49 protein-coding genes (1 of these 49 running past the window's edge) are annotated in these 57,671 nt (G+C 55.5%); 27 read left to right on the top strand and 22 right to left on the bottom strand.

What is annotated here, in order from left to right; all coding sequences use genetic code 11:
• The 5 genes in view from Q1B13_RS22985 to Q1B13_RS22965 are tightly spaced (at most 49 nt apart) and all read left to right on the top strand, a layout consistent with a single transcriptional unit that may run on beyond the window.
• On the top strand, window positions 1-1,517 hold the 3' portion of the coding sequence (locus Q1B13_RS22985) for an Ig-like domain-containing protein (RefSeq protein ID WP_299084566.1). 2,392 nt of this gene lie to the left of the window's left edge; 1,517 of the gene's 3,909 nt are visible here — the last part of the coding sequence; its start codon lies off the left edge, out of view; the stop codon is at window positions 1,515-1,517.
• A gap of 49 nt (window positions 1,518-1,566) precedes the next feature.
• On the top strand, window positions 1,567-2,406 hold the full coding sequence (locus tag Q1B13_RS22980; protein WP_367180726.1) for a SapC family protein: 840 nt from the start codon (window positions 1,567-1,569) through the stop codon (window positions 2,404-2,406).
• A complete protein-coding gene (locus tag Q1B13_RS22975; protein ID WP_367180725.1) occupies window positions 2,330-3,736 on the top strand; it encodes a TolC family protein in 1,407 nt (468 codons plus the stop codon). The genes Q1B13_RS22980 and Q1B13_RS22975 overlap by 77 nt, the downstream gene beginning before the upstream one ends.
• Window positions 3,718-5,880 carry a type I secretion system permease/ATPase gene (locus tag Q1B13_RS22970; RefSeq protein WP_367180724.1) on the top strand — a complete coding sequence of 721 codons (2,163 nt, stop codon included), beginning with the start codon at window positions 3,718-3,720 and terminating at the stop codon, window positions 5,878-5,880. Before Q1B13_RS22975 ends, Q1B13_RS22970 begins: the two co-directional genes overlap by 19 nt.
• Window positions 5,864-7,174, top strand: a complete 1,311-nt coding sequence (locus Q1B13_RS22965; RefSeq protein WP_299084572.1) for an HlyD family type I secretion periplasmic adaptor subunit — start codon at window positions 5,864-5,866, stop codon at window positions 7,172-7,174. The genes Q1B13_RS22970 and Q1B13_RS22965 overlap by 17 nt, the downstream gene beginning before the upstream one ends.
• A gap of 185 nt (window positions 7,175-7,359) precedes the next feature.
• On the opposite strand, the gene Q1B13_RS22960 is transcribed toward Q1B13_RS22965, so the two are convergent.
• The 3 genes from Q1B13_RS22960 to Q1B13_RS22950 all read right to left on the bottom strand — a co-directional run bounded on the left by Q1B13_RS22960 (window position 7,360) and on the right by Q1B13_RS22950 (window position 10,885).
• Complete coding sequence (locus tag Q1B13_RS22960; protein WP_299084574.1) at window positions 7,360-8,061, bottom strand: response regulator transcription factor; 702 nt, start codon at window positions 8,059-8,061, stop codon at window positions 7,360-7,362.
• Window positions 8,061-9,956: a PAS-domain containing protein gene (locus Q1B13_RS22955; RefSeq protein ID WP_299084576.1), complete on the bottom strand. Its 1,896-nt coding sequence runs from the start codon at window positions 9,954-9,956 to the stop codon at window positions 8,061-8,063. The genes Q1B13_RS22960 and Q1B13_RS22955 overlap by 1 nt, the downstream gene beginning before the upstream one ends.
• A gap of 173 nt (window positions 9,957-10,129) precedes the next feature.
• Window positions 10,130-10,885 (bottom strand): N-acyl homoserine lactonase family protein, encoded by a 756-nt coding sequence (locus Q1B13_RS22950; protein ID WP_298937518.1) that lies wholly within the window; start codon window positions 10,883-10,885, stop codon window positions 10,130-10,132.
• A gap of 222 nt (window positions 10,886-11,107) precedes the next feature.
• Here Q1B13_RS22950 and Q1B13_RS22945 point away from each other — a divergent pair, with 222 nt between their 5' ends.
• The gene (locus Q1B13_RS22945; RefSeq protein WP_299084579.1) at window positions 11,108-12,094 is read left to right on the top strand and encodes a DMT family transporter; all 987 of its coding nucleotides are present in this window, start codon (window positions 11,108-11,110) and stop codon (window positions 12,092-12,094) included.
• 45 nt (window positions 12,095-12,139) lie between these two features.
• Here Q1B13_RS22945 and Q1B13_RS22940 read toward each other — a convergent pair whose 3' ends face one another.
• From Q1B13_RS22940 to Q1B13_RS22920, 5 genes are all read right to left on the bottom strand, one after another.
• Window positions 12,140-13,132 carry a nuclear transport factor 2 family protein gene (locus Q1B13_RS22940; protein ID WP_299084582.1) on the bottom strand — a complete coding sequence of 331 codons (993 nt, stop codon included), beginning with the start codon at window positions 13,130-13,132 and terminating at the stop codon, window positions 12,140-12,142.
• A 54-nt stretch (window positions 13,133-13,186) separates the two neighbouring features.
• On the bottom strand, window positions 13,187-14,323 hold the full coding sequence (locus Q1B13_RS22935) for an ester cyclase (RefSeq protein ID WP_299084585.1): 1,137 nt from the start codon (window positions 14,321-14,323) through the stop codon (window positions 13,187-13,189).
• Between the two features lie 42 nt (window positions 14,324-14,365).
• A complete protein-coding gene (locus tag Q1B13_RS22930; protein ID WP_299084588.1) occupies window positions 14,366-15,250 on the bottom strand; it encodes a carbohydrate ABC transporter permease in 885 nt (294 codons plus the stop codon).
• A gap of 2 nt (window positions 15,251-15,252) precedes the next feature.
• A complete protein-coding gene (locus Q1B13_RS22925; protein ID WP_299084591.1) occupies window positions 15,253-16,284 on the bottom strand; it encodes a carbohydrate ABC transporter permease in 1,032 nt (343 codons plus the stop codon).
• A 77-nt stretch (window positions 16,285-16,361) separates the two neighbouring features.
• Window positions 16,362-17,594, bottom strand: a complete 1,233-nt coding sequence (locus tag Q1B13_RS22920; protein WP_298937512.1) for an extracellular solute-binding protein — start codon at window positions 17,592-17,594, stop codon at window positions 16,362-16,364.
• A gap of 280 nt (window positions 17,595-17,874) precedes the next feature.
• Here Q1B13_RS22920 and Q1B13_RS22915 point away from each other — a divergent pair, with 280 nt between their 5' ends.
• The 8 genes from Q1B13_RS22915 to Q1B13_RS22880 all read left to right on the top strand — a co-directional run bounded on the left by Q1B13_RS22915 (window position 17,875) and on the right by Q1B13_RS22880 (window position 25,669).
• Window positions 17,875-18,921, top strand: coding sequence for an ABC transporter ATP-binding protein (locus Q1B13_RS22915; RefSeq protein ID WP_299084594.1), 1,047 nt, complete (start codon window positions 17,875-17,877; stop codon window positions 18,919-18,921).
• A gap of 122 nt (window positions 18,922-19,043) precedes the next feature.
• On the top strand, window positions 19,044-19,580 hold the full coding sequence (locus tag Q1B13_RS22910; RefSeq protein WP_299084596.1) for an ester cyclase: 537 nt from the start codon (window positions 19,044-19,046) through the stop codon (window positions 19,578-19,580).
• The gene (locus Q1B13_RS22905) at window positions 19,580-20,527 is read left to right on the top strand and encodes an ester cyclase (protein ID WP_299084599.1); all 948 of its coding nucleotides are present in this window, start codon (window positions 19,580-19,582) and stop codon (window positions 20,525-20,527) included. Before Q1B13_RS22910 ends, Q1B13_RS22905 begins: the two co-directional genes overlap by 1 nt.
• 9 nt (window positions 20,528-20,536) lie before the next feature.
• Window positions 20,537-21,865, top strand: a complete 1,329-nt coding sequence (gene hisD, locus Q1B13_RS22900; protein ID WP_299084602.1) for a histidinol dehydrogenase — start codon at window positions 20,537-20,539, stop codon at window positions 21,863-21,865.
• A gap of 6 nt (window positions 21,866-21,871) precedes the next feature.
• Complete coding sequence (locus Q1B13_RS22895; RefSeq protein ID WP_299084604.1) at window positions 21,872-22,924, top strand: ester cyclase; 1,053 nt, start codon at window positions 21,872-21,874, stop codon at window positions 22,922-22,924.
• A complete protein-coding gene (locus Q1B13_RS22890) occupies window positions 22,924-23,688 on the top strand; it encodes an SDR family oxidoreductase (RefSeq protein ID WP_299084607.1) in 765 nt (254 codons plus the stop codon). Before Q1B13_RS22895 ends, Q1B13_RS22890 begins: the two co-directional genes overlap by 1 nt.
• Window positions 23,673-24,701 (top strand): LacI family DNA-binding transcriptional regulator, encoded by a 1,029-nt coding sequence (locus tag Q1B13_RS22885; protein WP_299084610.1) that lies wholly within the window; start codon window positions 23,673-23,675, stop codon window positions 24,699-24,701. Before Q1B13_RS22890 ends, Q1B13_RS22885 begins: the two co-directional genes overlap by 16 nt.
• Window positions 24,698-25,669 carry an ester cyclase gene (locus Q1B13_RS22880; RefSeq protein WP_299084613.1) on the top strand — a complete coding sequence of 324 codons (972 nt, stop codon included), beginning with the start codon at window positions 24,698-24,700 and terminating at the stop codon, window positions 25,667-25,669. The genes Q1B13_RS22885 and Q1B13_RS22880 overlap by 4 nt, the downstream gene beginning before the upstream one ends.
• Before the next feature lie 7 nt (window positions 25,670-25,676).
• On the opposite strand, the gene Q1B13_RS22875 is transcribed toward Q1B13_RS22880, so the two are convergent.
• Window positions 25,677-25,820 (bottom strand): hypothetical protein, encoded by a 144-nt coding sequence (locus Q1B13_RS22875; RefSeq protein ID WP_299800528.1) that lies wholly within the window; start codon window positions 25,818-25,820, stop codon window positions 25,677-25,679.
• Between Q1B13_RS22875 and Q1B13_RS22870 the strand changes: the two genes are divergently transcribed.
• Genes Q1B13_RS22870 through Q1B13_RS22850 form a run of 5 tightly spaced genes read left to right on the top strand, consistent with a single transcriptional unit; the run spans window position 25,819 to window position 29,908 of the window.
• Complete coding sequence (locus Q1B13_RS22870; protein ID WP_299084616.1) at window positions 25,819-26,778, top strand: cupin; 960 nt, start codon at window positions 25,819-25,821, stop codon at window positions 26,776-26,778. The two genes, Q1B13_RS22875 and Q1B13_RS22870, sit on opposite strands and share 2 nt — an antisense overlap.
• Complete coding sequence (locus Q1B13_RS22865) at window positions 26,775-27,377, top strand: trans-aconitate 2-methyltransferase (protein WP_298937501.1); 603 nt, start codon at window positions 26,775-26,777, stop codon at window positions 27,375-27,377. The genes Q1B13_RS22870 and Q1B13_RS22865 overlap by 4 nt, the downstream gene beginning before the upstream one ends.
• Before the next feature lie 10 nt (window positions 27,378-27,387).
• Window positions 27,388-28,515, top strand: a complete 1,128-nt coding sequence (locus tag Q1B13_RS22860; protein WP_299084619.1) for a cobalamin-independent methionine synthase II family protein — start codon at window positions 27,388-27,390, stop codon at window positions 28,513-28,515.
• Window positions 28,516-29,223: an alpha/beta hydrolase gene (locus Q1B13_RS22855; RefSeq protein WP_299084622.1), complete on the top strand. Its 708-nt coding sequence runs from the start codon at window positions 28,516-28,518 to the stop codon at window positions 29,221-29,223.
• On the top strand, window positions 29,213-29,908 hold the full coding sequence (locus Q1B13_RS22850; protein ID WP_299084625.1) for an RraA family protein: 696 nt from the start codon (window positions 29,213-29,215) through the stop codon (window positions 29,906-29,908). The genes Q1B13_RS22855 and Q1B13_RS22850 overlap by 11 nt, the downstream gene beginning before the upstream one ends.
• A gap of 70 nt (window positions 29,909-29,978) precedes the next feature.
• Here Q1B13_RS22850 and Q1B13_RS22845 read toward each other — a convergent pair whose 3' ends face one another.
• The 7 genes from Q1B13_RS22845 to Q1B13_RS22815 form a co-directional block, all read right to left on the bottom strand.
• Window positions 29,979-31,787: an aminopeptidase P family protein gene (locus tag Q1B13_RS22845; protein WP_299084627.1), complete on the bottom strand. Its 1,809-nt coding sequence runs from the start codon at window positions 31,785-31,787 to the stop codon at window positions 29,979-29,981.
• The gene (locus Q1B13_RS22840) at window positions 31,780-32,775 is read right to left on the bottom strand and encodes an ABC transporter ATP-binding protein (RefSeq protein WP_299084629.1); all 996 of its coding nucleotides are present in this window, start codon (window positions 32,773-32,775) and stop codon (window positions 31,780-31,782) included. Before Q1B13_RS22840 ends, Q1B13_RS22845 begins: the two co-directional genes overlap by 8 nt.
• A complete protein-coding gene (locus tag Q1B13_RS22835; RefSeq protein WP_299084631.1) occupies window positions 32,772-33,764 on the bottom strand; it encodes an ABC transporter ATP-binding protein in 993 nt (330 codons plus the stop codon). Before Q1B13_RS22835 ends, Q1B13_RS22840 begins: the two co-directional genes overlap by 4 nt.
• Window positions 33,765-33,766: 2 nt before the next feature.
• The gene (locus Q1B13_RS22830; RefSeq protein ID WP_299084634.1) at window positions 33,767-34,618 is read right to left on the bottom strand and encodes an ABC transporter permease; all 852 of its coding nucleotides are present in this window, start codon (window positions 34,616-34,618) and stop codon (window positions 33,767-33,769) included.
• The gene (locus Q1B13_RS22825) at window positions 34,615-35,556 is read right to left on the bottom strand and encodes an ABC transporter permease (protein ID WP_299084637.1); all 942 of its coding nucleotides are present in this window, start codon (window positions 35,554-35,556) and stop codon (window positions 34,615-34,617) included. Before Q1B13_RS22825 ends, Q1B13_RS22830 begins: the two co-directional genes overlap by 4 nt.
• Window positions 35,557-35,614: 58 nt before the next feature.
• Entirely contained in the window at window positions 35,615-37,198 is a 1,584-nt protein-coding gene (locus Q1B13_RS22820; RefSeq protein WP_299084640.1) for an ABC transporter substrate-binding protein, read from the bottom strand.
• Window positions 37,199-37,335: 137 nt separating this feature from the next.
• A complete protein-coding gene (locus tag Q1B13_RS22815; RefSeq protein ID WP_299084642.1) occupies window positions 37,336-37,941 on the bottom strand; it encodes an XRE family transcriptional regulator in 606 nt (201 codons plus the stop codon).
• Window positions 37,942-38,515: 574 nt separating this feature from the next.
• On the opposite strand from Q1B13_RS22815, the gene Q1B13_RS22810 reads away from it, so the two are divergent.
• From Q1B13_RS22810 to Q1B13_RS22790, 5 genes are all read left to right on the top strand, one after another.
• Window positions 38,516-39,532, top strand: a complete 1,017-nt coding sequence (locus tag Q1B13_RS22810) for an Ldh family oxidoreductase (protein WP_299084676.1) — start codon at window positions 38,516-38,518, stop codon at window positions 39,530-39,532.
• 27 nt (window positions 39,533-39,559) lie between these two features.
• Complete coding sequence (locus Q1B13_RS22805; protein WP_299084644.1) at window positions 39,560-40,702, top strand: aminotransferase; 1,143 nt, start codon at window positions 39,560-39,562, stop codon at window positions 40,700-40,702.
• A gap of 353 nt (window positions 40,703-41,055) precedes the next feature.
• The gene (locus tag Q1B13_RS22800; protein ID WP_299084647.1) at window positions 41,056-43,983 is read left to right on the top strand and encodes a hypothetical protein; all 2,928 of its coding nucleotides are present in this window, start codon (window positions 41,056-41,058) and stop codon (window positions 43,981-43,983) included.
• Window positions 43,984-44,208: 225 nt separating this feature from the next.
• Window positions 44,209-45,933, top strand: coding sequence for a type I secretion system permease/ATPase (locus tag Q1B13_RS22795; protein ID WP_299084650.1), 1,725 nt, complete (start codon window positions 44,209-44,211; stop codon window positions 45,931-45,933).
• Window positions 45,934-45,953: 20 nt separating this feature from the next.
• Entirely contained in the window at window positions 45,954-47,249 is a 1,296-nt protein-coding gene (locus Q1B13_RS22790) for an HlyD family type I secretion periplasmic adaptor subunit (RefSeq protein WP_299084653.1), read from the top strand.
• Between the two features lie 44 nt (window positions 47,250-47,293).
• On the opposite strand, the gene Q1B13_RS22785 is transcribed toward Q1B13_RS22790, so the two are convergent.
• The 3 genes from Q1B13_RS22785 to Q1B13_RS22775 are packed head-to-tail and all read right to left on the bottom strand — an operon-like array spanning window position 47,294 to window position 50,305.
• Entirely contained in the window at window positions 47,294-48,301 is a 1,008-nt protein-coding gene (locus Q1B13_RS22785; RefSeq protein WP_298937484.1) for an ABC transporter substrate-binding protein, read from the bottom strand.
• The gene (locus Q1B13_RS22780; protein ID WP_299084655.1) at window positions 48,280-49,647 is read right to left on the bottom strand and encodes a sensor histidine kinase; all 1,368 of its coding nucleotides are present in this window, start codon (window positions 49,645-49,647) and stop codon (window positions 48,280-48,282) included. The genes Q1B13_RS22785 and Q1B13_RS22780 overlap by 22 nt, the downstream gene beginning before the upstream one ends.
• The gene (locus tag Q1B13_RS22775; protein WP_298937482.1) at window positions 49,637-50,305 is read right to left on the bottom strand and encodes a response regulator transcription factor; all 669 of its coding nucleotides are present in this window, start codon (window positions 50,303-50,305) and stop codon (window positions 49,637-49,639) included. The genes Q1B13_RS22780 and Q1B13_RS22775 overlap by 11 nt, the downstream gene beginning before the upstream one ends.
• A 108-nt stretch (window positions 50,306-50,413) precedes the next feature.
• On the opposite strand from Q1B13_RS22775, the gene Q1B13_RS22770 reads away from it, so the two are divergent.
• The 3 genes from Q1B13_RS22770 (at window position 50,414) to Q1B13_RS22760 (ending at window position 53,460) form a co-directional block, all read left to right on the top strand.
• A complete protein-coding gene (locus Q1B13_RS22770; protein WP_299084658.1) occupies window positions 50,414-51,397 on the top strand; it encodes a tripartite tricarboxylate transporter substrate binding protein in 984 nt (327 codons plus the stop codon).
• A gap of 67 nt (window positions 51,398-51,464) precedes the next feature.
• Window positions 51,465-51,947, top strand: coding sequence for a tripartite tricarboxylate transporter TctB family protein (locus tag Q1B13_RS22765; protein WP_298937480.1), 483 nt, complete (start codon window positions 51,465-51,467; stop codon window positions 51,945-51,947).
• Between the two features lies 1 nt (window position 51,948).
• On the top strand, window positions 51,949-53,460 hold the full coding sequence (locus Q1B13_RS22760; protein WP_299084661.1) for a tripartite tricarboxylate transporter permease: 1,512 nt from the start codon (window positions 51,949-51,951) through the stop codon (window positions 53,458-53,460).
• A 187-nt stretch (window positions 53,461-53,647) separates the two neighbouring features.
• On the opposite strand, the gene Q1B13_RS22755 is transcribed toward Q1B13_RS22760, so the two are convergent.
• The 3 genes from Q1B13_RS22755 to Q1B13_RS22745 form a co-directional block, all read right to left on the bottom strand.
• Complete coding sequence (locus tag Q1B13_RS22755; protein WP_299084664.1) at window positions 53,648-55,822, bottom strand: Tex family protein; 2,175 nt, start codon at window positions 55,820-55,822, stop codon at window positions 53,648-53,650.
• 193 nt (window positions 55,823-56,015) lie between these two features.
• Window positions 56,016-56,387 carry a cupin domain-containing protein gene (locus Q1B13_RS22750; protein ID WP_299084666.1) on the bottom strand — a complete coding sequence of 124 codons (372 nt, stop codon included), beginning with the start codon at window positions 56,385-56,387 and terminating at the stop codon, window positions 56,016-56,018.
• Between the two features lie 71 nt (window positions 56,388-56,458).
• The gene (locus tag Q1B13_RS22745; protein WP_299084669.1) at window positions 56,459-57,448 is read right to left on the bottom strand and encodes a YeiH family protein; all 990 of its coding nucleotides are present in this window, start codon (window positions 57,446-57,448) and stop codon (window positions 56,459-56,461) included.
• Window positions 57,449-57,671 lie beyond the last annotated feature (223 nt).

Raw genomic sequence — 57,671 nt, 5'->3', positions numbered from 1 at the left:
ATTTCACTGCGCCCTCGGTCACCATTGATCCACTGTCCGTTGGTTCGGTTTTGGATGTGACGGAACAAAGCTCAGACTTGACCGTATCCGGGACGACAACGGCCGAGGACGGGCAAACCGTTTCGGTCACGCTGGGGGGCCAAACTTATACGGCCATCGCAACGGGAGGGACCTGGTCCACCACTGTGCCCACAGCGGATCTGGCTGCACTCGCAGATGCAACAAACTTTCCAGTATCTGCCAGTGTCGACGATGCAGCGGGCAACAGCGCATCTGCAGCTACAACATCCGTCACGACGGATTTTCGACCCTTATTGAGCATGAGCTCGATCGGTACAAACAACGCTTTTTCACTGTCTGACGCACAAAGTTCGGGTTTAAACATCAGCGGCTCATCGATCGGATTGGCAGCAGGCCAGACCGTCGACGTGGTGTTGAACGGCGGTTTAGTCGGGGCGGCAACTGTTGCGATGGACGGTTCCTGGTCTCTAAACGTACCACCTTCAAGCTTTTCCGGCTTCGATGCGGGGGATGACCTAACTTTTGCTGCACAGGCAACAGTGTCGGGTGGACCGAACCCATTAGCAGTTTCCAGCGAGGCCACGGCGCACGTCCCAGCAGCATACGTTATTACTGAAGTGGGACAAACCGGGACAACCGTAACATTTGCGATCCACGCCGATAGTGACCGCGACTTGTCAAGCGGACTGGCCATGACAGCAGAGCTTGAATACGACTCAACCGTTGTCACTTTCGATACAGGCTCAGACACCGAAAACGGTGACTTTGATTTGTTCTTGGTCAACCCCGGTGTTGGAGACACGGTAAACTTCGCGGGAGCCGCGACCACCTTTACCGATCTGTCGCAACCGTTGGTCACGTTCACCATGACGGTTCAGGACCCAAACCAACCGATCATTCTGACGATCACCACACCGGATGGCGGCCCTACAGATTTCCAGCTTGGTACGGATGGAAATGACACTCTCACTGCAACCGGCGTGGATGCCATCATGCGCGGTGGAGATGGCGACGATTCCATTGATCTTAGTGATGCAGGACGGGACATAGTCGTGTTCGAAGCCAACCCTGCCGACAATGGTGACGACACCGTGACAGGGTTCACGATCGGATCGGCAACTGATGTTACAGATGCCTTGATGTTCAGTGGACTTGATGTCAGTTCCTTGCGGGGCGATGGAACCGATTTCGAAACATTAACTCTTGGTGATGCACTTGGATCGGACACCGGGTTTGTAGGCCTGACAACCATTCTTTCGGATCTGACCGAGGGGACAATTGAAGCCGCAGTAGAGAGCTTTATCGGCGCGGTCTCAGGAGATGAATTGTACCTGCTCGCTACAGACGGGACCGACAGTGTCTTGGTCAAAGTCGACTACTCTGCTTCCGACGCAGCAACGATCGACACAGTCGCAACATTCGACGGGTTGGGTGACTTGAGCGGTCTGAACTCAGACAACATCCTTCACACCGATCCAACAGGCGCAGGCGCCTAATCCAAGCGTTCAATTGGTGAAGCAATAACAAAAATCGCACGAGGGTGTTATGGCACAGAATGGGTTAACTCCAGTCAGCTACAAAATGCACGGGCACCGATTTTGGCGGCGTTTCAAGTCGTATGACTTCGCCCGTGACCTTACCGATTGCCCCATAGTTGAGGCAGAGGTCCTTCAAGGCGCTGCCGCATTCCCGATTGTGTTCAAGGCCGCCGATGCGGGGGTCGAACCAGTTGCCTTGCTTTCGATGACGCACGGAGCATCGACGCCGTTTGTCTCGGCTGATGGTACATGGTTGGCGACCTATGTACCGTCGGCTTTGCGTTGCCCTCCATTTCACGCATCTCGGATCGAACCCAAAAACGCGATCACAAATCAGTTCCAACTATTTGTGGATGAGACGCTAGGGCTTGTTACCGACGAGCCATCCGATGAAGCTTTTTTTGATGAAAGCGGTGTATTGGCGCCGGAACTGCAAAAGGTAAGTGCGTTCTTTCAGGCGCGCATCGCTGCGGCTGAAGAAACCGCTAGGCTATGCGATGTCATCGCCGAGATGAATCTCTTTGCCCCGGTCGCCAATCATCACGGTATCGAATTTCCTGATGAAACACTGGGCATAAACTCTAAAGCACTCAAAGGTTTGTCACAGGCGCAGAAGACGATGCTGGCAAGCTCCGGCGCCTTGCGATTGATACATGCGCACCAGATTTCACTTTCACACAGTTCGTGGTTGACGCAGGCGCAGCTGCAGGCAGGGCAGGCTGAAAAACAGCCCAGACTCAACAGTATGCCCAGTGTTTCAGATTTCCTCGATGCCATTGCAACAGCCCAACACAGCGAGCAAAGGCTTGAATCTAGAGAGGGGAAAAACCTCCATGCCAGTGTTTGAACAACCTCTAATGCGGCTCGCGGCGTTGATTCTAACCGCCCAGCTTTCCGCCTGCATCGCTCCCCCCGATATGTCGATTGTAGAGGCCTCGTTTTCTGGGGGAACCGCAGGTGCCGGAGCGACGCGATCCTCCAGAAATCTCACCCAAAGTGGTTTTGGAAAGATGATCCAGCTAGCGGTAGAAACAAGCCCCAACCTGGCGCAAAGCAACACCAGAATGGAACTCACCACCGCAAACCAAAACGCAGCCAAAGGCGCATTCCTGCCGCAGGTATCGCTGGGATTAAACGCAAGATCCGAGCGCATAAAGTCAGATACAGCGGATGTTTCACCCTATTTGCGTGTTTCCCAATTGGTCTACGACGGCGGTGCAGCTGCGGGCGATCTGGCCGCGGCCCAGGCACGTGTATTGGAAAGCCGGGGCGATCAACTGCAGACCGCAGCCGCTACTGCACTTGCGGCGATTGAAGCCTACGCAATCGTTCTGGATCAGCGTAAAATTCAGGACATTAACGCGCAAAATGTTTCGGTACATGCAGCGTTGGTGCGCCAAATATCCGATCGGGCGGCGGGTGGTGCGGGTTCGAACGCTGATGTTTTGACAGCCCGCTCCCGTATGGCCGATGCCCGTACAAGTTTCACCGATGCCAAGGCGCGCACTGACCGCGCCGAAGCGCGGTTTCGTGAAGTTTTTGGAACGGTGCCAGGTACGTTGCCGGCACCTATTGCCGCCCCAAAGCTGGCTCGCAGCGACGCCCAGATTGTAAAAGACAGTCCGCAGGTCCGCCGTGCCAATGCAGGTTTGCTCGCAGCCAAAGCACAATGGACCGCAGAGCAGGCACGCCGACAACCTGATGTACGGGTGGCTGCCTTTGCAAATCAGGACGACAGCCGCGATGCAAACTTTGGCGTGGATATATCGTTCAACTACGAGTTGGACAGCACTGGTCAACGCCGCGCTGCTATCGCAGCTGCCGAAGCACAGGTAAAAGAAGCTGAATTCGCGCATGAAACTCTGATCCGCGAGATTACCCGTGAACTCGAAGGCATCCGCTCGGACCAGAAAGCGGGTGCAGAAAGACTACGTGCCGCACGGGTCGCTGCAGCGGCCAATGCAGAAAGTGTCGCCGCCGCGCGCGAGCAGTTCACCATTGGACGACGAAGTTTTATCGAAATTTTGGATGCGCAGCGCGACTACGTAAATGCTCAGGAACGATTGATCTTGGCAGAACAGAGCTTTTTTCTAACCAATTACGCGGTGTTGAGCCTGACCGGGGATATTCTTGATCTGCTTGGAGTTGCCCCCAACACTTGGGACGTGCCCTCTTGAAACACGATAGTTCGGTTGGAAATAGTACCTCACTAAGCCCTTTTGAGGCTTGTCTTTTGAACGTGGCTTCCACGTTAGATCGACCACTGAGTCTTGCCATGCTGCACGCTGCTGAAACTGGGTTGCAGGAAGGCCTAACCATCCAGGATGCAATCTCCGTTGCCCAGAGGATCGGATTGCAAGCTGGGTATGGCGCCAGGCGCCTGAATGCCTTTGACGACACTTTGGTGCCCGCAATACTGCTGTTGGCTGAAAACGAGGCTGTAGTCTATCACGGGCGTTCGCCCGACGGGGCGCTATTGATATTTGACCCGGCGATTGGCGAAGGAATTGGCGAAGTTTCCGAAGACAGATTCCTTAACAAATATACCGGATATGCAATTCTGTTTCGCAGAAACCACAATAGCGAGATGTCCTTAAGCGGCCCTGCCCAACACGGGCACTGGTTCTGGTCGGCTCTGGCTGTCAACCGGTGGTCATACATTCAGGTTGCACTCGCGGCAGCATTGGCAAACCTGTTAGGCCTGTCCACATCAGTTTTTATCATGGTCGTCTACGATCGGGTTTTACCGAATGAAGCCATGGAATCCCTGATTGCTTTGACGGCGGGGGTTGGTCTGGCACTTGCGTTCGATTTTGTGCTCAAGGTGCTAAGGGCTGGGTTTATAGATAGGGCCGGGCAAAAGGCCGATATGATCATGGGTCGTCGCGTTTTTGACCAATTGCTCAACATCGAAATGAAGTCACGCTCGGGTTCGACCGGGGCAATGACCAGCACTGTTCGGGAATTCGAAACCCTGCGCGAGTTTTTCACGTCGGCAACTTTAGTGGCCGTGGTTGATCTGCCTTTCATTGGATTGTTTGTGTTGGTTATCTATCTGGTTGGTGGGCAGCTCGCGCTGATCCCCGCTTTGGCAGTGCCCGTTGTGTTGCTGGCGGGACTGGCAGCGCAACCAATCTTGTCGCGAATGGCAGAAAAGAGCTTGGCAGATGGACAGTCCAAACAATCCGTTTTGGTGGAAGCAGTTTCTGGTTTGGAGACCATAAAAACCACATCTGCAGGTCGACAAATGCGTTCGCGCTGGCAGGCTGCAATCGCACTTCAATCCGAGCACGGTGCGCGCAGTCGGGCCGTGACGCAATTTGCCTTGAACTTCACAGGGTTCACCCAACAGGCAGCGCAAGTTCTGATTGTTTTCTATGGTGTTTTTCTGATCTCAGAAGGTCAGGCAAGTATGGGCGCACTGGTTGCATCTGTGATGCTGACTGGGCGGGCGTTGGCGCCGTTGGGCCAGCTAGCCCAAACCCTTACCCGAGTTAACCAGGCGCGAAGCGCGTACCGAAATCTCAATGCACTCATGCAAAGCGAGAGCGAACGTCCCGAAGGTCGCAACTGGATAAATCGAGCTGGGTTCAACGGGGGAGTTTCCTTTAGCAACGTGCATTTTGCCTATCCGGACAAAACTGACGACGCGCTTAGCGGTGTTTCCTTCACAATAAACCCGGGTGAAAAGGTTGCGATTCTCGGACAGATCGGGTCCGGTAAAAGCACTATCGCACGGTTACTGTTGGGCCTCTACAAACCGCGAGTCGGGTCTGTGCTGTTGGACGGGCTGGACATTCGCCAGATCGATCCTGGTGACTTGCGCCGTAATATTGGGTCCGTTTTGCAGGACGTATGGCTTTTTTCTGGATCTGTTCGGGACAACATTGCCAGTGGTGCGATCCGGCCTCGGGATGAAGACCTAATCGAAGCGGGGCGCATCGCAGGCGTAGAAGACTTTGTTGCCCGTCAACCCGTTGGATATGACCTGCAACTTGCAGAGCGTGGTGAAGGGCTCTCGGGTGGGCAAAAACAAGCGATTGCTCTTGCACGGGCGCTGATCGGGCGGCCGCCGGTGTTACTGCTTGATGAACCTACAAGCGCGATGGACGTCAAGACCGAAGCCGAGGTGATCCAGCGCCTGAAGCACGCGACCAAAGACACGACACTGGTGATCGTGACCCATAGAACGAGCCTGTTGGATCTTGTTGACCGAGTGATCGTGATTGAAGATGGCAAAATAGGTGCGGATGGTCCCAAAAGCATGCTGACGCAGCATGTTCGGCGTTCGGGGAGGCACCTGAATGTCGCGGCATCCTGATTTGGCGGCTTTGGCGCGTGAAATGCGCGGCGGCTCATCGATTAGGGGTTCACTTCTTCTGTTGGTGGTTCTCTCCTGTCTGCTGGCGGCTGGGACTTGGGCGTATTTGACCGAGTTGGATGATGTTACACGCGTGGATGGCCGGATTGTACCTTCGGGCGACGTGCAGCTGATTGAGGCAACCGAACCTGGTGTGTTGCAATCTGTCCATGTTCGGGAAGGGCAAGTGGTCGATAAAGGCGCATTGCTGATGGAGTTGGATACGACACAGATCGACAGTCAGCTAAGCCAGGAACAACAGCGTGCTTTTGGTCTCATGGCACGTGCCCTCCGTTTAAGTGCAGAGATTGACAGCATCGAACTCGCGTTCGACGAAAACCTGATCAAAGGTGCACCGGCCGTCGTGCGGTCAGAAACCGCATTGTATCAGGGTAGGCAAGCTGAACTGCAAGCCGAAATCGCCATTCTGGAACGTCAAAGGCAGCAACGGCACCGTGAATACGAAGAAGGTTTGGTGGATCAGGTCACCGCGGATGAAACGCTCAAAGTTTTGTCCGAGGAACGAGCCATCATGGCCCCTTTGGTTGAACGTCACATGGAACCGGCCACAACCCTATTGGCATTGCGCCGCAGCGAAGCCGAATGGAAGGGTCGAAAAGTCAGGGCCAGGGCCGTGGTCAACAGATTGAAAACCGGTTTAGATGAAATCGACGACCGGATTAAGGCCACGCGCAGCCGCTTTCGAAGTGCTGCGCTTACTGACTTGGCTCTTGCGACTGCCGAACTTGCGACGCTGCAACCCGCCCTGCCCGCGTTGCGCGACCGGGCGGCGCGGGCTCAGGTGCGGTCGCCGGTTCGTGGGATCGTCAATCGGATACATCGTACAACTATCGGTGGCCTCGCTCGGAGCGGAGAGGACCTGATCGAAGTTGTGCCCTTGGATGAGACGCTACTGGTAGAGGCCTATGTGCGACCTGAAGACATCGCTTTCTTGCGGGCTGGCCAACCGGTCAAAGTGAAGATCACAGCATATGACTTTGCGCGCTATGGCGGGCTGGACGGCGAAATCATCCGGATCGGAGCTGATACGATCACGAGGTCCGAACGGAATGACGAGGAGGTCTTCGTTGTAGAAATTCGAACCAGTAACACAATGCTCGACGCAAGCGGAATCGCGGTTGAAATCATTCCCGGAATGATCGCTGAAGTCGATATATTGGCCGGTCGGAAATCGGTTCTGGATTACTTGGTGCAACCAGTTGTGAAAATAAAGGATCGTGCGTTGCGTGAGTGAGGCAATGCCCAGCGAGGTTTTCTGAAAAACGCTGCTGAGTGGAACAGTTTTGGCGCAGTCGCGTTTCTCAGCCCGATTTCACCCAACACTCGTATGGACGAACGTATCAACGCTTCCCAGCATAGAACCCTGAGCTAATCAAAACGCCCTGAAAACCAGAATGGCAATCAAAAACAAAGGTCCTCTCACCGCCACTTCACGTCACCCAAGAAAATGTATCCTGCCCCGTAGATGGTTTTGATTAGCTGTGGGTTTTTGGGGTCTTCACCAAGCTTTGTCCGTAACCTCGAAATGCGCACATCCATTGCACGGTCGAAACTATCGCCCGCGGCGCCACCTAACGATTCTTGCATTTGGCTGCGGCTAATCAACCGCTTTGGGCTTTCCAAAAACAAACGCAGCACTTCTCCTTCTGCGTGACTGAAAGGTGTTTGCGTGCCCCCTTGATCTTCGAGAATGTATCGATTGAAATATGCCGTCCAACCGTTGAATTCCGCTATTTCCGAAAGCGTGGATTGGCTGCGTGGTGAACGCAGTCTGGCTCGGACGCGCGCGACGACCTCCACTGGATCGAAGGGTTTGGTAATGTAGTCATCAGCGCCCAATTCCAATCCCGTTACGCGATCTTGAACCTGAGCTCGACCGGAAATGATAATCACGGCTGCACCCTGTTCCAAAGCCAGTCTGTGAACCAAGGCCAGCCCATCTGTGTCCGGCAGGGAAAGATCGACCAAGCACACGTCCGGTGTGACACGGTTTAACGCGGCCTCAAACTCTCGCGCCCGAGAGAAACTTTGCGTGCGAAATCCAGCTTCTTCCAATGCGTCCGTCAGGATGCGTCTGATTTCAGGCTCATCATCTAGAATGGTTATCAGTGGTTGTGACATCAGGCGGCTTCAGTTCGGATAAGGGCCGACAATTGAGCCTGCGAAAACGGTTTGCGCAAAACCGGCGCGACGGCCAACGCTTGTCGATGCAGTGGATCCGAAAAGGGCAAAGACGTCATCAATATACAGGGCAATCCAGTTCTCAGCTGCTCCATCAGGTTAAGACCTGTGCCTGTTCCTTCCAATCGAATATCGGATAGAACCAAAGCAATGTCTTCAACGCTTAGTGTAAGGGCTAGCGCCTCATCCACCGAGGTTGCCTCGATCACCGAAAAGCCCAAATCCACCAACATCTTCCGGAACTCACCGCGAAGATCATCATTGTCTTCCACCAAGAGAACAAGCCCTTCTTGCTCGGGTGGCGCTGGGCGATACGGTAGCCGTAGAACAACGGAAGCGCCTGAAGGGGTGTTTCGCAGGTTCAGATCACCGCCCGCCAATTTTACTGTGTCGTAGACCATAGGCAATCCCAATCCGGACCCATCGTTACCTTTCGTTGTAAAAAACGGGTTCAGTGCCTTTTCCAACGCCTCGGAAGAAAATCCGGTGCCCGTATCGGACACTGTGATCTCAACCCAGATTGATCCGACGGCGTGGGCACTTATGGTGATTTGCCCAGATCGGCCACAGGCATCGCGTGCATTGAGCACGAGGTTAAGCAACGCATCCTGCAGCATACCTGGGTCCAGCATCAGAGCTTGGTCCGGTAGGTTGTTCACAACCGACAATCCGACACCTCGTGGCAGTGAGGGCGTTGCCAGAATCCGTAAGTCCTCTAGCAAACCCTGCATATCCGTTGATTTCGGCTGTGGGGTCCGATTGCCCGTCATGTCTGCGATACGGTTCAGCAGCTGGCCGCCTCGGCGCGCGGTTTGTTGAGTAGCAGCGACCAATTCGTGGGCTTCTGCCGGAATGGTCATTTTGTCCAAACGGGCCTGCATGCCGAGGATTATGGTCAGCAAGTTTGAAAAATCATGGGCTAGTCCGCTGGTCATTTGTGCAGCCATCGCCCTGCGTCGCGTCTGTTGCAAGGCAACGCGGGCCTGTGTTTCCTCGGTGATATCCACAGACATCACATAAACGCCCCCTGCCCTGTCCGGCGTAAAAGACACCCTTATACGACGGGAATCCTGATCTTCGGTGAACTCAAAAACGGATGTCTCACCGTCGTAGGCTTTTCGCAAATGGGGTTCAACACGGCCAAAAGCGTTGGCCCCCAGCGCTTCGGAAATATGGAGACCGAGAATCTCGGACGGGCGCCCAGGCATAACCGCGCTGAGGCGGCGGTTCGAGTAGTCATACCTCCCGTCAGCACCCAGATGCGCAATATGAGCGGGCATCATCTCGGTCGTCATCCGAGTCCGCGCTTCGATTTCGGTCAGCTCCCGTTTGGCCTCTTCCAGCGCAGAGATCGTCGCGGCCAGTTTTCGGTTGGTGGCCGACAGTTCTTCGGCATGACTAATAAGTTGATCTGACAGTTCTTCGGACCGGGCGCGCAGCAGGTTTTCTGCCCGCCGAGTCCCGGTAATGTCGGTGTAAACCGCGACCCAACCACCCTGCGGCAGTGGTGCGCCTTCTACGGACAGCACTTGTCCATTGGGGCGAACACGCTCCATATAGTGGGGCTCAAAGGCGAGCGCTTGTTCCACACGCAGTTCGACCATTTCCTCGATACTGCCTTCCTCACCATACTCGCCGCGGTCGGCCAGAAAATAGATGGTGTCGCGAAACAATGCTCCGGGTTTCACCAGGTCATCTGGCAGGCTGAACATTTCTTGAAAGCGTCGATTGCTGAGCACGAGGCGCAACTTACTGTCATAGATGGAAAGCGCCTGGCCGATCAGGTTCAGCCCCGCGGTTGTCATCGCTTTTATACGCTGTTCGGTAACGTCCAATATTGTTCTCCCCGGCACATCCGTAACATCAGAATTCGTGCAGGTGTAGAGGGGTCAAAAACAATCGGTGCGACCCTGAGAAAACGCCAGCGGCGAAAATATAGGCTTCGGCAAGCCAACGGACTCAGAACACTAACGCAATTACTTAGCCAAAGTGGCCCTTCCACAGAGTATCAACCATAAAGACTCGGTGCTTTTCGAAGTTTGGGCCATTGGGCTGGGCAGTGACCAAAAATCACGAACGCGCCACGCTTATCGGCCAGCTTCATCAATCGGTCTGCGCTGGCAATGGCCGCCGCTCGATTCCAGGACCCAGGAAATTCTTCATTAATTTCAGCCGGTCGCGAAATGGCGTCGCTTGTCAGTAGAAATGGGCCAGACGGCAAATCGACCATCAGTGCGATCTGCCCTGGTGTGTGACCCGGCGCAGCCAGCACATTCAACCCCGGTCCAATCAGAACATCACCTTCGACCTCAAGGTAGTCGCGGTCTGGCCAATCCAATGGTTGCATGCCGCCCCAATACAATGGCCTAGCCAGCGCGCGTTCTTGCGTTGAAATCAGGATCGGGACGCCGGGAAACGAACCCAGCCCACCCACGTGATCTATGTGGGAGTGGGTGCAGATGTGCAAAGTTACATCCGCAGGTGCCAGACCTAACTTAGCAAGCTGCGCTACGGGCAGGTTTTCCGGCCCACATTCAAGCACCTCCCCAAATTCATACAGTCGGTCTTTGGTTGAGGCGGCCTTTTTGTCCATCGCATATTTTTCGGGGAAACCTGTATCGATCAAAATGGTTTCACCAGCGTCCGTGCAAATCACGAATCCGCAGATCCCGATGACACGACCGTCGGAACGTACCTTGAACAATCCGTAGTCCAGAACCGACAGCGTCAGTGGACGCCCTTTGATGAACCTTTCTGCCTGCACCCTTATCCTCCGGCAATTTCCAACAAGCATTGTGGAGGGGTCACGAATGTCAACAGACTTAGATCGTTATGGTACCGGCCAGCGTGGTTTTGACAAATGACCGCTTTCGGCTGTGCAAATCACACCCATGGAACCCAAGTAAGAAGACCAGTTTCCCATGCGTCGCAAACAGACGTGACCAGCTTACTGACCCATGTTAGGGGCCGTTGGAAAGGGCATTTCATGACAGCGAATACTAAACTACAAAACCCCACAGCTGGCATTGCCTTTGTCCTGGTTGGTATTGTCGCGATTTCGGTCAACGATATGCTGATCAAATTCCTGTCGGGAAGTTACCCTTTGCATCAGATGGTGTTCACCCGATCCATTATTGGTATAGGCTTCAGCCTCGCCCTGGTGCAACTCGAAGGTGGTTGGCAGATTCTGAAGACAGATCAGCCATGGTTGCATTTGCTGCGGGGTGTGCTGATCGTCGCCGCAAATCTCACTTTTTTCACCGCTTTGGCTGTTATGCCGTTGGCTGAGGCGACGGCAGTTTTCTTTGTCTCTCCTTTGATGATCACATTGCTGAGCATCCCCTTGTTGGGGGAAAAGGTTGGCCCGATGCGGATCGGGGCCGTGATCGTCGGTTTTGCTGGCGTGATCATCATGACACGCCCATGGGAGAGCGGCGATGACCGCTCGGTCAACCTGTTGATGTATATTCTGCCTGTTGTTGCCGCCTTGACCTACGCCCTCAATAACGTATTGACCCGACTTCTTGGCGCTAAATCCAAGGCATCCGCAATGGCGGTCTACATTCAGGCGGCGTTCATCGTTGTCAGCCTGCTATTTTGGTCAATGGCTGGCGACGGACAATTTGCACAAGGCGTTGAAAACGAAAGCCTGATCTTTCTCTTGCGGGCTTGGGTCTGGCCGGACGGTTCGGATGTCTGGTTGTTTGTCGGACTTGGGCTAAACTCCGCAATTATCGGGTATTGTCTGGGACAGGCCTACCGGATGGCCGACGCCGCTACTGTGGCGCCGTTCGAATATGTTGGGTTGCCGCTGGCCATAATTTGGGGCTGGCTGATCTGGGATGAATTGCCAGGCCTGGCAGGGATGGCTGGCATCGCCCTCATTTTGGGATCGGGGCTGTTTGTTTTCTTACGCGAACGGCAAAAGAACCGAGGCATTGTAAGCAGAAAACGCGTTCACCGACGATATTGACGCCGCAATAAACGCGGCGTCAATTTGATTTTCTTGCCAGGTCTTTTAGCCCCGCATGTACGGTATGCGCGACAATAGGTCGGTGCCTTGCTGGTTCCAAAAATGCAGCAGGTCGATGAAAATCCAGTTCTCGGTCAGTTTATTACCCGAGCGGCGATACATGTCGATCACACGCATGTCGCTAAGCTTGTCAGTCGCGGGCATGCCCATGAACCCACCAGATGGCCTAAGGGTCAGGTTCGGCCAGCCGAAAAACCCACCAAACTCACCTTCTGCGATACGAGCGATGTGACCATTGAAGGTCCGGTCCGCCAGCCCATCGCGAAAGGGGCCGGAGTGTTGTTTGATGTACCGTTCGATCGTATAGGCCGCCCCAATTCCGGTCGGACCCCACCAGATCATATCATCATTCCAGCTGCGCGGCAGTTCCTCTTCCAAACCCAGCTCTTCACGACCTTTCCAGTCGCGGATATCGTTTATCATGAACTCGATGGCCGCAAGCGTTTTACGCCCTTCTTCCGGGTCCTGTTCGTCGAACATGACACCTGTATGGGTCATCGGTCCGGGCTGCACCAATTGGGCACCGGTTTGCGTGGGAAATAGGTTCAATCCAGCCTGCGCCATCAGGTGTGGGATATCAAAGAACATCGCCGTGTCGGTGATCTTGTCCCCTTCTACAAGGTGGAATTCTGCATAACGCAGCATGGCAATCTTGTTTGTATGAGGGATGTTCAGCCACGGTGCATCGAACAAACCCATCAGATGGCCCATCGAGGCAACCCAAACACCGCCGGCCTCAAGATGGTTTTCTCCGGCCATGAAGATATCCAATCGGCGCTGCATCCGGCGCAGTGCATGTTGCAAAGGTTGCCAGAACTGTTCCGCAACCTCGACCGGGTTGTGAATTTCGTGGAACGGGTGGTAACCGCGCCAAATGGCGTCCGGGGCAAAGTATTTCTTGGCGGCTGCGACCGGATCTTCGTTGAGTGCCTCAAAATAGTCCCGCACTAGGTTTTTTGCAGATTGTAAGTCCGACATGTTTCTTCTCATGAGCTGAATTTGCTCCGCCGGTTGCGCCCGCCGGAGTGGGAATTAGGTCAGATCCTGACGCGCCTTTGCAATCTGCATCATCAGGTCCAGTTCGTTAAACAGCTGCCATTCCTGTTCAACTTGCCCACCTCTGACACGCCACTGGGTGATGCCCCAAATCTGGCAATTTGCCCCGGTCGCCGAGCGATACATGTCCGTGTCACCCTCGTGGGTTCCCTCCGCACTCCACCGGGTTGAAATCAACCACCCTTCATCGTCATCGCCCATCCAGTAAACCTCATCCACCTGAAGCGAGAGGTCGGGAAAGGCGTGGCGTAAGCTATCGACGTAGGTTTTATAGGCCGCGTGGCCGGAAAACTTGCGCTCGGTCGTCCCCTCAAAGGTCAGATCTGGGGCATAGTCGGCATCCACCATGCTCATATCACCATTCCAGATGTTATCGTGCAGGCGCCGCGCAAATGCATCGGGGTCAAACCCTTCAACCGGCTCAGCCACATACAACGCGCGCGCGGGTGCTGCGGACCGCCGCAGGTCATCCCACGTCTGTTGATTGCGCGGCCACCCCGGAGGCGGATCGGCTGCCAGCCTGTCCGCCTCTTCCCACAGGTCGATCCCGAACTGTTGCAACATGGCCGACGTGTTATAAAGCACGTGCTCAAGAAAAATATCGTTTTCAAGGGCCACACAATTAGCGATGACCATTACGTCGACCTTTTTACCAGTGGCCGGACCATAGCGGCTGCTTCCGGTATTGGTCCCCATGATCCGTGTCAGGTGCGAGGTGTGAAACCCAACTTCGTCGTCGCCAGCCCAAATGATCTCTTCAGCATCCAGAACAATGTCGGGAAAAGCCCCGGTGGTATGATGCGTATCGGCGATGATCTTCTTGTTGCCGGTCTGCAATCCATAGTCGTCGTAGATCAGCGAGGTCGGCGCATAGCAGGCGCTGATGTATTCGACCTGCGGAGGATCGGATTCCCAGATACGATGCGTGATCCGAACGATATAGTCGACGATATTGGCGTATTCGGACTCAAAACCCTGAAGATCTTGCGTCGGTCCAAAATCCGTTGGAATCCGCACAGTTCGGTTTTTTGAATACTCTTTGAATGAGACATCGTAACCCGTAGGCATATGCCGACGCGCAAGTGGCCGCGCCGTCCCGTAATTCCGTGACATTTTTCCTCCTGCTCAGAGCGTCATGGTTAGTAGTATTTCTGGTTATCCTTTTACGGCGCCAGCCGTCAGACCGCTGACAATCTGCCGCTGGAAGAACAGAACGAGGAAGAACAGCGGAATCAATGCGCTGACGGCCGCGCCGACTGCAAACATGACGTCGCCCGTTTCGCGTATTGTGCCTAGGAAGCTGGCAATTTTAGGGACCATCGTTTGGTTTTCTGAGCTAAGCAGGACGGCACCAATGGCAAAGTCGTTGTAAGCTAGCAGAAAGCTGAACAGCCCAGTGGTGATCACGCCTGGCCACATAACGGGGATAATGACGTACCTAAACGCCTGAAAGCGTGTACAGCCATCGACCATAGCACTTTCGTCCATATCCTTTGGGATATTCAGAAAAAATGAGTGTAGCATCCACAAGGTGAATGGCTGATTGATTGCCACCAGAACGATGATCGTAGTCGACAATTTGCCCCACACGTTCCACTCAAAAAAAGGCAATAAGTAGCCAGAGACCAATGTGATGTGTGGCATAGCCCGAAATACCAACGCCAGCATCAGCAACCAGAACGCATAGCGAAAGCCTGATCGCGCCAACGCATAACCGCCAAGCGTGCCGAGAGTTAGAGAGATTATCACCGTAAAGAAAACTACAATCGCAGTGTTGAGCGAGTTGCGCCAGAAATCCTGCTCAACCCACGCTCCAAAATAGCCAGCGCCGGTGAATGCGCTACCTGTTTCAGCTTGCGTCATTACGCCGTAGATTGCGTTCGTCCAGTCCGTTTTTGAGAAAAAGTCAGGCTGAACTTTAAACGAACCCCAAACTGTCCAGAGGAACGGGCCTGCGGCAATGAGTATCCATAGGACAACGAAACTGGTGGTAAACCAGATGAGTCCTTTTGAACGTCGCTCGGCAACAGATGATGACATGATCAGGCCCTCTTCTGATTAAAGTCGCGCCATGTGCGGATCAGAACCGGTGTAAGCAAAACAGCTACACCCAAAATCGTCAGAATCGACGTAGCGCCGGCGGAGCCGAATAGTTGGACATCGCCACCGCGCAAATCATTGTAAATAATCCAAGACAATGACGTTGCCTTGGCCGAGGCCTGAAAGGCAACAATGGGTTCGAGCACCCTGAAATTGTCCATCAACTGCATCAGCGTGATGAACACCACCAGCGGCATCATATAGGGCACCACCACAAAACGGATTGCCTGCCATCGGGAAGCACCATCAATTTTAGCGGCCTCGAGCGTTTCTTTTGGTACGGTCTGAAGACCAGCATAAAAAACGATGAAGCTGAAAGGAGTCGAACTCCAGATCCCGTAAACGATCAGCATGATCCATGTCAGAGGCGTCGACGCCTTCATGGACAGATTGGGATCATTGAAAATCCTTTGCAACGTCGCGCCGATGATGCCGTCGGCATCGACCATCCAGAACAGGATCAGCGCGCCTATCAGCGGTGTCACGATCATCGGCAGCAGCGACACGAAGATCGTTGGTCCCTTGATGGCCCGCGGCAGAGTGTTCACCGCCAAAGCGACACCAAGCCCCAAAAAAATAACAAACGGCGTGACTACCGCCGTGTAGGTGAGCGTAAAGAATAGGGCCTTGTAGAACGGCAGGTTGATCAACTCTGACATGAATTCGCCGAATGTTTCGGTCTCGTTCCATGCAACGCCCACTTGTTCGAACGCAAGATGCTTGCGGTTCGTATAGGTTCCCAGGCCGTTGAAACGCCCCAGAGGGGCCTCTTCCCGCAGAGCTGCCGTCGCCTCGTTGTCAACCTGCAAGACCGTTTCGCATTTGAAAGGTCCGCAGTTTTCAACCTCGGTCATGATTTGCTCGTGTTCCACGAACAGCGATTGCACGGCAACTGACACAATGGGTAAGGCAATGAAAAAAAACATTGCGGCCAAGGACGGGAGGATAAACCAGAAGAAAGTGCGGTGTTTCATAGCCCAAATCCTACGTCAGCTTATCGTTCTGGGTGGAATGCTCCGAGGCGGCGTGCACGCGGCCTCGGAGTCGACTCTTATAGGTAACCGGCTTCTTTGGCCGCAGCGGTATAGGCGGCTTCGATGTCTGCCAGTGTCTTTTCAGCGCTTTCATTGCCTTGCAGGAAGTCGGGCAGTTCTTCAAATACTGCCTGATGCAACAACCCCATGTAGGGCAGCATCGGGTAGGGCTCTGCACCTGCCGACGCCGTCGCCGCAACACCAGCTGCCGCTGGTCCCGGTACGTAAGATTCCATCAGCCAGACCGCAGCATCATTGTTTGCTGTGACCATCTTTTCCGACGTACCGTGCATCATTGCCAGAAAAGTCGCCTCGGCATCCTCATCCGAGATATTTTTTGCGATGGTGAAACCATCCCACCACAGCGAAGAGGCCGGCGTGGAACCGCCAGCAACCGTCGGGGCACCAACAAGCACTGTGTTTTCGGCAACACCCTCTTCCGCGCCTTCACCGCTCAGCAGTTCACCACCGCTTGAGCCCCAAAGCTGCGCGATTGCGATGTCACCCGATTTCCAGATCGGCACCACCGTCGCGGTGTTGTACGTCAGGAAGTCCGGGTTCGACAGCGCAACAAGTTCCTTCAACATGTTCAGCGTCGCGATACCCTGTTCATTGTTAATCGCAGGTTCAGCCGTTCCCGGCTTGAAGAACTCTCCACCGTGACCAAGATACATGTTCACGAATTCTTCACCCAGATTCCAGTCAGACATGCTGAGGAATGCGAACGGATGATCCATGATGCCCGCGTCCTTGATCGCCTGGGCGGTTTCTACGACCTCTTCCCAGCTTGCAGGGGCCGGTTTGCCGACCTGATCGAGAACATCCTGACGGAGAAACAGATGCTGGGCGTTGGCCATGAAGGCAATCGCCATGATCTTCCCATCAATGGTAATGAGTTGATTTTTGGGAATGTCCTGACCGTGCTTGGCGACCAGATCGTCAAGCGGACGCAAAAGACCTTCGTTTAGCAGAGGAACAATCGAAGAATTCGCGACAATGACCGAGGTGTATTCCGCCGGATTCGGCGTCAGTGCCTGAACTGTGATATTGCGGAAGTCCTTGTTGTGGTTGGCCGAAATCGTTGCACCACCACTTGCACATTCAGCGGCAGTTCCGGTGATGGCTTTGAGCGCCGGGAAGTCGTTTGCCAGAACATTTACGTTCCCGCTGCTGATTTCACATTCGGCATAAGCTGCGGTCGCCATAAGCGCCGCCACGGCTCCGGCCGCAAAACTTTTCATTAAAGTCATATTGAGAACCCTCCGGTTGGACCCTGTTGTGCAGGCCGCCGCCTGCTTCGTTTATGATTCGTGTTTAGTATTATTTTGCATTCGCATTCATCATTATGCCAATAATTATCCATAAGACAAGATATTCCTCATATTGGCAGGTTTCTAATTATTTTCAGCTAATTACCGTAAATATCGCAGCTTCAGAGCTCCGTTTCACAGATTTTTTCAAAGTACTACTTGCCAAATTTTGCATTCACTGACACATTTTATGGGCACGCATGCAAGAGGTGGAAGCGGAATGGCGGAAATTCAGCTGAACAACATTTCCAAGCGTTGGGGATCGTTTGTCGGAGTTCAGAATTTTGACCTGACAATCGCCGACAAGGAGTTCCTTGTTTTACTCGGCCCATCGGGCTGCGGGAAAACAACCACCATGCGCATGATCGCGGGCCTGGAAGACGTAACAGAAGGTGAGATCATCATTGACGGCCAGGTGGTCAACGATCTGGATCCAAAAGATCGGGATGTGGCGATGGTGTTCCAAAGCTATGCGCTCTACCCCAATCTGAATGTCTATGAGAATATTCGGTTCCCCCTGAAAGTTCGCAAAGCTGACCCCTCAACCCACGACGCGCGGGTAACGCGTGCAGCCGAAATGGTTGAGTTGACGGAGTTTATGCACCGCCGTCCAGCTGAGCTTTCAGGTGGTCAACGGCAACGCGTGGCACTGGCCCGCGCCATTGTTCGCGAACCCAACGTATTCCTGATGGACGAACCGCTTTCAAACCTTGATGCCAAACTGCGGGTTTCCACACGCCATCAGATCAAAAACCTCAGCCACGAGCTGCAAGTCACAACGATCTACGTGACCCACGACCAAATAGAAGCCATGACCTTGGCCGACCGTGTGGTTGTCATGAGCAAGGGCGTGGTACAGCAAGTCGGCACCCCGACCGAAATCTATGACCGGCCTGCCAATACGTTCGTTGCAAGTTTTATCGGCAGCCCGGCGATGAATCTGCTTGAAGGGCAGATTTCCAGCGGAACTTTCACGGGCGAAAATGTAACGATAAGCGGGCTATCCAGCACGCATGAGGGCAAGGTCACACTTGGCTTCCGCGCGGAAGATGCCGCGCTGGACGCCAACGGAACGTCGGCGGCACCGCTCTACTCTCTCGAATTGCTGGGGGATGCTACCATTGCGACATTGAAAATCGGCGGCACTATTGCGTCGATACGTGCGGCCAAAGACTACCGCGCTGAAATCGGCGATCAGACCGCTGTGAGCATTGCCCCAGACATCTGTCATCTTTTTGATGCCACAAGCGGTGAGCGGATGGATTAACGCGCCACGGGTCAAATCGCACCCTGATTATCAGGTGTTGGTAGAAACAATGCTGGTCGCAAATGTCAAAGCCATAACATCGATTTGGTTGAGACACACAAATACACGACGGAGGACTCCACGTGAAAGGTTCCCGCCCCGAACAAGCCGTGCTGAGCCGCGACACGGACATGGGCAAAACAGACGAAACCCGGGCAGTCATCGAAGGCATGGTTGATGGCCTTAACGATCACCGGATCGACGATATCGGAGATTTCTTCACCCAAGGGTTCCGATGGATGGGCAATTTTGGGTGCGGCACCAAAACCGGCCTGCAAGAGTTTCAGGACAATTGGCAACGGCCATTCCAAGCCGCATTCTCAGACAAGGTTTGCGTCGACGAAGCGCGCCTCTACATGGGCGAGTGGGCGGCGGCCTTTGGACGTCAGGAGGCCACGCATTCTGGCGAGTTTATGGGGATCGCCCCAACCGGCAGACGGGTCGAAATCCGCTACATGGATTTTTGGAAAGTTGTTGATGGCAAGATCGTCGACAACTGGGTCATGGTCGATTTCCCGCATGTGCTGTTACAGCTCGGCCATGACGTGTTCAACGGCCACGGTTGGGAAGCCTTTGATCGCGGCGAGGCTAAGCCGCCCATGCCGCAGGAGGTCGCGTGATGGGCGCGGTTCTCGATCTGGTGCAGGACATGGAGCGGGCATTGGGACGATCTGAGCCCGACTTGTTGCCCTGGTTCCACGCGGATTTCATATGGGACGGCAATGAAGGCTGTGGCCGCAAGTCCAGCCTGCGGGATTTCGAAGAAAATTGGCGGCGTCCCTTCCACGCCGCCTTTGGCGACTGCCGCTTCGACACAACGCTCTGGCTTGAAGATGGCGAGTGGGCCGCCTGTATAGGCACCTGCCATGCGACCCATACGGGTGACTTCATGGGCATCGCCGCCACCCACCGCCCCCTGCGCGTGCCCTATATCGACTTCTGGCAGATCCGCGACGGGCGGATTGCCTATAATAAGGTGAATGTGGATCTGGCCTCCGTCGCGGCCCAGCTCGGCTGGGACGTCTTCGAAGGCCAGGGCTGGGACCGGCTGGACCCGCCCACGCCCCGCTTGTGGCGCGGCAAGCAGGGCCGGGGTGCCACGGCAGAACCGCTCAAGGTGGTGCAGGACATGGAGGCTGCGTTACAGCGTTCCGACGTGGATGTATCCGAGTTTTTCCACGAAGATTTTGTCTGGGACGCCAACTATGGCTGCGGTCTGAAACACGGGTTGAGGGAGTTTGAAAGTGGTTGGTACCAGCCCTTCCGCGACCACTTTGGCAACCGCGATTTCGTCAGCCCGCATTTCATGCAAACCGGCGATTGGGCCGCCTGTTTCGGCGCGTGCAACGCTACACTTGAACGCGATTTCATGGGGATCAAGGCCACCGGCCAAAAGATACGTGTGCCATACATCGATTTCTGGCGGATCGAAGGCGCCAAGATCGCGGAAAACATCGTGCGGGTCGATTTTGCCAGCATCGTCGAGCAGCTGGGCGGAGACGTTTTTCGCGGCAAAGGATGGGGGCGCGAGATGCCCGTTGATTTCAGCGCACAACCTGCGGCCTAGGAGGCAGACATGACGATCCAATATCTGAAATCCGGTAAGCCAGCAGAAGCCCGCGCCGAGGATGATGCAAAGGTGCGTAGGGTTGTCGAAGACACCTTGGCGGATATCGAAGCGCGGGGCGACGCCGCTGTGCGCGACCTGAGCGCAAAGTTTGATGGCTACAGCCCTGCGGCGTTTCGTCTAAGCGCGTCTGAAATCGAAGCGGCGATGCAAAAGGTGTCGGCGCGCGACATGGAAGACATTCGCTTTGCACAGACGCAGATACGACGTTTTGCAGAAGCACAGCGCGCCTCGATGACGGATATCGAGGTCGAGACACTTCCCGGTGTTGTTCTGGGCCACAAGAATATACCTGTGCAATCCGTCGGCTGCTACGTCCCCGGTGGCAAATTTCCGATGGTGGCCTCGGCTCATATGTCCGTTCTGACGGCACAAGTCGCAGGCGTGCCGCGTATCGTTGCCTCGGCACCGCCGGTCGATGGTGCCCCACATCCTGCAATTGTCGCGGCAATGCACATGGGCGGAGCACACGAGATCTACGTTCTGGGTGGCATACAAGCGGTTGGCGCAATGGCTATCGGTACGGAATCTATTGATCCTGTGCATATGATTGTTGGACCCGGAAACGCCTTCGTCGCCGAAGCCAAACGGCAGCTTTTTGGTCGTGTCGGGATCGACCTGTTCGCCGGTCCAACCGAAACGATGGTAATCGCCGACGACACCGTAGATGCCGAGATGTGCGCCACGGATTTATTGGGACAAGCCGAACACGGTTACAACTCACCAGCATGCCTGATCACGAATTCCCCCAAGTTGGCCGAAGACACACTTTCGGAAATTGACAGGTTGCTGAAAGTCTTACCAACGCACGAAACCGCGTCCGCCTCGTGGGAGGACTATGGAGACGTGATCCTGTGCGAAACGCATGACGAGATGCTCGAAGTTGCTAATGACATGGCGTACGAGCATGTACAGATCATGACCGACCGGGATGACTGGTATCAGGAGAACATGCACTCCTACGGGGCCTTGTTCCTTGGCGCGCGCACCAACGTGGCCAATGGCGACAAGGTTATCGGAACCAATCATACCCTTCCTACCAAAAAGGCCGGGCGTTATACCGGCGGTCTCTGGGTTGGCAAGTTTCTGAAAACACACAGCTATCAAAAGGTCACAACGGATGAGGCAGCGACTTTGATTGGCGAATATGGATCGCGCCTTTGCATGTTGGAAGGCTTTGTTGGCCATGCTGAACAATGCAATATCCGCGTCCGACGCTATGGCGGACGCAATGTTCCTTACGGTGAACCTGCCCTGCCCGTCGAAGCTGCCGAGTAGCCCCAAATGCCCGAACTCCACGACGCCAACCGCGAATTGCTGACCCCATTGCGCCGCGCGCTTTATGACTGGGACGATGCTGCGGTTCGGCGTGCATTGGAGACGTCTTTCTCGCCAGATGCTGTGTTCCATTGCTGCCATCCGTTTGGTGATCAGAACGGCCCGCAATCATTCTTTGAAAACGTGCTGAGCCCGCTGCGCAAGGCTTGGCCGGATGTCGAGCGACGCGACTGGCTTGTTATGTCGGGTGAAGACGAGCATGGCAGCAATTGGGTTGGTTGCGGCGGGCACTATGTTGGCACCTTCGCTGTGCCTTTTTGGGATATACCGCCATCAGGCCACTTCGCGCATATGCGGTTTCATGAGTACTACCGCGTCGCTGACGGCAAGATCGTTGAGATGCAGATGATCTGGGATTTGCCGGAAGTGATGATGCAGGTTGGGGCCTGGCCAATGGCGCCGTCGCTGGGGGCCGAGATATTCATCCCCGGCCCGGCATCAAGCGACGGGCTCTCTCGCCCTGTTCGAGCCGATACTGAGAGCAACGCCAGCCGCAACCTGATCGTCGATATGTTGAACCACATGAAGCGGCACCCATCGCAAGGTGGGCCTGATGTGATGGAGATGTCGCGCTTTTGGCACGAAGACATGAACTGGTATGGCCCCGCCGGTATTGGCACCAGCCGGGGCATTCGGGGGTTCAGAAACTGGCACCAGATTCCTTTTCTGTCGGGCATGCCAGATCGTGGGCAATACCTGGACGAAATCACCTATCACTTCTTCGGAGATGGCCCCTATGTCGGTGTCACCGGATGGCCTGATATGGTTCAGACCGTCACCCATGATGGGTGGATGGGCATTGCACCATCGGGCACAAAAATAACCATGCGCAGCCTGGACTTCTGGCGCATCTCGGGTGGGCGTATCCGGGAAAACTGGGTTCTGGTCGATCTGTTGGATGCATACAGGCAGTTAGGGGTGGACGTCTTTCGACGATTGCGCGAGTTCAATAAGGCCCGTGTTCCGGGACGCGTACCGTTCCCTGTTGGAGAAGCCTGATGAACTTGCCCCCTGCCCCGTCCTTCCGTCTTGATGGCAAACGTGCCTTGGTTGCCGGGGCGTCCTCGGGGATAGGTCTCGCCTGCGCTACCGCCTTGGCCAGTCATGGCGCCGAGGTGACTGTGGCCGCCAGATCCGAAGGCAAACTGGCCGAAGTCGTGGAAGCGTTCGCCGACAAAGGGTGGAAAAGTCACACTCTGGCATTGGACGTTGCGGATGTTGCTACAACCGAAGCTGCCCTAGACGCAGCTGGCCCGTTTGACATTCTGATCAATTCCGCCGGCCTCGCCCGCCACACCCCGGCAGTCGAGACGTCCGAGGCTGATTTCGACACTGTCAGTGACCTGAATTTCAAAGGTGCCTATTTCCTGACCCGCGCTGTGGCCCGCGGCCTTATCGCTGCAGGCAAGCCGGGCAGTCTGATCAACATTACCAGCCAGATGGGGCAAGTCGGGGGCATCGACCGGGCGGTTTACTGCGGAACCAAACACGCGGTTGAAGGCTTCACCAAAGCCATGGCGATCGAATGGGGCCCGCTTGGCATACGTGTCAACACCATCGCCCCAACCTTCATCCGCACGCCTTTGGGTGAGCAAACACTGGCCATACCCGAACGGCGGGCCTGGATTGAAGACAAGATAAAGCTCGGGCGCGTTGGCGAACTTAGCGATTTAACGGGCGCTGCTGTCTATTTGGCATCGGATGCGGCAAGCCTTGTGACCGGCACGGCATTGCTGGTGGATGGCGGATGGACGGCAGGCTGATGGTGGATAAGGTCACATCATCTGACGTCGCGCGCCGGGCCGGTGTCAGCCAGTCGGCGGTCAGCCGCGTCTTCACCCCGGGCGCATCGGCGTCAGCAACAACCCGTAACAAAGTCATGAAGGCAGCCGAGGATTTGGGGTATCGCCCAAACACTCTGGCGCGCGCGATGATCACGGGTAAAAGCCGGGTGATCGGTGTGGTCGTCGCCTATCTGGAAAACCAATTCTACCCAATGGCACTAGAGTATCTGGACCGCGCTCTGAAGGAACGCGGCTATCACATCCTGCTGTTTATGGCCAAGAACGACGATAGCGTCGGCCAGATCGTCGAAGAGCTGATGTCCTATCAGGTTGACGGAATCATCACCGCCTCGGTCGACATGTCGAACGACATTGCCAAACGCTGCGACGACGCTGGTATCCCTGTGATCATGTTCAACCGAGGGCAGGAAACCGGAGATCTGGCGCAGGTGACCTCGGACAATGTCGAAGGCGCGCGTGCTGTCGCTCATTTTTTGGCCTCTGCCGGGCATAAGAAGATAGCGCATATTTCGGGCTGGCAGGACTCCTCAACCGGCCTGGAGCGTATGCGTGGGTTCGTAGAAGGGTTGAAAGAACACGATCTTGCGCCCTTCACTGTCGAGGACGGTAAGTACAATCAGCAAGAGGCGTCGGCGATTGCCCGAAAGCTTTGTAGTGTTGCGAACCGGCCAGACGCAATTTTTGTCGGCAACGATCATATGGCTTTTGCTGTTATGGACACGTTGAGGTTTGAACTGGGGCTGTCGGTTCCCAATGACGTCAGCATTGTCGGCTATGATGATGTCCCGATTGCGGCGTGGCCCGCTTACGACCTGACAACCATTCGCCAACCCATCAACAAGATGGTCACGGCAACGGTTGATGTCTTACTTGCCAGAATTGAACGGGGCGCGGCCTCGGAACGCATTCAGATACCCGGACCTCTCAAAATCAGGGGTTCGGCCAGAAAGCCAAAAGGTTTCACCCCATGACATACGCAATAAAGTGGAAAGACTTTCCGGACTACATCATCGGCATCACCAAAGAGATCTGGGAAGATCGCGGGACCGAGACATTGAACCGCTATTACGCACCCGAAATTCCAGTGCGAACACCCATGGGTCTTAGCCGAGGCAATCAGGGCGTTATCGCGGCCACGATGGCCACATGCCACGAGTTTCCGGACAGGCAGTTGATGGCCGAAGATGTGATCTGGTCCAATTCGGAACAGCACGGGTATCTGTCGTCGCACCGTTTGCTGACAACCGCCACGCATTTGCAAGACGGCCAGTTCGGCAAAGCCAGCGGTCGCAAATGGACCGTTCGCGTGATCGCTGATTGTGCCGCAAAGGGCGACACCATCTATGATGAATGGCTTGTTCGGGACTATGGTGGCCTGGTGCGCCAGCTAGGGTTCGAGCCGAAAGACTATACCCGCGACCTGATCGCCGCCGAAGGCGGGCCGGAAAGGGCAGCACGACCTTTCACACCAGACATCGATGTGGACGGCGGGTACCATGGAACCGGCAATGATAATGCCTGGGGCGCAAAATATGCAGACACATTGACCCGGATTATGAATAAGGATTTCAATCACATCCTCGCGGACTACGATCGGGCAGTGATCGGTGAATATGCCGGGTCCAAACAGGCGATTGGCCGCGAGGCTGCCAGCCGGTTCTGGGTCGGCCTCCGCTCGTCATTCCCCGACGCGACCTTTAAAATCCATCACCAGATTGGCATGGAGGGCGGAATGATGCCCCCTCGGGCGGCGATCCGCTGGTCCTTGGACGGGGTACATGATGGATGGGGCGCATTTGGTCGACCAACCAGTGCCAACGTTCACATCATGGGCATGTCACATGCCGAATTTGGGCCATGGGGGCTGCGCCGGGAATTCAGCCTGTATGACGAAGTTGCCATCTGGAAACAAATCCTTCTGCAAACCGGAGACGTCTGAGTGTCCTTTAAGGTTGCATATCTGGATGCCAGCCAGGCCGCGCGACGCTTTCACGCGCATCGTGCCAGTTTGCGGGCGCGGCGGCTGAATAATCGTCCTCCGGGGCGCGGGGTGTGATCCCAACACCCCCAATTCCAAGGAGATTTGACATGAGCACCATTCAACAACGCATCGTCCGCTATGGCGAGTTGAAACCCTGCAAGACAGCGTTCATTGACGCCCACACCCCGGGGTCGGACCAAAAAGAGAACTTTACCATCATCGGAGGCGGCGTCTCCGAAAGCCCCGATCAACATGTCCACATCACGGACAAGATCGGTTTCAATATCGGTGCGGCCGGTCAACCACCGAACTGCCGGAATTCACTGCACAGTCACACCACGGCCGAGGTGTTCTTCGTCGCCAAAGGTCGCTGGCGGTTCTTCTGGGGCCTGCATGGCACAGCGGGTGAATTCATTGCCGAAGAAGGCGATATTTTCAACATTCCAACTGGCATCTTTCGCGGCTTCGAAAACGTCGGCCAAGACTATGGGATGATCATGGCAATCCTGGGCGGTGACGATGCCGGTGGTGGTGTCACATGGGCACCTCAGGTGATCGAAGACGCGCAAGCGCACGGGCTGATGCTGGGCGACAATGGCGTTCTATATGACTCGAAAAAGGGCGAAGAACTGCCGCACAACGTTCACCCGATGCCGTTGTTGACCGAGGAGCAGTTGAAGGCGTTCCCGGAGGTTCCTGTAGAAGAGGTTGTGGGCAAATACGTCGCCCGCTACTGGGACCTGATGGCATTGTCTGCCAACAAGCGCGCCGTTGTGATTGGCGAAAATGGGGTGATCAAAGACAAGCCGGGGTTCGAGGTCGATTTCCTTGGGCGCGGGTCCAGCATCACCGCGCCGGTCAAGGCCGACAAACCGGTTGTTCTGATGCCCGCCAGCGGGCACTGGCGCATCGCCGTCGACGGGTATGAGACGACGATATCAAGCGGAGATACCGCACTGGTGCTGCCGGGAGAAAGCTACAGCGCCGCGCCATCAATGACCGGCCATGCCGGAATGTACCGCATCACCGCAACCAATGATCCGGCTGGAGCAACTTGGACAGGATGAGCGCCGATCCCCAAGACACCTACGCCGTCTATGAGCGACAGGCCGCTGCATATGATGCAACACGCTCGCGCGCGTTGTTTGAAGCGCGTTGGTTGACGCGCTTCACTGCAAGCCTGAAGCCGGGCGATCATGTTCTGGATTTGGGCTGTGGCACCGGCGAGCCGATTGCACGTTGGTTCAAGGCCGAAGGGTTCACCGTCACCGGCGTCGACTTTTCCGAAGCCATGCTGACGATTGCACGAAAACGTTGGCCAGAAGGCGACTGGGTTCAGGCGGATATGCGCGATTTCCAACTGGGTCAGCTGTTCGACGGCATCATCGCCTGGAACAGTTTTTTCCATCTGACTGCAGATGAACAACAAGACTGTATCGCCCGCATGTCGCGTCATCTGCGCGTTGGCGGCATGTTGATGCTGACCGTCGGTCCCGGTGCGGGTGAGACACACGGCACGGTTGGTACCGAACTGGTGTATCACGCGTCGCTTTCGCCTGCGGGCTATGCCTCTTGTCTCGAAGAAAACGGGCTGCGCATGACGGGGTTCCTGGCCATGGACCCTGAAACGGAACGCCACACCGTATTAATGGCCCGCAAGATTTAAGGAGATTTCCATGCCAGTAAAAACAACACATGTCGGGTCGCTGCCACGCACACAAGAGGTGGTGGATTTCATCTTTGCCCGTGAACGTGAAGAACCCTATGACATGGCGGCGTTTGATGCCTGCATGACATCAGCAGTATCCGACACAGTCAAGCAGCAAAAGTCGGCCGGGATCGACATCGTGTCGGATGGCGAGACCTCCAAGATCAGCTATGCCACTTATGTCAAAGATCGCTACACCGGGTTTTCGGGCGATAGCCCCAGAAACGCACCAGCTGACCTAAAGCTGTTCCCCAGCTTCCTGCAGCGATTGGCGGATCAGGGTGGCACCCCGCAATACGCCAGGCCCATGTGCACCGGCGAGGTCCGCTCGAAAGGGCAGGATGAGCTGAACAAGGACATTGCGAACCTGAAAGCAGCAATGGCCAAGCACGGCGTGTCGCGCGGATTTATGAATGCGGCAAGCCCCGGCGTGATTTCCCTGTTCCTGCAGAATGACTTTTACAAAACGCGCGAAGCCTACCTGACAGCGCTGGCCGACGCGATGAAAGAGGAATACGAGACGATCGTCGCCGCAGGGTTGGACGTGCAACTGGACTGCCCAGATCTTGCTTTGTCGCGCCATATGCTCTTCACCGACTTGTCAGATGACGAATTCGTCAAGGTTGCGCAGACACATGTGGATGCCTTGAACCACGCCCTCGAAAACGTGCCGGCTGATCGTGTTCGGATCCACATCTGCTGGGGCAACTACGAGGGCCCGCACCTGTGCGACATCCCGATGTCCAAAATGTTTGATACGCTGATGGCCACGAAGTCACGCTATGTGCTGTTCGAAACGTCCAACCCCCGCCACGGCCATGAATGGACGGTTTTCCGCGATCGCAAAGATGACATCCCGGATGACAAGGTTTTGGTGCCCGGCGTCGTGGATACGACCACGAATTTCGTGGAACACCCCGAGCTTGTAGCTCAGCGTATCCAACGCTTTACTAACATCGTCGGCACCGAGCGGGTTATTGCTGGCAGCGATTGCGGGTTTGGGACCTTCGCAGGCTTTGGCGCGGTCGATCCGTCAATTGCCTATGCCAAGCTTGCGGCTCTCTCGGAAGGAGCCGCATCCGTTTCGGGGGCGTGAATGACACCTCTGGTCTTGTTGCCGGGCATGATGTGTGATGGCCGGCTGTTCACACCGCAGATCGAGGTATTTTCTACCGAGCGCACCGTTCTAGTTCCGGCATTGTCAGGTGACACAACAATGGCCGGGATCGCAGCACGCGTGTTAGAGCAAGCGCCCGTGCGTTTTGCGCTGTGTGGACTTTCTATGGGGGGCATCGTTGCGATGGAAATCGTGCGCCAGGCTCGGGAAAAGGTTGCCGGATTGGCTTTGCTTGACACAAACCCATTGGCCGAAATCAAAGAGGTTCAGGACCGTCGCGCCCCCCAAATCCAGCGCGCGCGCGCGGGCCAGTTGGACAGCGTGATGCGGGATGAAATGAAACCAAACTACCTGAGCCATGGCGACAATCGGGCCGAAATCCTGGACCTGTGCATGGACATGGCATTGGAGCTGGGACCTCAAGTGTTTTGCGAGCAGTCAATCGCGCTGCGGGATCGCCCGGATCAGACCGAAACTCTGCGCCAGTTCGACAAGCCCGCGTTGGTGCTGTGCGGCCGCGAAGATATGCTTTGCCCGATAGCGCGGCATGAATTGATGCACGATCTTCTGCCCCGGTCCAAACTTGTGATCATTGATGGCGCAGGACATTTGCCGACATTGGAAAACCCCGCTGAGACCACGCAGGCCCTGCGCTGCTGGCTAAAGGATGTTGATGATGAACGATGATCTGTTGACGCTTCTGAGAAAGGTTGACACGCCCACCGTATGCAATGCAATCGAAGTGGCACAAGGTGGACGTGGCTTTGACCGGTTCACAAAAGGCACTGTGCTGTGCAGCGACCTCGACGCCGGCGCGCTTGTCGGCTATGCCCGAACCGCCCGCATCGCCGCCGTAAACCCACCAACGGAACCGGCGGATGTCATCAAAGCCCGCCGCATGGATTATTATCGCCACATGGCAGAAGGACCACGCCCCGGTGTTGCGGTGGTCGAAGACTTGGACGGCGAAAACGCCGTTGGTGCCTTCTGGGGTGAGATCAATACGACCGTGCACAAGGGCTTTGGCCTGTCCGGCGCACTGACAAACGGCGTCATGCGCGATCTTGGGGATTTACCTCCGAACTTTCCGGTCATCGCTGGTTCAATAGGCCCCAGCCACGGCTTTGTTCACGTTCGAGAAATTGGAACGCCTGTTCGTGTCTTTGGCATGGTCGTCAAAGACGGAGATTTGATTCATGCCGACCGCCATGGTGCGTTGATCATCCCTAACGCCGACATTCCCAATTTGGCCGCGGCCATTCACACACTACTAGCAAATGAAAAGCTTGTTCTCGATCCAGCCCGGGTCGAAGGTTTTGACTTTGACGCCTTTGAAAAGGCCTGGACAGAATTCGAAGCGGCTCGCACATAGCCTCCCGCCTCACTACCCTTGAAAGCCAGCCATAACAAAAGGCAAACGTGACCTTTGTTTGATCCACAATTTACCTTGGTATCGGGGCACAGGCCCGGCTGGTCCAGTCATAGGCCTCTGGGGACAGTCGTGATCCGACATATTCCAAGACATTCGCATGATAACTGTTGATCCAGTCGATCTCAGCGCGGGTCAAATGCTCGATCAGCAACATGTCTGTTTGAATTGGAATCCAGGTCATGTTTGAGAACTCAAAAAACCCATCATCCGCCTCGATGATTTCAAACAGGTTTTCGATACGAATACCAAACCTGTCGGCGTCGTAATATCCGGGCTCGATCGATAGGATCATGCCGGGAACCAAATCCACCGGGTTATAGGGTTTTCCAATACGCTGTGGATGTTCGTGAACCGACAGCCGGTGCCCAATGCCATGCCCAGTTCCATGGTCGTAGTCCAAACCCAAATCCCACAGCGGACGCCTACAAATCGCGTCAATGTGGTGACCTTGCGTGCCAAGCGGGAACCGGAGTGTCGCCAGCGCATGAAACGCTTTGAACACTGCGGTGTAAGCCTGATCAAACCCCTCGGGCCTGGTAATACCGAACGAGAAGCTGCGCGTCGCATCCGTAGTGCCGGTATCGTATTGACCACCTGAATCCAACAAGTAGGTCCCATCCGGCAGGATGGGCACTGCGTTTCCCGGCTCGGTGGCATAGTGGCACATTGCGGCGTTCCCGCCTGCAGCCGAGATCGTGTTGAAGCTTTCGCCCAAGAACCCGGGCCTTGCGCGACGAAACGACAGGATTTTCTCTTCGGCTTCATGCTCGGTCACCCATCCCTGCACGCTTGCGCGCGCGGGAACCTCGGTGGCCAACCAGGTGCAAAACTCGATCCAGGCCACGCCATCTTCGACATGGCAGGCGCGCAGACCTTCACATTCGATCGAATTCTTCTGCGCCTTTGCCGCAGTCAGCGGGCTTCCGGCTGGAACAGGATTGGCCCCTTCCTTTTCCAATACCATCCGCAGGGCTGTCGGAGAGAAATCAGGATCAAATAGAACACCCCACCCCGGTTCCACGTAGTCGGCCAGCGAGTGCAGAAAAGTTTCGGGCGGGTGAACGGTCACATCTTCTGGCAGGTGGTCCGTGACATCGGCATTCAGCTTTTGGTCCGACACAAACCAATGGGCCCTGCCAGATCGTTCGACCAAGAGGAAAGACTGAGGAACCGGATTGAACGCCACATCAGACCCGCGAACATTCAATAGCCATGCAATATTGTCTGGCTGAGTTTCGGCAAAAACCTCGACGTCGTGTCTCTGCATTTCGGCGACCAGATCCGCGATCTTGTCCACCGTAGTTTTGCCAGAAAACTGTAATGGGAACGGTTCGATCAACCCCTGAGGCGACTTGGGTTGATCGAGCCAGACAGCGTCAACCGGATTTTCCTGTACGGCCACCAGTTGAGCGTCTGTGCGCGTCAAAGCGTCAGCAAATCGATCATACCAAACCGGCGGCAGATGCATCGCGTCAAAGCCGATTTTCCATCCCTGTTGCGCCGCGGAAACCAGCCAGTTCTCGGGCGGTTCATCGTATAAATGATGGTGCGAGAACATCGGATCGGCACATTGGTTGCCGGCTTGAACCACGTAGCGGCCATCAACAAACAAATCGACCGTTTGTGGCGTAACAATAGCCATGCCCGCCGATCCGGTAAAACCGGTCACATGAGCCAACCGTTCATCATGGGGCGCAACATACTCGGCCTGATGTGCATCGTATCTGGGCAAGATGAACGCATCCAAACCGCGTTGCAACATTTCCTGGCGCAACGCCGAAATGACGGGTTTACGATCCGGGTCGCGGGCATCAAGCATAAGCGTTTATCTCTTTGACATGGTGGCAGGCGACCTCGCCTCCGCCTTCGAAGGGTTGCAAAGCGGGCACGTCCTTCCGGCAAACATCGTTCGCATGGCGACAACGGATATGGAAAGGGCAACCCTTTGGCATGTTCAGAGGCGAGGGAAGTTCACCCTCCAGCCGGGTCACAGTGCCTCGGTTGTCGGGGTTCAACGATGGGGCCGCAGACAAAAGCGCCTGACTATACGGATGGGACGGGGCAGAAAACAACGTTTCACTGTCGCCGATTTCAACGATCCGGCCAAGATAAATTACTGCAACCCGGTTCGACACATGGCGAACCAAACGCAAATCATGGGCGACAAACAAGATTGTCAGACCCAGTTCCTGCTGCAACTCAAGCAACAGATTGACGACCTGAGCCTGCACCGAAACGTCAAGTGCCGAAACCAGCTCATCGGCAATCAGAACCTCGGGTTCGACGGCCAGCGCGCGCGCGATGGCGATGCGCTGGCGTTGGCCGCCCGAAAACTCATGCGGCAGCTTGCCCTGCGCGTCCTGCGGCAGGCGCACAAGATCCAACAGTGCAGCCACACGTGCGGAGACGTCGGCTTCCGGGCGCATATTATGCACTTTCAAAGCCTCGGTCAGTATCTGACCAGTCGTCATCCGAGGATTGAGTGACGAATATGGATCCTGAAACATCATCTGGACACGGCGATAATAGCTACGATCGTCGCGAGACGCCTTGCCAAAGATGTCCTGACCTTCAAATTCAATCGACCCTTCGCTTGGGGTATGCAGGCGCACGATACACCGCGCGAGCGTGGATTTACCGCAACCTGATTCACCAACGACACCCAATGTCTCGCCACGCTTCAGATCCAGATCGACACCGTTCAAAGCTTTAACCTCACGCCCCGGGCGGCCCGTTACAAAATCGACAAGGCTTCGACCGGTCGGAAACCTTAGGTGCAGATCGCGAATTTGCATCACAGCAGTCATGCAACGTTTCCTTTGGCGTTGGTAACTGGATTGAAACACGCAACCTGACGTCTGTCCGTGATCAGGGTCAGCGCCGGTCGGTCTTGCAAACACGGCTCGATACACGAGCTGCAGCGCGGTGCAAAAGCACAGCCCGTCGGTAAGGCATCCAAGCTGGGTGGCACGCCTGGCACAGAATAAAGCGGTGTGCGTGGTGGCAGGTTTTCTGGCACGGAACGCATCAGACCGACGGTGTAGGGATGGCCCGGCGCGCGCAGAACGTCGCGCACCGGACCCTGCTCGACGATCCGCCCTGCGTACATAACAGCAAGGTTGTCGCAAGTTTGGGCCACAACCCCAAGATCATGCGTCACCAGAACCACACCCATATCCATGTCCTGCGCAAGCCGCAGGATCAGATCAAGAATCTGCGCCTGAATGGTGACATCCAAGGCGGTGGTGGGTTCATCCGCCAGCAAAAGCTTAGGGTTCGCCGCCAAAGCAATGGCAATCATCACACGCTGACGCATCCCACCCGAGAACTGATGCGGATAGTCTTTCAGTCGCTGCGCGGCCGACGGTATGCCGACCAAATCCAGCATCTCGACCGCCCTGTCGTGTCGCGCCTTACGCTGCAGATCGGTATTGGCGAGCAGGCTCTCTTCCAGCTGAAGTCCAACGGTCAAAAGCGGGTTGAGCGAGGTCATTGGCTCTTGAAAGATCATTGCGATCTCGCGCCCCTGAATGTGGCGCAGCACGCGATCCGGCATAGCCACAAGATCACTCCCTTTCCACCGGACCTGTCCCGTCACGTCTCCGTAACGCCGTGCAAGCCCAATGATTGAACGCAGGGTAACACTTTTGCCGGATCCACTTTCGCCAACCAGTCCCAGAACTTCACCACGTGCGACACTAAGACTGACATCCCGCACAGCCGGAAGAGCGCGGCCATTTCTATGAAACGTCGTGTTGAGTTCATTAACTTCAAGGATTGGCTTTTGATCTTCCATGCTCATCCTCGTGGCCTCAGCAAATCAGCCAGCCCGTCACCCAACAATGAAAACCCTAGGCCAGTCAGTACAATCGCAATGCCGGGCATCAGGCTGAGCCACCAGGCGGTGGAGATAAAGTTGCGCCCTTCCGCGATCAGGACCCCCCATTCCGACTGCGGTGGCTGAGCGCCAAGCCCAAGGTACCCCAGCGACGATCCCAACAGAATTGCCAGCGCCATATCGGTCATCCAATAGACAATCACCGGCGTAATCGCATTGGGCAGCAGGTGGCGAAAGATGATACGCCGATCCGAGTAACCCATGACGATGCCAGCAGCGGCATAGTCATTGCCCATCTGTGCGATCACCTCGGCCCGCATCAGGCGCGCGTAGTAAACCCATCCGACCAAGGTGATGGCGATGTACATATTGATCAATCCCGGCCCAAGAACCGCAACCACGGCAATAACGAGAACCAGGAATGGGAAAGTGATGACCGCATCAACGACGCGCCCAAAAATCAGATCCGCGATCCCTCGGTAGTAGCCGACAAGCGCTCCGACCACGACACCGATCACAAGTGCAAACACGGTCGCAAGAACCGCCATCTGCATGTTCACCTGATACGCCCAGATCACGCGGGACAGACTGTCCCGCCCCAACAGATCGGTCCCAAACGGATGGGTCCAGGAAGGAGGTTGACGCACGGCCAGATAGTCAATGGCGTTGGGATCATACGGCGCGAAAATCCCGGGAAAAAGGGCCAGCATCACTGAAAACCCAATGATCAGAATTCCGACAACAAATCCCGGTTTGCGCAACGCCAACCGGATACGAGACGGCTGTGAGCGGGTGAAAACGGCATCACTCATTGCAGACGCATCCTTGGGTCAAGGCGGCTTTGAAATAGATCGGTCATCAGAAAGACAAACGAGACCAGAATGGCAAATGTCAGCGTCAGGCCCTGGATCAGGGGGTAGTCACGGGCAAAGATCGCCTCAAGCATCAACCGGCCCATCCCGGGTACTGCAAACACGGTTTCGGTAACCAAAGTGCCGCTCATCAGATTGCCAATGGACAAGCCCAGCAATGTAACGGTCGAGATCAGCGCGTTTCGCAAAACGTGGCGCCCAAGAACCAGCCGCGACGGCAACCCTTTGGCGCGGGCAAACTGGACGTATTCGGCATCGAGAACCTCGATAACCGCACTGCGAAGATTCCGCATGATAATGGCCGATGTGTACAGCGCGACTGTGATAGACGGTAGGAACAGATGATAAAGCCTTTCACCGAAGGTGTCGCCATACCCACCTACCGGGAACAGTCGCAACTGTGCTGCCAAAAATGTCAGAAGGACCAGCCCGATATAGAATACCGGCATCGACAACCCGATCTGGAACACTGTGCGGATTACCGCATCCGGCCAGCGCCCACGATTAAGGGCCGCAACAAAGGCCAGTGGTCCGGCAATCAGCAGCGACAGTGCAACCGAGTAAATCGTCAGGAACACGGTGATTGGCAGACGATCCGCGATAACATCGATCACATCCGTGCGCATCAGGATTGATTGACCCAGATCTCCCTGAACCGTGTTGCTGAGAAACAGCCAGAACTGCACGAGCATCGGCTCGGTCAGACCCAACCGTTCGCGTATTGCCTGAATATCTGCGTCAGACGCACGATCCCCCGCCATGGCAATGGCCGGATCGCCGGGCAAGAGGCGCACCAGAAGGAAAATGATGATCATGACCAGAAAGAAGGTCGGGATCATCATCACGAGTCGTTTGAATATATAGGTCAGGCTGGACACAGCTCGCTCCGCACTAATACCCCGCCGAACCTCTCCGGCGGGGTACGGTCATCCGCTGTTAACGGCTGACGGTTGCTTCGTCGAAGATGTTATTGCCCAGCGGTGTCTGAACATAACCTTCAACCGCTGATCCCAACGCGACTGCAAAGGGGGTCTCATACATGAACAGCAAAGGGGCCGCTTCGGCATAAAGCTCCTGCATCCGAGCGAATTTGGCTTTGCGGGCATCGGCATCCATTTCCCCAGCCGCTTCATCAAACAGAGTGTTGAATTCGGCGCTTTCCCAGCCGGTTCCAACCGCCTTGGCTGTTGGCGTATGCCCTAACCAGCCGACAACCTGACTTGGATCGTTCACATCATTAACCCAGCCATATGTGTGGATGTCGAATTCACCCGAACGGTTCTTGGCACCGCGCGTTGCACCATCGACTTGCTCAACCACCAGATCAATGCCCAGCGGCGCCCACATCTGCTGCAACGCCGCAAAGATGGTGGCGTCATCGGCTGATCCGGCCAGCGTCGTAAACGTGATCTGCGTACCCTCGCCTACCCCGGCATCAGACATCAGCGCTTTGGCTTTTGCCATATCATAGGCATAAAGCGGGCTCAGATCGTCGGCATATTGCGTTGCCTTTGCCATCAAAGGCGAGCTCATCGGTTGACCCGCACCATGCAGCACGAGCCCGATCAGAGCCTCTTTGTTAGTCCCGTAGTTCAGCGCTTGGCGCACGCGGGCATCAGCCAGCGGGTTGGGTGAGCCATCGGCGCGGGCTTCACGGGTATTGATCGGCGAATAGATGATCCGTGTCGACGGGTAGAGCTGCATGTCGATGTTAGGGTCGGCCTCAAGCTCGGAAACGCGGCTGAACGGAATGAACTCGGCCGCATCCACTTCGCCAGCCTGAAGGCTCAAAATTCGGGTCGCATCGTCTGGAATGATCTCAAAATGTACGCTGTCCAGATAAGGCAGCGGCTTCCCGTCTGCGCCCATGCGCCAGTAGTTTTCATTGGCACAGAAATCCATCGATGAACCCTGTTCGAAACCGCAAAGATAGAACGGGCCGGATCCGACACCTGCAGTTTTTGCAGCAAAGATTGCAGCGGATTTGTCCTGATCCGTTTCACCGGCCGCTGCTTCAAACGCAGCTTTTGACACGATTGCAGTGTTGAACGTGGCCAGCATCGAAAGGATCGTCGGGTCAGGGCTTTTCAGTGCAATCGTGATTGCAGTGCCATCCGCCGACACAGTGTCGATCGACCCCAAAAGACCAGCCCAAGGGCTTAGATCAGGATTGCGCGCACGGTCGAGGGAAAAAGCAACGTCATCACCGGACATAGCCGAACCATCCGCAAACAGGATACCCTCGCGCAATGTCATCGAAACGGTCTTGCCATCTTCTGACACCGAGAAGCTTTCCGCCAAACCCGGTTCGACCGAATTGCCATCGGCAGTGCCGCGCAACAGCGTATCAAACAGGCTGCCGACCATCCAGATATCAGGGTTGCGATCCGCATAGATCGGATCGATCAAACGCGAGCCGTCATAACGCGCAAAGTTCAGTGTCCCGCCCCGTTCCTGTGCCAGTGCTGGCAGTGCCAGAGTGGCGGCAACGGTTGCTCCCAATACCGTTTTCATCTTCATTCTATTCTCCTCCCGCAAACAAAAGATTTGCTTGAGGCGACCATAGATGATTCTTAATTTTACTAAAGCTTTTTTTAGTCACAGGTGAAGTTTTGCAACTGCGACCTCCCCGCAAAGCCGCAGACTAGACTTGTGCTTTAACCAGTAGGAGCACCGGAATCGTTTATAGGTGAAGTGGTTACCCAAAGTTCCACGGCTTCTACATCCCCCAGAACAACCGAAAAATGACGAACAGACGTATCGTGGTGAACCACGTCACCCGGAGACATGATAAATACTTTTTTACCCAGATGATATTCCAACCGACCTGAGATCAGATAACAAAACGCCTCGCCGTCGTGACACATCTTTTCTGACACATGACCTGGCGGACGGTGCACTATCTGCGGATTGAACAATGCACCCGCGAAACCCGGTCCGAGTTTTTCATAAAACCGGCCTCTTGTGCCCAGCGAATATGTCTGCCTACTGTCCTGAGCCACGTATTCGGTAAAGACCTCAGGCACACTGAGTAGCTTCTCTATACTTGTCTGAAGCGCAGCTGCAATTGACATCAGCGAACTGAGGGAAGGTGAGCTCAAACCGCGCTCGACTTGCGATAGAAACCCCGTGGTCAGGTCTGTGGTCTGAGCAACCCGGTCAAGCGTCAACCCCATTGCCTTGCGCCGCCGGCGTATCGCCTGACCCAGCTCGGTGGGTTGCCCTTTGGGCTTGGTCTTGTCGCGCGCCGTCGGAGCGTTCATGCCCTGTCTCCTAAGAAATCCAAATTGTCGGGCATTCAACCGGATCAAGGACAAAAGGTCAAAAATAATTTAGTGGAAGTAAAAATTTTAGGGAAATACGTCGCGAAGACGCCACCAACCCGTAGCTCAAGTTGACAAACAAAGCACCCCGCCTTTGCCCGCGTCAATGAATATGCGCATAAGTTTCGCAATTCGCCGAAACTTCACAGAACGAAAGCTAACACTTTCAAACAGACATACAAACCACTGCACAGGCAACAAGCGTCGCACAAAACCATTTCGCAACCGATCACCGATCTATGGATTGAAGGCGATCGTTTGAAATCAGGTCGCGTATAGTCTGATCGATCTAATCAGCATGTGGGCTCACCACCTAGTTACCAAGCATTCCTTTTAGGCTTTGACGGGCTTGTAGCGACTAACGCGCCAGAGTTCTGGGGCGGGTGAACCCCGTTTGGAATGGGCCCCTTAACCGATCTTTCAAAACCAGAGGATCGGGTTAAAGTGCGAATGAAGATTAGGCACCATCAAGGTCACTTTGCCATCTGAACAGACAGGAAATCCTCATTTGACAATGAACTCAACGCAATTGCTCTCCATCGCTGAAGTGCGGGCGCTGTCCAAATCGGTCTTGATGTCGGCAGGCATGGACGACCACGGAAGCGACGTGATCGCTGACATCGTAATGTGCTCGGAACGGGATGGCCCGCGCAGTCATGGCCTGCGGAACCTGCCGTTCTATGTGCAAAGCTTCGCTTCGGGTTACGCCAATGCCACTGCAACCCCAACGATTGAACGCATTGCATCCGGCGTACTTCGTGGAGATGGCGACAACGGCTACTATCAGATCGCGGCCAATAAAGCCCGCGAAGACCTGATCGCACTTGCCCGCCAGAACGGTATTGCGGCCTTTACCTGCGCCAACTGCCATCACCTTGGGGCCCTGCGTTTCGACACAGAGCCACTTGCCGAAGCCGGGCTTGTTGCACTCGCGGTCGTCAATTCATTGTCACTGGTCGTGCCTCACGGCGGTTTGCGCCCTGTTTTCGGCACCAACCCGATGTCTTTTGCGTGCCCACGCGACGGTGCCGCACCTGTGGTCTGGGACCAGGCCTCATCAACCATTGCCTTGATGGATATCAAGATGGCCGCCGCCGAAGGTCACACCCTGCCTCAACCTGCCGGTCTGGACGCGCAAGGGCACCCAACCGCTGATCCCGATGCCATTTTGGAAACCCGCAGCTTGTTACCGTTTGGCGCGCACAAAGGTGCAGCCATCGCCTTTCTCATCGAAGTTCTGGGAGCGGCCTTGGCGGGCGGGGCACTCTCGGTCGATAATGAGCAGCGAGAAGCACACGGCGCACTGAACATCAAAGGCGGCGCGACATTGATTGCGATCGATCCAACCCGTTTTGGCAATGTTGCCTTTGACGACTACATTTCTCGGATCTGTTCCGAGATAGAAGGCAATGGTGACGCAAGAGTTCCCGGTGACGGGCGCTTGAAAAACCGTGCCGACGCCGAGGCCAAAGGCGTCGCCGTCAGCGAGAATCTTCTGGCGCAGCTCGAAACATTGATGTCCCAAGGGTAACTTGGCCGACGCAAAGGAGCACTTCCCATGAGAATTGAGCCATTTGGCGTCGAAATCTGGATGAACGAATGGGAAACCAGATGCGATTGGAATCTCGCAGAAACATGTGTGGAAAGCCTGACGATCCAGGAACTGCTGACACTGACCGGCCGAAATGCAAACGATCTGTCGGATCTTCTGGACATGAAGATGACCTATGGCGCAATCGAAGGGTCTGACCGTCTGCGCCGGGCCATCGCCGCCCTGTATGACGACCAATCTGTCGAAAACATCATCGTCACCCATGGCACAATTGGTGCAAATATGTTGGTGCACAGAACCCTAGTCTCGACCGGGGATCGGGTGGTGGCCATTGTACCAACCTATCAACAGCATTATTCAATCCCTGCCAGCATCGGCGCAGATGTGCATCAGCTGCAATTGCGCGAAGAGAATGCGTTCCTCCCGAATCTCGACGAGCTGCGCGACTTGGTAACGCCAGACACGCGGTTGATTGCACTCAACAACCCAAACAATCCAACCGGCGCGCTGATGGACCGGGCAATGCTGGAAGACATCGCGGCCATCGCTCGCGCTGCCGGTGCGTGGGTTTTGTGCGATGAAGTCTATCGCGGCACGGACCAGACCGGCTCGGGCATGACTGAGTCGATAGCAGATATCTATGAAAAGGGCATCAGCACTGCGGGTATGTCCAAGGCCTATTCCCTTGCTGGGTTGCGTTTGGGCTGGATCGCGGCCCCCAAACAGATAATCGGGGCCGTAACGATCCATCGCGACTACGATACGATCTCAGTCGGCATGATCGATGATCACTTTGCAGCGCTAGCGCTGGAAAACGCAGGCAAGGTTTTGGAACGCAGCCAGAGGATAACCCGTAGAAATCTGGGAATCCTGCAGGCCTGGGTGGCGCAAGAGCCCAAGGTATCCTGGGTTAAACCGGACTCAGGAACCACTGCATTGCTGAAATACGACCTACCGATCAGCTCTCGGGACTTTTGTGTGAGGCTGCTACAGGAAACAGGCGTCATGCTCACACCGGGCTCAGCCTTGAACATGGAAGGGTATGTGCGCATCGGCTATGCAAACGGATCTGATATCCTCAGGGAAGGGTTATCCCGCATCTCTGGCTTTCTGTCCAAGCAAGGGCGGGATGATTCAACTTTTGCATAGCAATAGCCTTAATGTCCGATGACACGGCTGGATGCACAACTTCAAATTGCATTTTAGAACGCAGCCGATCCCCACCTGTTCTGGCAGAGGTCGCGCATTTATTTGGCTTTTCCAGCCAAAGCAGCAATACACAACCCTATTTATGATGGACAGGCTGGGCGCAAACGATAGACAGAATCTCGCTTAAAATCAGTTACAATGCGCACGTTTTTGCCGATTCCGGCGCGCCGAAAAGGACTGTCGGAAGCACGAGCAAAAATTAATGCATCATATATGTGCATTTAATCCTCGGGTTGTTATCTACGCTTTTACCGCTCGTAGAAGATACAATCTTAAGTTGAGGAATAATCACCATGCCCGATGGCACCTTCACTCAATTTCTCTCTGCACTTCTCGCATTCGAATCCGGTTGGGATCGGGACAGATACGACTCTGGCGCCATTCAGGATTGGCAGCTTGACACATGGGCCCAAGGCTCTGTCACCGCTTTCTTTCCCGGCTATGGCAGTTGGGGGGATCTGAGCGACAGCGAGTGGGAGGCAATGGCCTATCGCTCGACAAACTCATTGGGGTTCGTCGGCTTTCAATTCGGCGAGGCGTTGTTGATTGACCTGGGCTATTATGACGACGATGAATTCTACGGCAACGGGGCATCGACCAACACCTGGGATGGCACTTGGACTGGGAAAAACGGCGTTAACTCGCTGGACGGTTTCATGACGAAAGGGGCCCAGACGGTCGCCATCCAAGAAGCGTTTGGCTACAATCTGGAAGTCATTGAGAACGGCCTTCAGAATGCCGGGCAAAGCCTGAACGATTTCATCGGCCGGACTACAACCTATACCGATGGGACCGGCGCAACAATCACGATCGAATTGACACTGACCGGGATACTGGCCGCCGCCCATTTGCGCGGGGCCTACGGCACACTCAACCTACTGCTGGGCGGCGCGGTTTCGACGGATGAATACGGCACGTCGATCCTGCAATACATCGACCAGTTCGGCGGTTATGACAGCCCGGCGGTCAGCGACATGATCGCGTTTTTTGACGACCGGAAAACTGGCGATGAAGGGTTGGGCGCGCCCAGCAGGACGACCGGAGGCGGAACAAATGTTGACGGAGGAGGCACGGCAAATGTCGACAAGGACAGTGCCGATGTTGTGCTCAAATGGTCTTACGGGTCGGACACTCAGATCGACAATTTTGATCCGGCAGCGGATACAATTTTTGTCGACTGGATATCAGCGGCGGATCTGGTGATCACCGAGACGAACGGGTCTGTTGTGTTTTCAATCCCTTCCAATCAGCAATCGCTGACACTGACCGGAGTGACCCTGGCTGACTTGTCGGCAGACAATTTCACTATTCTGGACGGCACTGCCGCAGAAGAAATCCTTGGTTTGATTGGCGACGGCACATCCAGCCCCACACCTGAACCTAAGCCAGCGCCCAATCCTGATCCCGAGCTAACGCCGGGACCAAACGCATCAGGCGACCCCTTCGGCAACCCTGAGATAACCCAGCAAAACGCCGATGTGGTGGTGACTTGGGCGTGGGGCTCCAGCGTGGTTGTTGATGATTTTGTTCCGGCAACCGATACGATCTTCTTTGATTGGATTGGCGCTGATGCGCTTAATATCTCCGAGGTGAACGGCTCGGTCATCATCGCGATTCCATCCAACAATCAGACGATCACGTTGCAAGGCGTCACGCTCGCCATGCTCGAGGCCGGAAACATCAATGCGCTGGACGCCACAGCCCGGGACGAGCTTGCGACGTTGATTGATGCGGATGACAGACACGGTGGCGATCATGGACACACCCATATGCATGTGGTTGTCGGGTATGGTACTCCGGGGCAAGTTATTAGTGGTTTCATGCCGGGAATGGGCGATGTCATCGAAATCGACGCAGATGTCGCTGCAAACGACTTCGAAATATTCGAAGAATCCGGTGACGCACTGGGCCAGACTGTACGCGTAAGCATCACCTTAGATGGCGTGACCACGCAGACCATCTTTACTGGTTTTGGCCTGGAAGACCTGAGCATCGCCAACTTCTCCACGGATGCTCAGCCGGTCCTGAACGAGATCGCGAGTGCAATCGGCCAAGAGATTTCGACCCCAAACAGCGGCGGCTATACCCTGACCTATGATGCTGACGGATCAAACCCTGCCGAAGTCACGGGCAGCACAGAGGCAGGCGGGCGCGTGTTCAAAGCCGACAGTAACGCCGATGACATAACCGACTTCAACTCGGCAGTTGATCAGTTGGATTTCGGCGGCACCTCAGTCCACGGCATGATTGTAACAAAATCGCCCGCAGGCGAAATCGTGATCGACAGCCCTTGGTCGGAAGCCGCCCAGATTGTGCAGGGCGTGACCTATCAGGACGTGACCATCGACAGCTTTGGTGTCGTCGGCAATGAACATTTTCGGCAGGACATGGGCGGCGTGATCTCGTGGGAAAAAGGTGTGGGCCCGCGTGAAACGGATACTGTCTATATCCGCAGCCACGAATATGGTCGAACGGAAGTGATCGACAATTTCGACCCCAAGTCGATGAAAATCAGCTTCCTCTATTTTGGCACGCGAGAACGTCTGTCGGTTGAAGACACGGCAGATGGCCTGGTGATCTCGACCCTGCCCAGCGGTCAGAGCTTTACCCTGACCAGCGTGTCCAAAGCAGACCTGATCCCGGGTCTGGTGGAGTTTCACTTCGACCAGGTGATGGAGGATAACCTAGAGTCACCCTTCGGCTTTGACCAAAACGATGTGACGCTAGTGGACCGAACGGAGCTGTTAACCCCGGAAGCCCCTGCTGGAGCGACCACCGACGGGTTCCAGACACGCACCGGCGACCTGACGGGCAGCATCTATGACGACGGAGCCGGTCCTGACGACAACGGCAGCACACCACCTGACAACGGGTCGGGCGGTGCAGGCGCTGGGGTCTTCGTTACACTGGGCGTTGGGGTTGATGTGGTTGGAATTGATTGGAACTGGGGTGCTCAAACCCGTGTCGAAGGGTTCGATCCGTCAGAAGACAGCTTTGATTTCAATGCGCTGTCTGGTGATCATCTTGCACTGCGTGAAGTCGGCGGGAACCTTGAGATAGAAGTGCTTGGAAACGGGGGAAACATCACCACTTTGGTGGGCATTCAGGCCGAAGATCTGACCCGCAGCAACCTGCTGGCGGACCCCAACAACTCTATCCTGGATGACAGCAGCCCGCTGTTCGCACAACTGACCGATCTTGGCTTCGATCCCCTGGCCTAAAGGTAAGTGCGGGGGTGGTATGTGCCGTTCCCGCTTCTTCATGTGGGCCTTGCCAACAACAGGATTGATGTGGCCAGAAGATGCCGCCTTCTGGCCTTATTACCTGCGGTTTTTTGCTCGAAACGAATTACATTCTTGGCATTGCTGAACCAGCCTTCTAAACGCGGTACGGCGCAAAGCCTGTGCTGATTGGTATGGAATAAAACATTGAGACCAGAAACCGGTATGTCCACGGCCCCGCGCCATGAGCTGCGCAAAGTGCGCAATCAAGGCGTCACCTTTCTGGCCCTGGCGTTTCTGTTCAGCGTTTTTGTCAACCTGCTGATGCTGACGGGTCCTTTGTTCATGCTACAGGTGTATGACCGGGTCCTCGGGTCGCGCGCGGTCGAGACATTGACCGCCCTATTCCTGCTGGTTGCGCTGCTTTATGCATTGATGGCGATGCTCGATTTTGCCCGCGGCCGTATCGTCGCGCGGTTTGGCGCGCGTTTTCAGTCGCATCTGGACGAGCGCGTTTTTGACGCGACACTGCGCCGCTCATTGTATCCGCAGGCACGATCTGCCCCGGCAACCGCGCTACGTGATCTTGAATCGATTCAGAACCTGTGTTCGTCGCCAGTCTTTCTAGCAGTGATGGACATCCCCTGGACACCGGTTTTTCTGGCCGCCATTTTTCTGTTCCACCCGCTGTTGGGGTGGCTTGCCGTGACAGGCGGCGCCTTGCTGGTCATCATTGCCTTGTTGAACCAGGCTCTGACCCATCGCAAAGTGGCCGCGGCTCAGGCCGCATCAGCCAAGGCCAACGCGTTCTCCGAACACGCGAGACAAGCGGCCGAGGTCGTACGCTCGCAAGGCATGCAAGAGGACGTCACGCTGCGCTGGCTGAGCCAAAGGTCCAATGCCTTGAGCCAGACTATCGCGGCCAGCGACTGGACAGGCAGCTTCACCTCATTGACCAAGTCGCTGCGGTTGTTTTTGCAATCTGCAATGCTGGCGCTGGGGGCATGGCTGGTCTTGCAGAACGAGATGACACCGGGCGCAATGATCGCCGGGTCTATCTTGCTGGGTCGCGCTTTGGCGCCGGTCGAACAAGCTGTCGGGCAATGGGGGGTGATTGAACGTGCCCGATCTGCTTGGACCTCGTTGAACAAATTCCTGGACCAAACCCCGCCTGAGGTTGCACGAACCAAACTGCCAGTTCCTGCCGCGAACCTCAAAGCCAAGTCCCTGACAGTTATCCCACCTGGTTCAAACACTCCAACGCTGCGCAACGTGACCCTAAGCCTGGAACCTGGCAAAGCGCTGGGTGTGATTGGCAAAAGCGGATCTGGAAAGACGACGCTGGCTAAAGCCCTGTTGGGATTGTGGCCTCCGGCGGCCGGTGAAATTCGGTTGGGTGGCGCGACGCTGGACCAGTATGATGCAACCGATCTAGGACGCCACATTGGCTATCTTCCCCAACAAGTGACCCTGTTCAACGGCACCGTTGCCGAAAACATTGCGCGTATGTCCGAAAACCCGGATCCAGAAGCAGTGGTTGCAGCGGCCAAGAAAGCCAATGCGCACGAGCTGATCCTGACTTTGGAAAAAGGCTACGACACCTTTCTCGAAGGCAATGACAGTCAATTGTCCGGTGGTCAAAAGCAGCGCATAGCATTGGCCCGGGCGCTTTATGGCGATCCGGTTCTACTGATCTTGGATGAGCCGAACTCGGCACTGGATGCAGATGGGACCGAAGCCCTGAATGCCGCGGTGCGTGGGCTCAAAGCCGCAGGAAAATCAGCGATCATCATGACGCACCGACCTCAGGCAATTTCGGAATGCGACGACTTGGCGGTTGTAGAAAAAGGCCAGCTTGTGAAATCAGGTAGCCGTGACGAGGTTCTAAACGCCATGGTGCAGAATGCTGGCGCCATCAAGCGCAAGCTGAGCCCGGTAGTAGGTGAGTGATGGCAAATCAGACACAGAAAATGACGCGCCCTGTTTGGCGCATCAGGGTGCCGGCCATGGTCGGCTTTGCCGCGCTTGCTATTCTGGTTGGTGGCTTGGGTGCCTGGGCCGTCAAAACACGATTGGCCGGGGCCATTGTGTCGTCTGGTGTGATCGAAGTGCAAAGCAATCGGCAGGTGGTTGAACACCCCGATGGCGGCGTCGTGGGCGAAATCTTTGTTCGTGACGGTGACGTGGTAACCAGTGGCGACTTGCTGCTACGGCTTGATGACACGTTCCTGTTTTCAGAACAGACCATTGTTGTGTCACAGCTTTTTGAACTTTTGGCGCGCCGGGCGCGGCTGGAGGCCGAGCGCGACGGGACGTCTTCGGAAGATCTGGGCATACGCCTGCTTGAAGTCCAGCAAGAGAATAATATTGGTCCCGACCTGATCGCCGGTCAGCAACGACTGTTTGATGCGCGGCTTGAATCCATGGCAAAGCAAACCGAACAACTCAACGAGCAGCGCGCCCAGATCGAAAGCGAGATCGAAGGAACCAAGGCGCAACTTGTTTCCTTGCGACGTCAGGTCGAGCTGATTCAGGACGAACTGGAAGACCAACAAAGCCTGTTGAGCCGTGGTTTGACGCAGGCCAGCCGTGTTCTTTCGCTACAGCGCGAAGAAGCGAGCCTAAGCGGTGAGATTGGTAGCCTCGAGGCATCCGTAGCCCGGCTGAGAGGCCAGATTGCGGCGACAGAAATTCAGATCCTGGAACTGACGGCGACCCGCCGCGAAGAAGCAATTACCACCCTGCGGGACGTGCAAACACAGGTCTCGGAACTGTCAGAACGACGCCTGTCCCTCGCAGAACGGCTGTCGCGTCTGGATATCCGCGCGCCGGTTTCCGGAACAGTTTACGACAGTCAGGTTTTTGCACTTCAGTCTGTCATCCAGCCCGCCGAACCCATGATGTATGTGGTACCACAGGATACCCCGTTGCTGGTTGCTGCCCGCGTTGATGCCATTCACGTCGATCAGCTGCATGTTGGCCAACCTGTTGCATTGAGGTTCCCGGCGTTCAATCAGCGTGAAACCCCAGAGATTGACGGCCAGGTTCTTAACGTGTCGGCCGATACATTCACCGATGAACAGACCGGTTTTACGTTCTACCGGGCCGAGCTGGCCCCGATTGATGGTCAGATCGAGCGTCTGAACGGCCAGGCTTTGTTACCCGGAATGCCTGTTGAGGCGATGATCAAAACCGACGAGCGCACGCCCTTGTCTTATCTAATCAAACCGATGGCCGACTATTTCAATCGCGCGTTCCGGGAATAGGCAAGAACGCGGGTCGAAGTGACAAGGGGCACAAAATAGGAGCCCTATCGCTGAATAACGGCATTTTCCCACTCTGACAGAAACTTCTTCCTCTTCAATTTGTCCAGGAACGTCAACAAGGCCGGGTCCAAAGCGATCGTTGCCCTTTCATCTACGCTATCATCAGTCCCCAACAACGGAAGCGATGGCGCGTTGGTGGAAGACCGGGTCTTCTTCGCAGTTAGCTGGCGAACAAATGCCTCTGCCGCATCGGGCTCGGGCGTCCCGTTCAGCACCATTGCGGTGCGCATCATGGTCGTCTGAAAATCGGAGGGCAGCACGATCTCAAATGCGTCCTTTCCTTCCGTGCGCGCTGCGGCATAGCTGCCCAGTACGTTGTAAGCGACTGCAATCGTCCCATCTGTCAGATCGTTGATCATCTCGCCGGAACAGCAATACAGACGTACATCCAGGCTGCCCAAGACCTCCATCAGTCGCCAGTATGTCTCAGAGGCGCGGGCGTCCTGAGTGGCAAACAAATATCCCAATCCTGATTGACGAATGTCGTATGTGCCCACTTTTCCGCGAAAATCATCGGGTCTGGCGCGAAGTATCTCGATCAACTCTTGCCGCGTTTGCGGCGTCGCCCCCTCAGCAAAAGCAGCGCTATTTATGACGATTGTTGCAGGCTCGGACGTGAAAGCAAAAAGACTGTCATGCCACTGCGCCCAATCCGGGTTTGCAATGCTGTCTATTGCTAATGCATATCCGTCATTTGCCAGTTTAAGCTGCAAATCCATCGCGCTGGATATCGCAATGTCAAAGGCATCGGGCGTTGCCCGGACCTGACGGTCAATGTCAGCCGTTCCCGTCACCAGATACTCGACCGAAATCGATGGGTTGCCCAGAATGAAATCTTCGATCAGAGGCGCAAACAATGCAGTGTCAGTACTGGATATTATGCGCAGTTGAGGCCCTTGCGCTGCTTCATTAAAGACCCGTTGATCTTCCCATTCCAGCGCCAGTGCGAAGCAAGGAAACAACCACAGAATTACAGAGATAAGATAACGCATGCGCCGCCCTCGGGTTGGTTCATCAGAACAAGCGTTCCGCCATGCGCGGTTGCCACATCCTGCGCAATGGTGAGCCCCAAACCTGATCCAATGGTTCCGGTGGCATTCTGACCACGCTCAAATCGCCGGGTCAGTGTTTCGATCTCATCAGGTGGAAACCCCGGACCTTGATCACTGACTTTAACCTGAACACAAGGGCTCGCGGCAACTTCGATTGTCACCGTGCTGTCCGCCGGGGCGTATTTCAGTGCGTTGTCGATCATATTGCGCGCAGCATTCTGGATCAGGATCGGGTCACCAGAATACTGAACCGCGGAATCGCCCACCAAAGATAAGGAAAGATCTTTCATTTCGGCGATCGGCGTCAAACGCTGAACCAGTTCCGCCATAAGATCGACAAGGTCAAGATCTTCGCGCTCAAGGTGGTCCGCCCTAAACGTGATCATGGCGTGGTCCAAAAGTTGACCCGCCGCGCGCGAGCTTTCGTCGATTGCGCGGACCATGGATCGCAATGCTTCGCGGTTTTCTTCTTTTTCGACCCTTTGCAGCGTCGCGTCCGCGTAGGACCGGACTGTTGCCAGGGGCGTGCGGACCCTATGCGCTGCCTCGGCAATGAAGTCTTCCGATTGGCTGAGTGATTGGTCCAATCGACCCATAAGAGAATTCAGGGATGTGACCAAAGGCGCCATTTCCCGGGGCACAGGTTTTCTGAATGGGCTTAAATCTTGTGGTCCGCGGCGCGTGACCGAGGTTGTCAGCTTGTTGAGCTGCCCAATCGTTGCCGATGTCGCCCAAACGGACAGTACTGTCGCAAGGGCAAAGAAACCCAACCCCAGATAAGCGGCATTGCGGGAAATCTGGTCCATTGTTTCAGACAACGCGTCCTGGGTCTGCCCAAGCGCCACTTCGATTTCGGTCTGTTTTCCAAGACCTACAAGTGTTCGGCTGGTGTTTACTTGCCGAACATTTTCGCCGCGAACGGCACCTGATCTGAAAGCCCATTTGCCGCTAATAGGAGCGTCGGCCAAGGGCAGGTCATCGTATCCGGACAGAAATTTGCCGTCCTGAAAAATCGCATAAAAGACCCGGTCATCGGACGGCGTCGTCAGCATCGAAAATGCCGCATAAGGAATATCAACCTCAAGCTCACCGTCCCTCAGCGCAGCTGCATCCAGGATTGAGGTCACCGAGGCCTCGAGAATACTGTCCTGACCTTGCTGAGCCACCCGGGCCGCATAGTTGCGCACCGCAAAGAACAGAAGAAGCGCCAGGATCGCTGCGCCGCCAATCAGTGTAAGAACAAGCCGGTTCCTGAGTGACCCTGAAACCGTGAGATCAGCTGACATGATCCAACCTGTATCCCAGCCCGCGCAGTGTGGTGATTTTCAGGTCCGAGTTTTCCAGGTGTCTGCGCAAACGGCCAACATAGACCTCGATGGCATTGTCCGACACGTTGTCATCATAGGAAAACAACCTGTCCGCCAGCTTTTGTTTCGAAAACACCTGTCCGGGCGCGTTGAAAAACAGCTCCAGCAAGCGCAACTCGCGATTCCGCAGCGACACCGTGTCGGACCCGACCAGCAAATGACCCGCGACCGGGTCAAAAACGATCCCGCCGATCTCGATCGTCGATTTCACGATCCCTGACTTACGCCGCAGGACAGCCCGGCATCGGGCTTCAAGTTCGGCATGGTCGAAAGGTTTGGTGACATAGTCATCAGCCCCCAAATCCAGCGAACCGATTCGATCCGAAACCTGACTGCGCGCAGTCAGAACGATCACAGGCGTGTCCAAATGACTTGCGCGATGCTGTTTCAAAAAGTCACGACCATCCCCGTCAGGCAGCATGATGTCCAACAGGATAAGATCATACTCTTCGGTTTCTACAAAAGCGGATGCATCTCCCAAATTCGCTGCATGATCAACGACATGCCCGTCTAATCGCATGCGCGAACTGATCGCGTTTGCGAGGTCCAGATTATCTTCGACCAGTAAAAATTTCATGGGGCTCAAGCAGTTTTTCTGCGCATGACAGGTTGATGTCAGGTTGATGTGTTTTGGTTCGGATTAATCTGAGCCGTCAATCGGCCGATTGTCAAATGGGAGGACATCATGACGAATTTCACACTGGGCCGTCGGGCCCTAATCGCAGCTGTGGCTGCTTTTGGTCTGACTGGGCCAGCATTGGCCGACGGTCATCAGGTTGTGGACAGCATCCACTTTCTGATCCCAGGCGGCGCAGGCGGCGGCTGGGATGGTACCGCACGTGGCACCGGTGAAGCGCTGACCAATGCAGGCATCGTGGGCACCGCGTCATACGAAAACATGTCGGGCGGCGGCGGCGGCAAAGCAATCGGGTTCCTGATCGAGAACGCCGACAGCAACCACGGCACCCTGATGGTCAACTCGACGCCAATCGTTATCCGTTCGCTGACCGGTGTCTTTCCACACAACTTCCGTGATCTGACGCTGGTTTCCGGTACTATCGGGGATTACGCCGCGATTGTTGTGGGCAAAGACAGCCCAATCAATTCGATGGATGATCTGCTTGCCGCGTATGACGCCGATCCGTCGGCGACAGCCATTGGTGGCGGTTCTGTACCAGGCGGCATGGACCACCTGGTCGCGGCCATGGTCATGGAGGCAGCGGGAAAAGACGCACTTGGCGTCAAATACATCCCCTACGATGCAGGCGGCAAAGCCATGGCAGCTCTTCTTTCGGGTGAGATTGCGGCGCTGTCGACCGGATTCTCGGAAGCCGTTGACCTGTCAAATGCAGGTGAGGTCAAAATCATCGGCGTTACTTCGGATGAGCGTGTCAATGCGGCGCCCGAAGCCATGACAATGAAAGAACAGGGTATCGACACAACCTTCGTAAACTGGCGCGGTTTCTTCGGAGCGCCCGGCCTGCCCGAGGACAAGCTGGTCGCGTATCAGGAAGCCATCACTGAAATGTATGCCACGCCCGAGTGGGAAGAGGTTCGCGCACGGAATGGCTGGGTCAACATCCACAATTCCGGCGACGACTTCAAAGCTTTCCTGGAACAGCAGGAACAGCAGATCGGCGATCTGATGAAGAAGCTGGGCTTCCTCTAAAGACACAACTGGCAGAGCGGACCGCCGCTCTGCCATACGAATACTAAACAAAACGAAGGGGGGAGTTATGGCGCTGGACCGTTGGATCGCGCTTGTTCTGCTGGGAATATGTTTGACCTATGGCTACGCGGCCTGGTTCACCATGGACAGCGGCTTGCCCCCGTTCATGCAACGAAACCCCATCTGGCCAAGCACCTTCCCCAAGGTTCTGTCGGTTTTGGGTATCGTCGCAACAACCATTATTCTCTTGGGCTTTGAAAAAGCTGAGCCAAAAGAAGCGGATATCGATTATCGAAAGCTGGGTGAGTATCATCTTGGTCAGGCGCTGCTGCTGCTGGCATTGATGGTTGTCTACGCGCTATGCTTGCGGCCGGTAGGTTTTTTGATCTCGACTTCAGCCTTCCTGTTCTTCGGGTCCTACATTCTTGGTGAACGCAAGTGGCACGTCATGCTGCTTGTTGCTTTTATAGCAACCGGCTCTGTCTGGTATCTGGTCCAGGAAGTTCTTGGCATCTACATGCGCCCCCTGCCGGGCCTATTCGGAGGCTGACATGCTTGAAGGACTTCTGATTGGCCTGCAAACGGCATTCTCTCTGCAAAATCTTCTGATGGTCGTTGCCGGGTGCCTGATCGGTACATTCATCGGTATGCTCCCGGGTCTTGGCCCGATGTCGATCATTGCCATTATGATCCCGGTCGCCATCTCGATGGGCGACCCATCTGCTGCACTGATCTTGCTCGCAGGTGTGTATTATGGCGCGATTTTTGGCGGATCAACCTCGTCCATCCTATTGAATGCGCCGGGGGTCGCGGGCACCGTTGCCTCCAGTTTCGACGGGTACCCCATGGCGCGTCAGGGCAAAGCGGGCAAAGCGTTGACCATTGCCGCCATTGCTAGTTTCGCAGGCGGCACACTGGGTGCGATATTGCTGATGGTTTTTGCACCTGCGCTGTCGTCAGTCGCGTTGTTGTTCCATTCGGCCGAATACTTCGCTCTGATGGTCGTTGGCCTGTCTGCAATTGCGGCATTTGCAGGGACGGGCCAAGTGGCCAAGGCGCTTATCATGACCATATTGGGTTTGATCATGGCCACGGTGGGCGAAGGCGCGTTGTTCAATCTGCCACGCTTCACAATGGGTATCATGGACCTGCAGTCCGGCTTTGGCTTTATCACGCTCGCAATGGCGATGTTTGCACTGCCCGAGGCCCTGTTTCTTGTTCTCAAGCCCAAGAACCTTCAGGGGGACGACGGCGAAATCAAAGACCTGCGTATCACCAAAGCCGAGGCTCGGGCGATCTCGCCCGTTATTGGTCGGCAATCTGTCCAAGGGTTCTTCATAGGCGTATTACCGGGTGCGGGCGCAACAATTGCCAGCTTCCTGGGCTACGCGGTCGAACGTAACATCGCCCCAAAGGCCGAACAGGAAGAATTCGGAAAGGGTTCGATCAAGGGGCTGGCCGCTCCGGAGGCTGCCAACAACGCAGCCTGCACAGGCTCGTTTGTGCCGCTTCTAACACTTGGCATACCGGGATCGGGGACAACAGCCATACTTCTCGGCGCGTTGATCGCATTGAACGTCACACCGGGCCCGCGCCTGATGATCGACGAGCCGCAGATCTTCTGGGCCGTAATCATGTCGATGTTCATCGGCAATCTGGTGCTGTTGATCCTGAACCTTCCGCTGATCCCATATATCGCAAAGGTACTGGCGGTGCCGCGTAACTATTTGATCCCATTTATTTTGTTCTTTACCTTGATGGGCGCCTATATTGGGCAAAACAACGCTACCGAGTTGCTGATACTGGTTGGTTTCGGTGTGTGCGCCACGGCGCTGAAGTTTGCCGATTATCCGTTGGCACCGTTGCTGATCGGGTTCATCCTTGGCGGCATGATGGAGGACAATTTTGCGCGCTCAATGCAGCTGTACGATGGGGTTTCCTTTATTTGGGAACGACCCATGACACTGGGTCTCTTGGTGATTGCAGCGCTGCTCGTCCTTCTCCCAAGCTATCGTGCGCGACGCGCTAGGGCGCGGGCGGCAGGTGTGGCTGATGGCGATTGAACCACTCTAAGGCATGCGGGTCTTGATCTAACGAACGTTCTGACTGACCCGCATTGCCAACTGGAGCTGATGGGCGCAGGTGTCATCAAGGTTGAAGGCCACGAGAGCGGGGACCCTGCGTATGACCTGATCACTCAAGGGATCAGCAGCGCCATGCATTCAAACTCTAACACACAAGCTCGACCTACTATCTGCGGCGATCGGCCCCGCCGTCCTTGCGCATAGTCAGCCCGATACGTTTGCGAGGCACATCAACCTCGACAACACGCACTTTCACGACCTGACCGGCCTTCACCACATCATGCGGATCTTTCACAAACCGGTCCGCCAGTTGGCTGACATGAACCAAACCGTCCTGATGCACGCCGACATCGACAAAGGCACCAAAGGCGGCGACGTTTGTGACGGTCCCTTCCAAAACCATTCCGGGTTTGAGGTCAGTGATCGCTTCGACCCCGTCCGTAAAGGAAGCTGTCACAAAAGTCGGCCTTGGATCTCGGCCTGGTTTTTCAAGCTCGGAAAAGATGTCCTTTACTGTAGGCAATCCGAATGTGTCATCCACGAACTGGTCTGCCCTCAGCCCGTTCAAAGCCCCGTCATCGCCCATGATCTGACGGATATCGCGTCCGCAGGCCGCGACCACCCGGCGGGCAACATCATATGCCTCAGGGTGGACCGACGACGCATCCAGAGGCTCTGCCCCATCACGAATACGTAAAAACCCTGCACATTGCTCAAAAGCTCGGGGGCCAAGCTGGGCGACGTTCAGAAGATCTTTGCGCGATTGAAACGGGCCGTTGATATCCCGGTGCGCAACGATGGCTTCGGCCTGCGCCGGGCCAAGACCTGAGACGTGCGACAGTAGTGGTGCAGATGCCATATTCAAATCAACGCCAACGGCATTTACCACATCTTCTATTACAGTTTCCAAAGACTGGGACAGGCGGTGTTGGTCAACGTCATGCTGGTATTGTCCGACACCGATGGATTTCGGTTCAATTTTGACCAATTCGGCCAACGGGTCCTGCAGCCGCCGCGCGATAGACACCGCACCGCGCAAAGAGACATCAAGGTCAGGGAACTCGCGCGCAGCCAACTCCGAAGCCGAATAAACCGACGCGCCAGCCTCGGAAACAACAACCTTGGTCGGAGCCTTCACGGAATTGGGAAGCATGCTAAGCGTGTCCGCCACCATCCGTTCAGTTTCACGGCTGGCAGTGCCATTGCCGATGGCAATCAACTCGATCTGATGCGAGGAGATCAGGTTCAGGATCGCAACTTGCGCCCCGCGCAAATCCTTTTTGGGCTGAAACGGGTAAAGAGTGTCCGTGGCCACAACTTTCCCCGTGGCATCAACCACGGCGGCCTTCACTCCCGTTCGAATACCGGGATCCAATCCAAGCGTCGGCCGTGCGCCTGCGGGGGCCGCAAACAGCACGTCTTTCAGGTTCCGTGAAAACACCTGAATCGCTTCATCCTGGGCCCGGCTTCGCAAATCCGCCATAAGCTCGACCATCATGGACAGCGACAGCTTAACCCTCCAGGTCCACCGCGCCACTTTGCGCAGCCATTTATCGCCCGGGCCATCGCCCCGTGTCTGCAAATGGGCCGCCACAATCGTTTCTGCCCGCGCTGCCCCGGTTTCAGGTTCGGGTGCGATATCCAGCGTGACGATGCCTTCTTTTGACGCCCGCAACATCGCCAGCGCCCGATGCGAAGGTACTTTGGACCACAGCTCAGAATGATCAAAGTAGTCGCTGAACTTGGCCCCTTCTTGTTCTTTGCCTTCAATGACCTTCGCGCTCAGGAATGCTTCCCGCTGCATGAAACTGCGAAGCTCACCCAACAGGGCCGCGTTTTCCACCATTTGTTCGGTCAGAATATCGCGCGCACCGTTCAAGGCGTCCTTGGTCGTCGCCACAGCCTCGGTCACAAATGACTGCGCCAAAATCTCGGGGTCCGCGTTGCGATCTGCAAGAACTGCGTCAACCAAAGGTTCAAGCCCGTTTTCCCTGGCAATCATTGCCTTGGTACGGCGCTTGGGCTTGTAAGGAAGGTAGATGTCCTCCAACCGCGCTTTGGTGTCAGCTTGCGCGATGGCTTTGGTCAGATCTTCAGTGATCTTGCCCTGATCTCGGATCGATTTCAGGATCGCGTCACGCCGCGCTTCCATTTCGCGCAGATAGATCAGCCGCTCGGACAACGTGCGCAATTGTGTATCGTCCAATCCGCCTGTCATTTCCTTCCGGTATCGGGCGACAAAGGGCACGGTAGCGCCTTCGTCCAACAGTTTTACCGCTGCATCTACCTGATCAGGTCGCGCGTTGATCTCGCTGGCGATGGTGCGGGATATGCGGTCCAATGCGACCTCCTGAAACGTGGTTGGAGGCACTTCTTAGCCACCCGGATCAGAGAGGGAAAGGGTGTCCCGGCTGCAATTTAGAACTTTGGTGATATGAGCCGGAAACTACTTTCGGTAATGTCCGGTTGGACAGCCCAAATCCATCTGGGATCTAACCGCAGGCCCCGAGGGGTCCACCGTGTCTTGCACCTGATTACTCCTGTTTGGCGCAGTCGCGGATCACAAAGTGCTTTGTTGTCGTCTCAACAACCTCCCAAAACCCGCGAAACCCATTGGGAATCATAAAGCTGTCGCCCGTCCGGAAGTCCTGCCGTGTTCCGTCTTCATGGATCAGCGCGCAATGACCCGTGATGATGTAGCAATACTCATCCTTGTCCGTGAACGCATGCCATTTGCCGGGTGTCGACGTCCAGGTACCGGCTGACATGGCCCCGTCTGGACTTGTAAAGTGAAGACCAACTTTGTGATAGGGATCACCTTCGACCACACGATCTGGAAGATCGGCAAGTCGCCGTTCGCTTTTGCGTGCCGGTTCATCAAACAGGTTAATGACATGTATGTTCATAGCTTCACCAATCCATCAGAGTTCAGTTTCGTTTTCTTCACCACAAGTTGCCTTCGGCAGATGTCGCCAGCTCACATATGGAGGTAGTAGACACCCGCTAGCACAAACAATGCGATAAAGATGGTTTCGGCCACGATCAGAGCGATGGCCTGACCTCCAACATCCAGAATCCGCTTGAGCGAGGTTTTCATTCCAACCGCAGCAATCGAGATGAGCAATGCCCAACGGCTCAGGCTCGCCATGGCTTCTGAAACCACCGCCGGGATCACCCCGAACGAGTTGAGAGCCGCAAAAATCAGAAATCCGACAACAAACATAGGCAAAATCGGCGGGCGCTTACCTTCTTCTTCTGCGAAGTCAGCGTGGCGTCGAACAAGGGCAGAAATAACCAGCACCACCGGCGCAAGCATTGCAACCCGGATCAGTTTGACCATCGTTGCGACTTCACCCGTCTGGTCAGAGACCGAAAAGCCCGCACCAACAACCTGGGCGACGTCGTGGATTGTGCCCCCCAGAAATACACCTGAAATCTCGTCGTCAAACGCAAAGGTCTCCGTCAGGATCGGATAAGCAATCATCGCTACGGTCGATAATACTGTAACCGAAAGAACGGTGAAAATCAGGTTGCGTTCCGAGTGTTCGTTCTTCGGCAAAATAGCCGACAACGCCATGGCGGCTGAAGCTCCGCAAATTGCCACAGAACCGCCCGTCAGAATACCAAATCGCCAGCCGCGCCCCAGCAGCCGAGCACCCAGAAGCCCGAACAATATGGTCAGGATGACACCTGCAATCACAACCGCGATCAACTGTGGCCCTAAGCCGATCATCAATTCGATCGAAATGCGCGCGCCTAATAAAGCGACACCGAACCGCAAAACAGTGCGTGCCGTGAAATCAATTCCCGCTTTGCATGGACCCGACTCATCTTCCGCCAGAAAATGAAACGCGATACCCAGCAACAGCGCCATAAGCATTGCTGGCGCTCCGTAATGTTCTGATAAAAACTGTGCAGCGACAGCAACGACGACGGATACCAGAAACCCGCGGCCATTTCTGCGCATGAATGATTGCACCCAAGATGTGGGCGAGTGAGATGCATTTGACGCCTGCATCGTATTTCCTTTGTGAATTTTGTGCTGTCCTGATCGAAAAAGCACAGGCCACCCCGGGCCGCAAGCCGGCCCGGGTAAATGTTGGATTACCCTTACTACGCTTGTATTTGAGGTGTCATGTCGTTTGCGCTGACGCCTGCGACTGCGACGGGTTTTTTCATGGCGTCGCGGC

The organism is uncultured Ruegeria sp., from assembly GCF_947489545.1.
Classification (GTDB): domain Bacteria; phylum Pseudomonadota; class Alphaproteobacteria; order Rhodobacterales; family Rhodobacteraceae; genus Ruegeria.
The sequence above is the reverse complement of the archived record's forward strand: the minus strand, read 5'-3'. Positions and strand labels throughout refer to the sequence as shown.

What these genes read in the sequence shown, in the direction of transcription:
- Q1B13_RS22980 (WP_367180726.1), top strand. Translation starts at nt 1,567, where the DNA reads ATGGCACAGAATGGGTTAACTCCAGTCAGCTACAAAATGCACGGGCAC.
- Q1B13_RS22975 (WP_367180725.1), top strand. Translation starts at nt 2,330, where the DNA reads ATGCCATTGCAACAGCCCAACACAGCGAGCAAAGGCTTGAATCTAGAG.
- Q1B13_RS22965 (WP_299084572.1), top strand. Translation starts at nt 5,864, where the DNA reads ATGTCGCGGCATCCTGATTTGGCGGCTTTGGCGCGTGAAATGCGCGGC.
- Q1B13_RS22960 (WP_299084574.1), bottom strand. Translation starts at nt 8,061, where the DNA reads ATGTCACAACCACTGATAACCATTCTAGATGATGAGCCTGAAATCAGA.
- Q1B13_RS22945 (WP_299084579.1), top strand. Translation starts at nt 11,108, where the DNA reads ATGACAGCGAATACTAAACTACAAAACCCCACAGCTGGCATTGCCTTT.
- Q1B13_RS22940 (WP_299084582.1), bottom strand. Translation starts at nt 13,132, where the DNA reads ATGTCGGACTTACAATCTGCAAAAAACCTAGTGCGGGACTATTTTGAG.
- Q1B13_RS22935 (WP_299084585.1), bottom strand. Translation starts at nt 14,323, where the DNA reads ATGTCACGGAATTACGGGACGGCGCGGCCACTTGCGCGTCGGCATATG.
- Q1B13_RS22930 (WP_299084588.1), bottom strand. Translation starts at nt 15,250, where the DNA reads ATGTCATCATCTGTTGCCGAGCGACGTTCAAAAGGACTCATCTGGTTT.
- Q1B13_RS22925 (WP_299084591.1), bottom strand. Translation starts at nt 16,284, where the DNA reads ATGAAACACCGCACTTTCTTCTGGTTTATCCTCCCGTCCTTGGCCGCA.
- Q1B13_RS22920 (WP_298937512.1), bottom strand. Translation starts at nt 17,594, where the DNA reads ATGACTTTAATGAAAAGTTTTGCGGCCGGAGCCGTGGCGGCGCTTATG.
- Q1B13_RS22915 (WP_299084594.1), top strand. Translation starts at nt 17,875, where the DNA reads ATGGCGGAAATTCAGCTGAACAACATTTCCAAGCGTTGGGGATCGTTT.
- Q1B13_RS22905 (WP_299084599.1), top strand. Translation starts at nt 19,580, where the DNA reads ATGGGCGCGGTTCTCGATCTGGTGCAGGACATGGAGCGGGCATTGGGA.
- hisD (WP_299084602.1), top strand. Translation starts at nt 20,537, where the DNA reads ATGACGATCCAATATCTGAAATCCGGTAAGCCAGCAGAAGCCCGCGCC.
- Q1B13_RS22895 (WP_299084604.1), top strand. Translation starts at nt 21,872, where the DNA reads ATGCCCGAACTCCACGACGCCAACCGCGAATTGCTGACCCCATTGCGC.
- Q1B13_RS22890 (WP_299084607.1), top strand. Translation starts at nt 22,924, where the DNA reads ATGAACTTGCCCCCTGCCCCGTCCTTCCGTCTTGATGGCAAACGTGCC.
- Q1B13_RS22885 (WP_299084610.1), top strand. Translation starts at nt 23,673, where the DNA reads ATGGACGGCAGGCTGATGGTGGATAAGGTCACATCATCTGACGTCGCG.
- Q1B13_RS22880 (WP_299084613.1), top strand. Translation starts at nt 24,698, where the DNA reads ATGACATACGCAATAAAGTGGAAAGACTTTCCGGACTACATCATCGGC.
- Q1B13_RS22870 (WP_299084616.1), top strand. Translation starts at nt 25,819, where the DNA reads ATGAGCACCATTCAACAACGCATCGTCCGCTATGGCGAGTTGAAACCC.
- Q1B13_RS22875 (WP_299800528.1), bottom strand. Translation starts at nt 25,820, where the DNA reads ATGTCAAATCTCCTTGGAATTGGGGGTGTTGGGATCACACCCCGCGCC.
- Q1B13_RS22865 (WP_298937501.1), top strand. Translation starts at nt 26,775, where the DNA reads ATGAGCGCCGATCCCCAAGACACCTACGCCGTCTATGAGCGACAGGCC.
- Q1B13_RS22860 (WP_299084619.1), top strand. Translation starts at nt 27,388, where the DNA reads ATGCCAGTAAAAACAACACATGTCGGGTCGCTGCCACGCACACAAGAG.
- Q1B13_RS22855 (WP_299084622.1), top strand. Translation starts at nt 28,516, where the DNA reads ATGACACCTCTGGTCTTGTTGCCGGGCATGATGTGTGATGGCCGGCTG.
- Q1B13_RS22850 (WP_299084625.1), top strand. Translation starts at nt 29,213, where the DNA reads ATGAACGATGATCTGTTGACGCTTCTGAGAAAGGTTGACACGCCCACC.
- Q1B13_RS22845 (WP_299084627.1), bottom strand. Translation starts at nt 31,787, where the DNA reads ATGCTTGATGCCCGCGACCCGGATCGTAAACCCGTCATTTCGGCGTTG.
- Q1B13_RS22840 (WP_299084629.1), bottom strand. Translation starts at nt 32,775, where the DNA reads ATGACTGCTGTGATGCAAATTCGCGATCTGCACCTAAGGTTTCCGACC.
- Q1B13_RS22835 (WP_299084631.1), bottom strand. Translation starts at nt 33,764, where the DNA reads ATGGAAGATCAAAAGCCAATCCTTGAAGTTAATGAACTCAACACGACG.
- Q1B13_RS22830 (WP_299084634.1), bottom strand. Translation starts at nt 34,618, where the DNA reads ATGAGTGATGCCGTTTTCACCCGCTCACAGCCGTCTCGTATCCGGTTG.
- Q1B13_RS22820 (WP_299084640.1), bottom strand. Translation starts at nt 37,198, where the DNA reads ATGAAGATGAAAACGGTATTGGGAGCAACCGTTGCCGCCACTCTGGCA.
- Q1B13_RS22815 (WP_299084642.1), bottom strand. Translation starts at nt 37,941, where the DNA reads ATGAACGCTCCGACGGCGCGCGACAAGACCAAGCCCAAAGGGCAACCC.
- Q1B13_RS22810 (WP_299084676.1), top strand. Translation starts at nt 38,516, where the DNA reads ATGAACTCAACGCAATTGCTCTCCATCGCTGAAGTGCGGGCGCTGTCC.
- Q1B13_RS22805 (WP_299084644.1), top strand. Translation starts at nt 39,560, where the DNA reads ATGAGAATTGAGCCATTTGGCGTCGAAATCTGGATGAACGAATGGGAA.
- Q1B13_RS22800 (WP_299084647.1), top strand. Translation starts at nt 41,056, where the DNA reads ATGCCCGATGGCACCTTCACTCAATTTCTCTCTGCACTTCTCGCATTC.
- Q1B13_RS22795 (WP_299084650.1), top strand. Translation starts at nt 44,209, where the DNA reads ATGTCCACGGCCCCGCGCCATGAGCTGCGCAAAGTGCGCAATCAAGGC.
- Q1B13_RS22790 (WP_299084653.1), top strand. Translation starts at nt 45,954, where the DNA reads ATGACGCGCCCTGTTTGGCGCATCAGGGTGCCGGCCATGGTCGGCTTT.
- Q1B13_RS22785 (WP_298937484.1), bottom strand. Translation starts at nt 48,301, where the DNA reads ATGCGTTATCTTATCTCTGTAATTCTGTGGTTGTTTCCTTGCTTCGCA.
- Q1B13_RS22780 (WP_299084655.1), bottom strand. Translation starts at nt 49,647, where the DNA reads ATGTCAGCTGATCTCACGGTTTCAGGGTCACTCAGGAACCGGCTTGTT.
- Q1B13_RS22775 (WP_298937482.1), bottom strand. Translation starts at nt 50,305, where the DNA reads ATGAAATTTTTACTGGTCGAAGATAATCTGGACCTCGCAAACGCGATC.
- Q1B13_RS22770 (WP_299084658.1), top strand. Translation starts at nt 50,414, where the DNA reads ATGACGAATTTCACACTGGGCCGTCGGGCCCTAATCGCAGCTGTGGCT.
- Q1B13_RS22765 (WP_298937480.1), top strand. Translation starts at nt 51,465, where the DNA reads ATGGCGCTGGACCGTTGGATCGCGCTTGTTCTGCTGGGAATATGTTTG.
- Q1B13_RS22760 (WP_299084661.1), top strand. Translation starts at nt 51,949, where the DNA reads ATGCTTGAAGGACTTCTGATTGGCCTGCAAACGGCATTCTCTCTGCAA.
- Q1B13_RS22750 (WP_299084666.1), bottom strand. Translation starts at nt 56,387, where the DNA reads ATGAACATACATGTCATTAACCTGTTTGATGAACCGGCACGCAAAAGC.
- Q1B13_RS22745 (WP_299084669.1), bottom strand. Translation starts at nt 57,448, where the DNA reads ATGCGCAGAAATGGCCGCGGGTTTCTGGTATCCGTCGTCGTTGCTGTC.